The following is a 41917-nucleotide window of genomic DNA, read 5'->3' on the forward strand; positions in this document are numbered from 1 at the left end:
CTGATGTCCCACGCGCACCACGACAGCGGGTCCGGGTCTCCCGGGCCCGCTGTCGGCACACCGGCCGAGCGCCCCGCCCTCGAGCGCGTCGTCGGCGACGTCGACACCTTCGCGCGCACGACGTGGGGTCGTGACCCGCTCCTGCGCACGGGGGTCGACGCGTCCGGCTTCGCCGACCTCCTCTCCGAGGCGTCGGTCGACGAGCTGCTCTCCGAGCGGGGCCTGCGCACGCCGTTCCTGCGCGTCGCCAAGGACGGCAGCACGCTGGCCAACGCCGCCTTCACCGCGCCCGGCGGCACCGGTGCCGGCATCGCCGACCAGGTCAGCGACACCAGGCTCACCGCGCTCTTCGCCGGAGGCTCCACGATCGTCCTGCAGGCCCTCCACCGCGTGTGGCCGCCGATCATCGACTTCTGCCAGCAGCTCGCCGCCGACCTCGGGCACCCCGTCCAGGCCAACGCCTACGTGACGCCCCCGCAGAACCAGGGCTTCGACGACCACTACGACGTGCACGACGTCTTCGTCCTGCAGGTCGCCGGTCGCAAGCGCTGGTCGATCCACGCCCCGGTGCACCCCTCGCCGCTGCGCGACCAGCCCTGGACCGACCGACGCGACGCCGTCCGTGAGGCGGCGCTGGGCGAGCCGGTCATCGACACCGTCCTCGAGCCGGGCGACGTCCTCTACCTGCCGCGCGGCTACCTCCACTCCGCGACCGCGCTCGGCGGCCTCACCATCCACCTGACCCTCGGCATCCACAGCTGGACCCGGTACGCCGTCGCCGAGGAGCTCGTCGCGCTGGCCCTGCGCGGCCTCGCCGAGGACGAGGAGGCCCGCGGGTCGCTGCCCCTCGGTACCGACCTGGCGCCCGGCGACCTCGACGTCGACCTCCTCAGCGCCAAGCTCCGCGACGCGCTCGACGGCCTCGACCCGGCGTCCCTCGCCGAGCGGATGCGCACGCGGCGCCTGGGCACCCAGCGCCCGGCGCCGGTGGGTCCGCTGGCGCAGCACGCGCTGAGTGCGTCGCTGGCGGCGACGACACCCCTCAAGCTCCGCGCGCACCTCGACGCCCGCCTCGACGGCACGACGCTCATGACCCGCGCCGGGTCGGTGCCGATCGCGGGCCTCGACGTCGACGTGGCCAAGCGGCTGCTCGCCGGCGAGACCGTCGTCGCCGAGGACCTCGGCCTGCCCCACGCCCGCGCGCTGATCGAGGCGGGACTGGTCGTCGCGGGATGACGCTCCGCTGCTCGGACGCGGCCGCCGAGCGGGGTGACCCGATGCTCGGCACTGCTCCCCCGCAGCGCGACTGGCTGCTCGTGGAGCACCCGGCGCCGTGGCCGGTGACCGCTCCCTTCGGCGCGGACCTCCCCGACGACCTGCTGCGACGGCTGGGCCATCCCGGGCTGCGCACCGTATTCGTGCGCCGCCACGGCCGGGCGGGTGCGCCCGACCGGCTCGACGGCCCGCGCCGGTGGTTCTGCCTGCGCGACGGGCGCCTGCGAGCCGGACTCTGGACCGAGCCCGACGACCTCCTGGCCAGCCTCGACCCGGCCGGCGGGACGGCGTACGACGAGCCGCTCGCGCTGGTGTGCACCCACGGGGTCCACGACGTGTGCTGCGCGGTGAAGGGGCGACCGGTCGCCGAGGCCCTGTCCACGCGATGGCCGGACGCGACGTGGGAGTGCAGCCACCTCGGCGGCGACCGCTTCGCCCCCAACGTGCTGCTGCTGCCCGACCTCGCCTGCTACGCCGGCATGCCGGCCGACGAGGCAGTCCGCGTGGTCGGGGCGCACCTCGCCGGCGCACCGGACACCACGTGGCTCCGCGGTGTGGCCGGGCACCACCCGGCCGCGCAGGTCGCGATGGCCGCCGTCCTGGACCGGCTGGGCCCCGTCCCGGTGCCGGAGCTGGTGGCGCGTGTGGTCGAGCAGGACGGCGACCTCGACGCCGGGGCGTGGACCGTCGACGTCTCCGGCCGCGCCCGCGTCGTCGTCCGGAGCAGCCGCCGGGCGGAGGCCGCACGCCTCACCTGCCGGGCGACCCGCGAGACCCGCGCCCTCCAGTGGGACGTCGTCTCCGTCGAGCCGGCCGGCTGACCGCGTCCCGGCCCGTGGCGGGAGGTCAGGCCAGCGTCCGCAGGGTGCCGAACCCGCTGCGGTGGAACACCAGCGGGCTCGCGCCGCCCTCCGCCCGGTGGACCGCGTGGAGCGCGAGCAGCACCACGACGTGGTCACCCGCCTCGACCTCGCGGTAGATGGTGCAGTCGAAGCTGGCAAGCCCGTCGTCGAGGGTGACGGCGCCCTCCGGCGTGGTCGACCAGGCGATGGCGTCGAAGCGGTGCTCGACGGGGCCCGCCAGTGCGCGGCAGACCTCCGCGTGGTGGTCGGCCAGGACGGTGACCCCGAGGTGGGACGAGCGCCGCAGGTCGGGCCACGTCTTCGACGAGGTCGCCAGGCTCACCGAGACGAGCGGCGGCGCGAGGCTCACCGAGGTGAACGAGCTCGCCGCCAGCCCGACCGGCTGCCCGTCGATCTCGGCGGCTAGCGCCACCACGCCGCTGGGGAAGGTGCCGAAGGCGTCGCGCAGGAGCCGCGGGTCGAGGTCCTGGTTGGTGGCGAGGCCGGTCGTCGAGGTCATGGCGGTCATGTCGTCCTTTGCATGGTCGCGAGGAGGGTGTCGACCACCGGCCGGGTGGCCGCCAGCCAGTCGGCGTACGCCGCCGGGTCGTCGTGCCGGTCGTCCACGACGTAGAGCGCGCGTCCCGGGACCGTGGCGCCGATCTCGGTGAGCACCGGCCGGAGCGTGGTCTCCGGGGCGAGCGAGTGGTGCGGGCTGCCCCCGAGCATGAACGGCACGGCCAGCCCCGAGAGGCCGGTGCCGCCGGCGAACCGGTCGAGGAACAGCTTGAGGAGCCCCGTGTAGGCGGCCTTGTAGGTCGGGCTCGCCGCGACGACGAGGTCGGCCGCCCCGACCTGCGCGACGAGGTCGGTGACCGTGGGGTCCGACCAGTCGAGGATCGCCGGGCCGAGGGTGGCGAGGTCCACCACGAGGTCGGGCTCGGAGCCGCCCAGCTCCCGCGCCACGTAGGTCGCCGCGGCGAGGGTCCGGCTACCCGGTCTCGGGTTGCCGACGACGACGGCGGTGACGCTCACTGGGACGCGCCCGCGGGGACGAGGACCGGCGGCAGCCCGGCACCGAGCTTGAGCGACTCGAGGAAGAGCACCAGCGTCGCGGCCACCGAGCGGTGGGACACGTCGTTGAGGATGTCGTGCCGGCCACCCTCGACCAGCCAGACCCGCGCACCGTCGGCACCCGCGAAGGGCGCCGTCGCGTCGGCGGCGGGCGTGATCCGGTCGGCCGTGCCATGCACGACGAGGACCGGCTTGTCCGGGGCGGTCAGCTCGACCGAGCTCCACGGGAGGGGACGGTCGAGGGCCTCGCGGTCGAGGCGGTCGTCGCCGTCGAGCACCGCGCGGTGCACCGGGCACGCGGTCCGGGCGTCGACCTGGTCCTCCCACGTGCCGTCGGCCGCCGAGCCGGGGAGCGCCACGCCGGCGATGACGGCGGCGTCCGCGGCCACCTCCCCCACCAGCAGGGCGGCGAGGGTGCCTCCGGTGTCGGCGCCGACGAGCACCTTCGGGGAGGGGAGCGACTCGTCGGCGAGCAGCTTCTCGATCCGCTCCCGCGTCTCGGTGAGGTCGTCGAGGTCGACCGGGAGCAGCCTCACCTTATAGGCGTCGGCGGCGAGGCGGGTGCCGAAGCGGGCGTAGGACGCGGCGGTCTCCCCGCGGCCGGGCAGGACGACGAGCGTGCCGCGCGGCGTGGCGCCGGCGGGCTCGTCCCAGGCAGTGACAGTCACAGGTCGATCTCCTTGGGTGTCGGAAGGCCGGAGGTCTCAGGCCCAGCGCGAGGTGAACCAGTGCACGGCCCCGCTCTCGGAGTCGTAGCTGCGGCGCGGGAGCGTGCCGATGTCGGCGCCGTAGACGTGGATGCCGACGACCGGTTGGTCGCCTCCGCACCGCACCTGGTGGACGTCGTCGTCGGTCGTGCAGCACACGGTCACCTGGCCGGCGCCCCACTCGTCGGTGCCCTGCCCGACGAGCGGCACGCCGGGCTCCGTCGGCTTCTCGTAGCGGGTCTCCACCTCGACGCCCGAGTAGATGCCGACGACCCCCCACGTCTCGTGGCCGTGGACCGGGGTCCCCTGGCCCACGTCCCACACGGCGCTGGCGATGGAGAAGCTGCCGTCGGCCGCGACGTGCAGCGGGTACATCACGTAGCGCACCGGGTCCGGTGCCACCTGCTCGGCGGGGAGCTCGAAGCCCTCGGCGAGGACACGCTCGAGCTCGGTGCGCACGGCGGCGGTGAGCGCACGCTCGTCCAGCCCCTGGCTGATGAGCTCCTCGACGGTGCGGGCGAGGCCCGCGATCGCGGGCACCTCGCTCTGCACCGGGACGATCTCCTGCTGCGCGGTCATGCGGACTCCTTCTTCCGGGCCTGGACGGCCGTCATGGTCTGGTCGGCGTACGCCGTGAGGCGGGCGTGGAGGCCCGGCACCGACACCGAGCGGGCGAGGGCGCTCAGCTCGGCGTCGCCGTCGTGGTGCGGGCGTGGGGGGCGGGGTCCGGCGAGGGCGCCGGCGAGGTCGTCCGGCACCCCGGTGGCGCGGTGCTCGCCCAGCTCGGCGCGTCGTACGCCGCCCAGGGCGACGCCGAACGCGGAGCCGGGGAACCGGAGCGTGACGGACGGGTCGACCAGCCGGTGGTCGCAGGCGAGCACCACGTCGGCGCCGGCGCCGACGGCGGCTCCGTGGACCACGGCCGCGGTGACGTAGGGGGCCGCGATGAGGCGCTCCAGGAGGTCCGCGATCCGCAGGAACCGCAGGGCCAGCGTCGCGTCGGTCTCGTCCCCGAGCCCGCCGAGGTCGAAGCCTGCCGCGAAGTGACGGCCGTTGCCCCGCAGCACGAGGGCCTCCGGACGCGCGGCGTCCGCCTCGTCGAGCGTCGCGTGCAGCGTCTCGACGAGTGCGGCCGAGAGGGCGTTGGCCCGGTCGGGCCGGTCGAGGGTGACCGTCCACACGGGGCCGCGGTCGACGATGACGCTCATCGGGCCCCCGCCCCCGTCCACTCCCGGACGACCTCCGGGTGCGCGCCGAGCGCCGGTGCTCCGCGCTCCAGCCGCGGGCCCACCCCGGAGATCCGGACGGGGTAGACGACCGTCGGCGTCTCCCCCGCCACCGGCACGTCGAGACGCGCCACCAGGCCGGTGGCCTCGACGTGCGGGTCGGCCAGGGCCTCGCCGAAGGTGTTGACCGGACCGCACGGCACGCCGCGGGCGCGGAGCTCGGTGAGCCAGTGCTCGCGCTTCTCCTGGGCGAGCTGACGACCGAGGAGCTCGGCGAGCTCGCGCTGGTGCGCCACCCGGTCGCGCTGGGTGACGAAGCGCGGGTCCTCGACCAGGTGGGGCAGCCCGACGACCTCGGCGACGGCCGCCCACAGCTTGTCGTTGCCGGCGGCGATCGTGAGGTCGCCGTCGGCGGCGGAGAAGCCCTGGTAGGGAGCGTTGCGCGGGTGCGCCGTGCCGAGCCGTCCCGGTTCGCGGCCCGATCCCCAGTACTCGCTGGTCTGGAGCGCCGAGACGCCGATGAGGCAGTCCAGCATCGGCACGTCGAGCCGCACGGAGCGGCCGGTGTCGCGCACTTGGGGAAGGACCGCGGCGACGGTGTACGCGGCGTAGAGGCCTGCGGTGAAGTCACCGACCGGGACGCCCGACTTCACCGGGTTGCCGTCGGGCTCGCCCGTGACGCTCATCAGGCCGGACATCCCCTGGATCACCACGTCGTAGGCCCCGTCGTTGACGTAGGGGCTGGTGAGGCCGTAGCCGGAGATCGAGGCGTAGACCAGGCCCCGGTGACCGGTGGAGACCTCCTCGTAGCCGAGGCCGAGGCGGTCCAGCACGCCCGGGCGGTAGTTCTCCACGACCACGTCGGCGGCGGCGACGAGGGCACGTACGTCGGCCAGCTGGTCGGGGTCCTTGAGATCCGCGGTGATGCTGCGCTTGTTGCGGTTGACCGAGGCGAAGTTGTGGCTGAACTCCGCTCCCTCCTCGTCGCGGGCGATCGGTGGCCAGCCCCGCATCTGGTCCCCGGTCGGCGGCTCGACCTTGACGACGTCGGCACCGAGGTCGGCCAGCAGCATCCCGGCGAAGGGACCGGCGGCGACGTGCGTCAGCTCGACGACGCGCACGCCGGTCAGCGGCAGGGGGCCCGGGGCGGGACCGGTGTGGTCAGGACGCACGGGCGGTCCCGGCGCGGTGGGCGAGCTCCTGCCGCACGAGCGGCAGCAGGTCGCGCCCGTAGTCGATCGCGTCCTGGAGCGGGTCGTAGCCGCGGATCAGCACCGTGTCGACGCCGATCTCGACGTAGTCGAGGATCGCGGCCGCGACCGTCTCCGGCGAGCCGACGAGCGCGGTCGAGTTGCCGCCGCCCCCGACGGCGGTGGTCGTCGGGGTCCAGAGGCACCGGTCGTGCACGTCGCCCTTCTCCGCGACGGCCAGGAGCCGCTGGGACCCGGCGTTCTGCGGGCCCTGGCCCTGCTGGGGGTGGATCCGGCCGACCTTCTCCTTGAAGGCCCTGCCGACGGCGCCGTTGATCGTGTCGAGGATGCCGTGCGCGCGCTCCCACGCGTCCTCGTCGGTGCGACCCAGGATCGGCCGGAAGGACACCGAGGTGCGCGGGGGCGTGGTCCGGCCCGCGGACGCGGCCTCCCGGGCGACGGTGGCGATCTGCTCCCCGGTCTCGGCGAGCGGCTCGCCCCACAGCATGTAGGTGTCGGCGTGCCTGGCCCCGACGCCGTAGGCCGCCGGCGAGCTGCCGCCGAAGAACAGCTCGAGGTGCCGGTCCTCGTAGGGGTGGACCTGCGGGTCGAAGCCCTCGAAGCGGTAGTACGTCCCGGCGAAGTCGCGCGGGCCGCGGGTGTCCCAGGACTGCCGGAGGACCTGGAGGTACTCGTCGGTGCGGGCGTAGCGCTCGTCGTGGGGCAGGTAGTCGCCCTCGCGACGCTGCTCGACGTCGTTGCCGCCGGTCACGATGTTGAGCGCGACCCGCCCCTTCGAGAAGTGGTCGAGCGTGGTGAAGGTGCGCGAGGCGAGGGTCGGGTGCACGACGCCGGGCCGGTGCGCCACGAGCAGGCCGAGGCGCTCGGTGTGGGCTGCGGCCCAGGCCGCGACCTGGGTGCCCTCCGCCCAGCCGGATCCGTAGCCGATCAGCACGCGGTCGAAGCCGCCGTCCTCGTGGGCCCGTGCGAAGCGCGCGGTGTGGTCGGGGTCGACGACGGGTCCGGACGCGGGGCGGATCTCGGAGGCGTCGGAGGTGCCGATCATGCCGAGGATCTCGACGGCGTCGTAGCGGGCAGGGGCGGGCGAGGTGGTCATGGGGTTCCTTCTCTCGGGAGGTCTCAGACGAGGGCGAGCCGCCGGTCGGCGCCGGCGCGGACCAGCTCGATGACGGGGGCGTAGGAGCTGGCGTCGGCCAGCGGGTCGAAGCCGCGGATGAGCAGCGTGGTGACGCCGAGGGCGACGTAGTCGAGCAGCGCGTCGGCGACCTGCTCGTGGGTGCCGACGAGAGCCGTCGAGTTGCCGGTGGCGCCGGTGACCTTCGCCAGGGCGGTCCAGAGCCGCTTGTCGTGGACGTCGCCCTTGTCGGCCGCCTCGAGCAGGCGCTGCGAGCCGACGGCGTTGCGCCCGTCGAGGCCGAAGGTGCGACGGGTGGTGCCCCACCGCTCGCGGGTGGCGTCGAGGATCGCCTCGGCGCGCGCCCACGCCTGCTCCTCGGTGTCCGCCACGATCGGCCGCAGGCTGACGCTGAACCGCGGGTCGCGACCGTGGGGCGCGGCGGCGGCGCGGACCTGCGCGATCCGCTCCCGGATGCCGTCGAGCGGCTCGCCCCAGAAGGCGTACGCGTCCGCGTGCTTGCCGCCGACGCGGATCGCGTCCTCGGAGGCGCCCCCGAAGTAGATCGGGATGCCCCCCGGCGCGGGGCGCACCGCCGACCAGGCCCCCTGCACGCGGTAGAACTCCCCCTCGTGGTCGAACGGCTCGCTCGACTCCCACTCCCGGCGCACGACCGTCAGGAAGTCGTCGGTGCGCCGGTAGCGCGTGGTCTTGTCGGAGAAGTCGCCGTCACGGGCCTGGTCGACGTCGTCGCCGCCGGTGATGACGTGCATCGCGACCCGGCCGGGGTGGAAGGCGTCGAGGGTCGCGTAGGCGCGGGCGGCCAGGGTCGGGGCGAGGAAGCCGGGGCGGTGGGCCAGCAGGACGCCGAGGCGCTCGGTCGACTGCAGCACGTGCGAGGCGACCAGGAAGCCGTCGGGCGTGGCCGAGGAGTGGGCGATCAGCACCCGGTCGAAGCCCGCGTCCTCGTGCGCCCGCGCCAGCCGGGCGGTGTACGCCGGGTTCACGGTCGGTCCGACCGGGACGCCGGCCTCGGTCTGGGCGGAGATGCCGTCCACCCGGTTGTGCTCGGACGGGGCGCTGCTGGTCTCCTGCGTGGCGGTGATGCCGATGAGCTCGATGGTCATCAGGACTCCTGGGTGGTGGTGAGGTGGACGCGCCACTCGCCGGCGACGTGGCAGGCGGCCTCGCGGTCGCCGGGCAGCTCGACGGACGGGGGCTGCTCGGCGCACGCGTCGTGGGCGAAGCGGCAGCGCGGTGCGAAGACGCAGGCGCCGTGGCTCGGCCAGCTCGGCGCCCCGGGGTCGGGGCGCAGCTGGTCGGGGCGGAGCCGGTCGACGTGGGTGACGCTGGGCGCGGAGGCGGTGAGCAGCCCGGTGTAGGGGTGGGCGGGCCGCTCGAGCACGTCCTGGATCGGTCCCTGCTCGACGACGCGGCTGCGGTAGAACACCGCGACCCGGTCCGCGATCCCGGCCAGCGAGCTCAGGTCGTGGGCGATGATCACGACCGCCAGCCCGAGCTCGCGGCGCAGCCGGTCGAGCAGGCTCAGCACCAGGTTGCGGTTGGACACGTCGAGGGCGGAGACCGGCTCGTCGCAGAACAGCAGCCGGGGGCGCGTCGAGATGGCGCGGGCGAGCGAGATCCGCTGCCGCTGGCCGCCGGAGAGCTGGCGCGGACGGCGCCCGAGCATCGCCTCGGGCTCCAGCCCGACCAGGCGCAGCGACTCGACCACCCGGGCGTCGCGCTCGGCGCGCGACAGCGTGCCGGCGATGTCGAGCGGCTCGCGGACGAGCTCGGCCACGGTGAGGTCCGGGTCGAGGGAGCGCAGCGGGTCCTGGAAGACGAGCTGGACCTGTCCCGAGCGCCGGAAGTCGCGCAGCGCGCGCCCCTTCAGCGCACCCATGTCCTGGCCGTTGAACTCGATCCGGCCCGAGCTCGGGCGGACCAGGCCGACCGTGGCGCGGGCCAGGGTGGTCTTGCCCGACCCGGTCTCGCCGACGATGCCGACGATCTCGCCGGGTCGCACCTCCAGCGTGGCGGCGGTCAGCGCCGCTCCGGTGCCGAGGTGGGTGCCCTTGCGCGGGGGCGCGTAGGAGACCGAGAGGTCGCTGACCCGCAGCACCGGTGCGACGTGGGTGTCCTCCGGGTCGGACACCCCGGGGCGTTCGCGCGTGGTGGTCATGCGAGGGCTCCTTCGAGGACGTCGAGGCGGGCGCAGCGGGCGGCACGCCCCTCGCCGAGGTCGGTCAGGGGCACGGGGCCGACGGTGCAGGCCTCGGCGGCGAAGCGGCACCGGGGTGCGAACCGGCAGCCCGGCATGTCCTCGCCGACGGCGGGCGGCTGACCGGGGATGACCTCGAGCGAGCGGCGCTCCCAGGTGCCGATGGTGGCGACGCCCATCAGCGCCCGGGTGTAGGGGTGCCGCGGGCGGGCCAGCACCTCCTCGGTGGTGCCGCTCTCGACGATCTCGCCGGCGTACATCACCAGGATCCGCTCGCAGGTCTCCGCGACGACGGCGAGGTCGTGGGTGACGAGCAGCAGCGAGAGGCCGTGGGTCTGCCGCAGACGTCCGAGGAGGTCCAGGATCTCGGCCTGGATGACCACGTCGAGCGCGGTCGTGGCCTCGTCGGCGATGAGCAGCTCGGGCTCGCACGACACCGCGATCGCGATGAGCACGCGCTGCTGCATGCCGCCGGAGAGCTCGTGCGGATACTTGTGGAACACGCCCTCGGGGTCGTGCAGGCCGACCTCCCCGAAGAGCTCGACGGCCCGCCGGTGGGCGTCGGCCCGGGAGAGGCCGCGCTTGACGCGGAGCTGCTCGGCGAGCTGGTGGCCCACGGTGAGCGAGGGGTTGAGGTAGGACGCGGAGTCCTGGAACACCGCACCGAGGCGGGTGCCGCGCACGTCGTTCCACGTCCGGCGGGAGGCACCCGTGAGCTCGGTGCCACCGAGCACGATGCGACCGTGGTCGACCTCGCCGGTCGTGGGCAGCAGGCCGAGCACCGAGCGGCAGGTCAGGGTCTTGCCGCTGCCGGACTCCCCCACCAGCCCGACGGACTCGCCGCGGCCGATCGAGAAGGACACGTCGTGCACCGCGACGAGGTGGTCGCCGACGGAGACCTGGAGGTCGCTGACCTCGAGGACGGGGCTGTCCGGCCCGGGGACGGGCGCGGGAACTGGCGCGTGGACGGGCTCAGGCACGGGCTGCCACCTTCTGCTCGGGACGGGGGACCGACGGACGCGGCGCACGACGGCGCGGGGCGTCGCCGCTCGCCTCGCGCACGGCGTCGGCGAGGAGGTTGAGGGACCCGACCGTGGCCATCATCAGCAGGCCCGGGAAGACCGGGGCCCACGGCTGCTGGGCCAGGTAGTCGAGGTCGGAGGCGAGCATCCCGCCCCAGGTCGGCGCCGGCGGGGACACGCCGAGGCCGAGGAAGGACAGCGACGCGACGACGAGCAGCGCGGCGCCCGTCGCCTGGGCGGACGTCACCGCCACGTTGGGCAGCACCTTGCTCCAGATGTGGCGCCGCAGCGTCCACCACTCGGTGGCGCCCATGAGCTCGGCCGCCTCGACGTACTGCTGGCGGCGCAGCCCCAGCGCGACCGCGCGGGTGACGCGGAAGAAGATCGGGCTGATCAGCACGCCGATCGCGAACATCGCCTGCTGCAGGCCGTTGCCGAGCGTGCCGGCGACGGCGATGGCGAAGACGGTGAACGGCAGGATCACCAGGGTGTCGCTGATGCGCAGCGACAGCCACTCGAGGCGCGGCCCGAGCCAGGCCGAGGCCAGTCCGGACGGCACCCCGAGCGCACCTCCGATCACCACGGCCTCGAACGCCCCGACCACCGAGAGCCGGGTGCCGTCCATCAGGCGGCTGAGCACGTCGCGGCCGACGTAGTCGGTGCCGAGCCAGTGCGTGGTGGAGGGTCCCTCGAGGACGTGGTCGGTGTACTGCCGAAGCGGGTCGTGCGGCGCGAGCGCACCGCCGAACAGGGTGAGGAACGCGATGCCGGCGAGCACCACGAGCGCGAGGCGGGCCGTGGGGATGCGCCACAGGTTGCGGACGAGCGTCATCGGAGGGCCCCCTGTCGGCGGGTCGTCGGGTCGAGTGACTTCTGCAGGACGTTGACCACGCCGCTCGCGACGACCACCACGACGGCGGTGACGAGGAGCGTGCCGAGCACGACCGGCACGTCGCCCCGCTCGGCCGACTGCAGCGCGAGCTGGGCCACGCCGGGCAGGCCGAAGAGGCGCTCGGTGATCACCGCCCCTCCCACGATCAGCGGGATGGCGAGCCCGATGACGGCGAGCGTCGGGGCGGCGGCGTTGCGCAGGACGTGCCCGAACAGCACCCGCGAGCGGCCGTAGCCACGCATCTCGGCTCCGATCGCGTAGTTCTCGCCGAGCGCGGTGACCATCGAGGTGCGCAGCTGCCGCGCGATCGAGGCGGCCACGTCGAGGCTCAGCGCGAGCGCCGGCAGGATCGCGAAGCGCAGCCACTGGGCGGGGTCCTGGTCGATGGGCACGTAGCCGCCTGCGGGGAGCAGCTGCAGCTTGACCGAGAACACCACGATCAGCGCCATGCCGATGACGAAGGGCGGCAGCGTGGCGAGCACCGAGCAGACCAGGGTGACCGCGCGGTCGACGAGGCCTCCGTTGCTCAGTGCCGCGCCGATCCCGGCGGTGCCACCGATCAGGATGGCGAGCACCAGGGCGAGGGCGGCGATCGACAGGTCGACCGGGAGCGCCTGCCTGATGCTGTCGCCGACCGGGATGGTGGTGAACCACGAGCGGCCGAGGTCGCCCCGCACCGCGTCGCCCACCCAGGTGACGTACTGCACGACGAGGGGCCGGTCGAGGCCGAACTCGTGGTCCATCCGGGCGATGTCGGCGGGGGTGGCGGTCTCGCCGAGCACGGCGGCCGCCGGGTTGCTGTCGCTGAGCGCGCCGAGCGCGAAGGTGATGACCGAGGCGAGCAGCAGCACCGTGACGGTGACCGCGAGCCCGCCGGCGGTCGCGCGCGCCAGGGCGACCACGCGACCGGACCGGCCGGAGGGCCGCCGGGCCGGCGGGAGGGCCGGGCCCGGCTGCACCTCCGGCGGGCGCGTGGCCTCGGGGGCGACCGTGAGGCTCACGCGGTGACGCCTTCGAACCGGCGCAGGCTCGGACGGGTGGGGAGCCCGCTCACGCCCTTGCGGGCGATCACGGCCGGCACCAGGGTCAGGAACGTGTTGGGAAAGGTGGTGACCGCGATCTTCGTCGCCTCCTGAAGCAGGGCGGGGTAGGTCGGGTCGTCGGTCGGCGTCTGCTTGACCTTCTCGAGCTGCGCGTCGAGCTCCGGGCTGGTCTGACGACCCGGGTTCATCAGCCCCTCCGCGCCGAACAGCACCTGGAAGGCCTGCACCGGCGACTCGCGCCCGGCGAAGCCGTCATAGGTGAGCGCCTTGGAGTGCTCGAGGTAGACCAGCTGCGTGTGCTGGGTGGGCGGGATCGACTCGATGGTCGCGTCGATCCCGACCTCCTTGAGCTGCGCCTGGATGAGCTCGACCGCCGCATCGCTCTGGCCGCTGCTGGTGAAGACCGCCTTCACCGGCGAGCTGTGGCCGGCGTCCTTGAGGATCTTGCGCGCCCGGTCCGGGTCGTAGGCGTAGATGCTCGCCAGCTCGGGGTTGTAGCCGACGTAGCCGGGCGGGAACGGCTGGTAGCTCACGTCGCCGACACCGAAGGCAGCGACCTCCTTGAGCTTCTCGCGGTCGATCGCGTACTTCATCGCCTCGACCACGGCCGGGTCGTCGAACGGCGCCATCGTCGCGTTGACGTCAAGGACGCTCACGAACATCGTGCTGATGACCTGCACGTCGAGGCCCGCGTCCTTGGCCTGCTGGAGCTGCGCGCCGCCGAGGCGGACGAGGTTGAACTGGCCGGACCGCGCGGCGGCCACCGCCGTCGAGGGGTCGGGCTGGGGGTAGAGCTCGAAGTTCTCCACCTTGATCTCGTCGGCGGCGGAGAAGTGCGGGTTCTTCTTCAAGGTGGCGTGGTCGTTCTGCACGTACGCCGTGAGGGTGAAGGGGCCCGACCCGGCCGGCTGCGTGGCGAGCGAGTCCACGTCCTTCTCGAAGACGGCCGGGTTGACCACCATGCCGGTCTTGCCGGCGAAGAGCAGCGGGTACTGGTAGTCGACCTCGCTCAGCTCGATGACGACGTCGAGGTCGCCGTCGGCCTTCACGGACTTGATCGTGGCCATCTGCGGCGCGATCAGCGAGCCCTCCTGGGTGCGTCCACGCTCGATCGACTTCGCGACCGCCGTGGCGTCGAGCGGGCTGCCGTCGCTGAACTTCAGGCCCTCGTGCAGCGTGAAGGTCACGACCTTGCCCGAGTCGTCGTAGGCCCACTTCTCGGCCAGCCACGGGGTCGCGTTGCCCTGGTCGTCGAGGGCGGTGATGGCGTCGTAGGTCAGCGCGAGCATCTGCACGTCCGAGCCGGCGGAGGACGTCACCGGGTCCCACGTGGTCGGCAGCTGCCAGGCCCACTTGATGGTGCCGGTGCCGCCGGCCGATCCGGTGCCTCCCGCGGTGGAGGTGCCGCCGCAGGCCTCGAGCCCGAGCACGAGGCCGGCTGCGAGGCTGAGGCCCAGGAAGCCGCGGCGGGACGGGGTGATGAGGGGGGTGCTGCTGGCGCGCGTCATGAGGCGTGTGCCTTTCGGGTCGGGTCGGGTCGTACGACGGTGGGTGGGGGTGCGACCGGTTCAGTGGGCGCGTCGGGCCGCCGTGTGGCGGTTCTCCGGCACGGGCAGCCCGAGGTGCCCGCGCAGGTGGGTGGAGTCGTAGTCGGCGCGGAACACGCCGCGCTCCTGCAGGATCGGGACGACCTCGTCGACGATCCGGCGGAAGTTGGACGGGTGGTCGAGGCCGATGTTGAAGCCGTCGCAGGCGCGTGCCTCCCACCACTCGACGAGCTTGTCGGCGACCGTGGCGGCCGACCCGACGAACTCGCTCTTGCGGAAGGACCGGCTGGCCTCGACGGCCTGGCGCAGGGTCCAGCCGTTGTCGACGGCCCGCTGGGTGACGGCCTTCGCCTGGGTGTAGAACGACCGCTCGCCGTGCACGAGCGCCTCCGCGGGGAACGGCGCGTCGAGGTCGTACGCCGTGAAGTCGTGCCAGCCGAACGGCCGCCCGAACTCGCGCAGCGCGGCACCGAACGTGTGGTCGCGGTCGTTGTTGACCGCCTCGATCTCGCGAGCGTCCTCGTCGGTGTCGCCGACGACCACCTTGATGCCCGGCATGATCACGACGTGGTCGGGGTTGCGGCCGAACCTGTCGCGGGCCCGCGTCTTGATGTCGTCGTAGAACGCCTGGCCGGCGGGGATGTCGGGTGCGAACGTGAAGATGCCCTCGCCGACGCTGGCACCGAGGTCACGCCCCTGGTCGGAGTCGCCGGCCTGGAAGACGACCGGGTGGCCCTGCGGCGAGCGGACCAGGTTGAGCGGTCCCTTCACCGAGAAGTAGGTCCCCTGGTGGTCGAGGACGTGCTGCTTGGACGGGTCGAGGAACTGGCCGCTCGCGCGGTCGCGGACGAAGGCGTCGTCCTCGTAGGAGTCCCACAGCGCGCGGGCGAGCTCGACGAACTCCTGGGCCCGGCCGTAGCGGGTGTCGTAGTCGTAGTGCTCGTCGAGGCCGTAGTTGCCCGCCGTCCCGGCGTCGCCGGTGGTGACGACGTTCCAGCCGGCGCGACCCCCGCTGATCAGGTCGAGCGAGCCGAGGCGGCGCACGAGGTTGAACGGGCTGTTGAAGCTCGTGGTCGCCGTGCCGACCAGACCGATGCGCTCGGTGCGGGTGGCCAGGGCGCTGAGCAGCGTGAGCGGCTCGAGGCGGTTGAGGTAGTGGGGCGGGGAGAACGGCGTGATGAACTGGCTGTCGACGATGAAGACGAGGTCGAACCTGCCGCGCTCGGCGAGCTGGGCCATCTCGACGAACCAGTCGATGTTGACGCTGGCGTCCCCGGGGATCTCGGGGTCGAGCCAGAGGGTGTGGCTGCCCGGGCCGCCCGTGCCGTAGGGCACGGCCCCCAGGTGCATCTGCCTCGTCGTCATCGACTTCCTCTCGCTCCAGGACCTTTCTCTACCAAGTTAATCTACTTTGCTGGAACGATCCAACGCGCCGTTGTGATGGGACTGATCACCCCGGACGATCAATGTCGACTAATCTGATCGACATGGATCGCACCCTCGACATCGGACCGCTGCGCAGCTTCGTGGCGGTGGCCGACCACGGCGGCTTCCTGCGTGCTGCCGAGCAGCTCCACCTGAGCCAGGCCGGGGTGAGCCAGCACGTGCGTCGCCTCGAGTCGGCCACGGGGGTGCGCCTCGTGGAGCGCCACGGGCGCGGATCGCGCTTCACCGCCGACGGCGAGCGGCTGCTCGCCTCGGCGCGCAGGATCCTGGCGGCCCACGACGAGGCCCTGCGCGACCTGGCGGGTGCACACCTCGAGATCACCATCGGGTCGACCGAGCACGCCGCCGCCCGGCTGCTGCCGAGCCTGTCGACGGCGCTCGAGCACGCGGGGGCGGCAGCGACCTTCCGCTACCGCATCGCGCGCGGAGCACGGCTGCGCGAGGGGCTCGCGTCGGGGCAGGTCGACCTCGCCCTCCTGCTCAACGCCGCCGACCACCCCGGCGCGGTCGCGGTCGGAGCGCTCGAGCTCACCTGGTACGCCGCCGAGGGATGGCGCCGCCCCAGCCCGCCCGAGCCGGTCCCTGTCGTCGCCTTCGACAGCCCGTGCGAGCTGCGCAAGCGAGCGCTCCAGACCCTGGCCGACCACGGGGTCCCCGCCACGGTCGGCACCGAGGCCACCCAGCTCGCCGGCGTCCAGGCGGCGGTCAGCGCCGGGCTGGGGGTCGCCCTGATGGCGCTCGACGAGCCGCCGGCGGGCCTGGTCGCGCGTGAGGACCTCCCCACGCCCGAGCCGCTCATGCTCTACGTGTGCCCGCGGGCAGGCCTCGCGGACGACCTCGTGTCACTGGCGACCGAGGCGGTCAGTGCCGTGCTGGCCCACCCGTCGTACGCCTGAGACGGGCGCGCGTCAGACGTTGAAGCGGAACTCCACCACGTCGCCGTCGGCCATGACGTAGTCCTTGCCCTCCATGCGCACCTTGCCGGCCTCGCGGGCCTTGAGCATGGAGCCGGCGGCCATGAGGTCGTCGAAGGAGACGATCTCGGCCTTGATGAAGCCCTTCTGGAAGTCGGTGTGGATGACACCGGCGGCCTCGGGGGCGGTGGCGCCCTTCCTGATCGTCCAGGCCCGCGTCTCCTTGGGGCCGGCGGTCAGGTAGGTCTGCAGGCCGAGCGTGTCGAAGCCGACGCGGGCGAGCTGGTCGAGGCCCGACTCGGTGACGCCCGTCTCGGCGAGCATCTCGTGGGCCAGGTCGTCGTCGTCCATCTCGGCGAGGTCGGCCTCGAACTTGGCGTCGAGGAAGATCGCCTCGGCGGGCGCGACGATCTCGCGCATCCGGGCCTTGAGGTCCTCGTCGGCGAGCTCGTCGGCGTCGCAGTTGAAGACGTAGATGAAGGGCTTGGCGGTCAGCAGCGACAGCTCGCGCAGCAGGGAGCGGTCGATCGAGGTGGCGATGATCGGGGTGCCCGACTCGAGCGCCTCCTTGGCCTCCCGCGCCGCGTCGAGGTTCGCGACGAGCTCCTTGACCTTGCGCGACTCCTTCTCCAGCCGCGCGATGGCCCGCTCGACCGTCTCGAGGTCGGCGAGGATCAGCTCGGTCTGGATCGTCGAGATGTCGTTGGCGGGGTTGACCTCGCCGTCGACGTGGGTGACGTCCTCGTCGCGGAAGACGCGGGTCACCTGGCAGATCGCGGACGACTCGCGGATGTGGGCGAGGAACTTGTTGCCCAGGCCCTCGCCCTGCGAGGCGCCGCGGACGATGCCGGCGATGTCGACGAACTCGACGGTGGCGGGCAGCAGCTTGGCCGACTCGAAGACCTCGGCGAGCTTCGCGAGCCGCTCGTCGGGGACGCCGACGACCCCGACGTTGGGCTCGATCGTGGCGAACGGGTAGTTCGCGGCGAGCACGTCGTTCTTGGTCAGGGCGTTGAAGAGGGTCGACTTGCCTGCGTTGGGGAGTCCGACGATGCCGATGGTGAGAGCCACGGGCGGGGAGTCTACGGCGGCGCGCACCCGCCCAGCGATTCGCGAGCCGGGCACCGGGGACGACGGAGGGCCCGGCCGCGGCGGCCGGGCCCTCGTCAGGCGGTGCGGGTCAGGATCCGTAGACCGAGGCCACGCCGGAGCGGTCGGTGTCGGTCATCGACAGGTCGCTCGAGGAGCCGTTGCACTGCGGGTAGTGCATGATCGAGGACGAGTCGTACGGCGTCAGCGGGCGCCAGTTGTCGTCCTCGAAGCAGGTGCCGGCCTCGGGGCGGGTGTGCTCGTGACGGAAGCCGAGCACGTGCCCGAGCTCGTGGGCGAGGATGTTGGACGGCGTCCAGGATCCCGAGGACCAGATCGAGTCGTCGACCAGCACGTTCTGCTGCGAGGCCGGGCTGCTCGGGAAGAACGCGCGCGCGATGTACTGCGTGGTCTCGGTGGGCTCCACCGAGAACAGGACCGCGCTGTTGGACACGGTGCAGCTCGCGTCGGCGGACGGGACGTAGGTGAACCTCACCCCGCTCGACGCCGCCTCCCACTGGCCGGCGCCCGACTGCATGGCCGAGACCATGGCGGCCTTGTCGGCGCCGAAGTCGTCGCTCACGCAGTAGGTGAGGTTGCTCGCGGTGCTGGCCGACCAGCGGTCGTCGGCCCCGTTGACGGTGTTGATGACCAGGGACTGCGAGTCGGTGTCGCGGGTGTTGACCATCCGCTCGTAGTAGTCGCGCAGCTCGCCCGAGGTCGCGATGGTCTCGTCGCCGTTGACGACGTACTGCCCCCCGACGTCCTGGAACGTGGCGGCCTTGAACTCCTGGAAGGTCGGCACGTCCTCCTGTGCCCGGGCGGCGTCGGCCCCCGGGGCCACTGAGAACGCCAGGGCGGTGGCCCCGAGCGTCGCGGTCGCGATCCGACTGATCGTGTTCGGCATGGTGTGTCTCCTCCGGTTGGATACGGATGGTCCTTGCCCCACCGACTCAACCGGTCTAGACCGCCGGGCGGAAGGTCGGGGCCGGGTCAGGTGTGTGCACTGCACGAACCTGCACGCCTCCGGGAGCCTGCAAGACTCGCCCCATGGACCACACCGGGGGCACCCCTCTCCTGCGCGCGCCCGCACACCAGGTCTCCCCCCGGGCGGTCCCCTACTGGCGGGTCTCGGCCGGCGTCGGCGACGCGGTGGTGGTCGTCGCCGCGGCCGCGGCCTGGCTGCTCGTGCCCGACGTCCCGTGGTGGGTCGGGCTGCTCGTCGCGCTGCTCGCGCTGGTGGCCGTCGCCCACGTCGTCCTCATGCCCCGCATCCGGTTCCGCGTGCACCGCTGGGAGGTCGGCGACACCGCCGTCCACACCCGCGAGGGGTGGCTCGGGCAGCAGAGCCGGATCGCGCCGCTGAGCCGCGTGCAGACCGTCGACTCCCGCCAGGGCGCGCTGATGCGGCTGTTCCACCTCGCCTCGATCACCGTCACCACCGCCTCGGCGGCCGGGCCGATCACCATCAGCTGCCTCGACGACGAGGTCGCGCGCCAGGTCGTCTCGCGGCTCACCGCGATCACCGCCGCCACCGAGGGCGACGCCACGTGATCCCCGCTCCCGGCGACGGCTGGGTGCGGCTCAGCCCGCGCAAGCTGCTGCTCGACCCGGTCAAGACCCTCGGCCAGGCGATCGTCCCGGTCGCCGTCGCCCTCATCGGCGTCAGCCGCAGCGACACGGCGTACTGGCCCTTCGTCCTCCCCCTGGTCGTGCTCGGCCCCATCGTCTTCGGCGCCGTGCCGTGGCTCACCACCCACTACCGCCTCACCGACACCCAGATCCAGGTGCGCGGCGGCCTGCTCAACAAGCACACCTCGACCGCTCCCCTCGACCGCGTGCGCAGCGTCGATCTCGAGGCCTCCCTGCTCCACCGCGTGCTGGGGCTGCAGAAGGTCGAGGTCGGCACGGGCGTCGACGACGACCGGATCACGCTGGACGCGCTGGCCGCCTCCGACGCCCACGCCCTGCGTACGACGCTCCTGCGCCGCCGCGAGGTCTCCCCGGCCGCGACCTCGCCGGCTCCCGGCTCCGACGAGCAGACCGCCGCGGTGGACGCCGGCGGCGCGGGCCAGGTCGCACCACCGGCTCCGCCGGCGCCACCGGCGGTGCTGGCGCGCATCGACTGGTCGTGGCTGCGCTTCGCGCCCTTCAGCCTGGGTCGTCTGGTCATCGTGGCCGGGGCGCTCGGTGCGTTCTCCCAGGTCGCGGACGACCTCCCGATCTGGGACGAGGACACCGCCACCTCCGTGTGGCACTGGCTGGTCCAGTTCGCCGTCGTCACGATCGCGCTCGTCCTCGCGGTCGGAGCGCTCGTGGGATGGGTCGTGGTCTCCGTCGCCGGCTACGTCGTGCAGTGGTGGCGCTTCCTGCTCGTCCGCGAGCACGGGTCGCTCCACCTCACCTCGGGCCTGGTCACCACCCGGTCGATCACCGTCGAGGAGGCCAAGGTCCGCGGCGTCGAGCACGTCGAACCGGTGCTGATGCGGCTGGTCGGCGGTGCCCAGCTCGCCACGCTGGCCACCGGCGTCGAGGACGGCGTGACCCAGGTGCTGCCCCCGTGCCCGCGCGAGGTCGCCACCGGCGTCGGCGGCGCCGTGCTCGGCACCACCGCACCGCTCACCGTCCCGCTGGTCGCCCACGGGTCCCGGGCCCGCCGACGGGCGTGGCTGCGCCGCGCCTACGGCACCGTCGTCCTCGTCGTCATGGCGGCCGTGGGGGCGTGGTTCGCCCACGTCGCCTGGGGCTGGGTCGCCCTCCTCGGAGTCGTCGCGCTGGCGGTCGCGCTGGCGGCCGGCGAGGCGTCCTACCGCCACCTCGGTCACGCCCTCACCGAGCGCCACCTGGTCGTCGGGCCCGCCGAGGTGGCGCGCGCCCGCACGGTGCTCGAGACCGACGGCATCATCGGCTGGGTGCTCGAGCAGTCGTGGTGGCAGCGCCGGATCGGGCTCGCCGACCTGGTCGCCACCACCGCGGCCGGCCACGAGCGGGTGCTGCTGCGCGACGTACGTCCCGACGTGGCGGTCGACCTCGCCGACCGCGCCACCCCCGGCCTGCTGACCGACTTCCTCGAGCCGTCGGCCCCGGTCGTCTAGAACCAGTCCGCGCGCATCTCCAGCGTCGTGGTGTCGGCGCTGGCGAGCAGGTCGAGCATCGGGGCGACCTTGGGCAGCTCCCAGCGGAAGAAGTACCGCGCGGCCGCGCGCTTCCCGTCGTGGAAGTCGCTCCGCTGCTCCCCCACCGCGACCAGCTGCTCGAGCCACATCCAGGCCACGACCACGTGACCCGCGGCCTCGAGGTAGACCGTCGCGTTGGCCATGGTGCGGTCGGCGTCACCGAGGCCGGCGAGCACCATCGTGACCTCACCGAGCCGGTCGACCGTTGCCTTCAGCGCGGCGGCGTGCTCGGCCGGCTCGCCACCGAGCGCGGTCGCGCGCTCCACCGTCTCGCCGATGCGGGCGGCGAGCGCCATCAGCGCCGCGCCCCCGCCGCCGAGCACCTTGCGGCCGAGCAGGTCGAGGGCCTGGATGCCGTGGGTGCCCTCGTGGATCGGGTTGAGCCGCTGGTCGCGCCAGTGGGCCTCGAGGTCGTGGTCACGGGTGTAGCCGGCGCCGCCGAGCACCTGGATGGCGAGGCTGTTGCTCTCCTGGCCCCACTGCGAGGGCCACGACTTCGCGATCGGCGTGAGCACGTCCAGCAGCCGGCTCGCCTCGACGCGCTCGTCGTCGTCGACGGCGCTGGCCTGCAGGTCGAGCAGGCGCGAGCAGTAGAGGTTGAGCGCGAGCGCACCCTCGACGTAGGACTTCTGCGCCAGCAGCATCCGCCGCACGTCGGCGTGCTCGATGATCGGCACCTGCGGGGCGGACGGGTCGCCGCCGGTGAGCCGACGGCCCTGCGGGCGCTCCCGGGCGTACGCCAGCGACTTGAGGTACGCCGTGTAGGCCGTGGTGGTCGCGGACATCCCGACGCCGAGCCGGGCGGCGTTCATCATGTGGAACATGTAGGACAGGCCCTTGTTCGGCTCGCCGACCAGGTAGCCGACCGCGCCCGCCGCACCGCCCGGCGTGTACGCGCCGCTGCCGAAGACCGGTGCGGTGTTGACCGTGCCGCGCGAGCCGAGCTTGTGGTTGATCCCCGCGAGGGTGACGTCGTTGCGCTCGCCGATCGAGCCGTCCTCGCCCACGAGGTGCTTGGGCACGATGAACAGCGAGATGCCGCGGGTGCCGGCCGGCGCGTCGGGCAGCTTGGCCAGCACCAGGTGCACGATGTTCTCGCCCATCTCGTGGTCGCCGCCGGAGATCCACATCTTGTTGCCGAAGATCCGGTAGGTGCCGTCGTCGGCCGGGACCGCGCGGGTCAGCACGTCGCCGAGGCTGGAGCCGGCGTGCGGCTCGGAGAGCGTCATGGTGCCGAAGAAGCGGCCCTCGAGCATCGGGGCGGCGTAGCGCTCGACCTGCTCGGGCGTGCCGTGCGCCATCAGCAGGCCCGCGTTGGCGACGGTGAGGAAGGAGTACGCCGCGGTGCCGATGTTGGCGGCGGTGAACCACGCCATGCAGGCCGCCGCCACCGTCTGCGGCAGCTGGTGACCGCCGTGCTCGGCGTCGAGGGTCAGGCCCAGCAGGTCGGCCCTGGCGAACTGCTGCAGCGCCTCGCCGATCTCCGGGATCAGGGTGACCTTCTCGCCGTCGAAGGACGGCTCCTCGGTGTCGCTCTTGCGGTAGTGCGGCGCGAAGTGCTCGGTCGCGAGCTGCTCGCAGAGCTCGAGCAGCGCCTCGTAGGTCTCGCGGTCGTGGTCGGCGAAGCGGGGCCGCGCCCCCAGCGACTCGACGTCGAGCCACTCGAAGAGCATGAACTGCAGGTCGCGCGCGGAGAGGATCGTGGAGTTCTGGGAGGGCACGACCCGACGTTACCCCCGGGTACGCCGCGGGGGACGGGAGGCACGGACGACGAACGCCCCCTCCGCTCGGGACAGAGGGGGCGTCCGCACGTGGGGCGACGCTACTCCCCGGGTCATCCGCCGTCAGCCCCTCGTCCCCAGCCCGGGACGCGCTGCCTAGGCTGGGCGTGTGCGCATCGCGACCTGGAACGTCAACTCCCTCCGGACCCGCATCGACCGCGTCGAGGCGTTCCTCCAGCGCCACGACGTCGACGTGCTGGCGCTGCAGGAGACCAAGGCGCGCGAGGACCAGCTCCCGCTGATGGGGCTGCAGGGCCTGGGCTACGAGGTCGCGGTCGCCGGCGTCAACCAGTGGAACGGTGTCGCCCTGCTCTCGCGCGTCGGACTCGACGACGTGCAGGTGGGCTTCGAGGGCATGCCGCCCTACGGCGACCCCGCCGCGGCCGAGGCGCGCGCGATCGGCGCCACCTGCGGCGGGGTGCGCATCTGGTCGCTCTACGTCCCCAACGGCCGCAAGCCCGACGACCCCCACTACGTCTACAAGCTCGACTGGCTGGCGCGGCTGCGCGAGGCCGCCGCGGGCTGGCTCGACACCCCCACCGCGCTGGTGGGCGACTGGAACATCTGCCCCACCGACGACGACGTCTTCGACGTCCAGCAGTTCGCGAAGTCCACCCACGTCACGCCGCCGGAGCGCGCGGCGTTCCAGGCCTTCCTCGACGACGGCTGGGCCGAGACCACGCGCGCCCACGCCCCGGGCTACACCTACTGGGACTACTACCGCCAGCGCTTCGAGCGCGACCGCGGGCTCAAGATCGACTTCGTCCTGGGCTCCCCCGCCCTCGCCTCGCGGGTCACCGGTGCGTTCATCGACCGCGACGAGCGCGACCCCGCCCAGGGCACCGGCGCGCCGTCCGACCACGCGCCGGTCGTGGTCGACCTCAGCTGATCGCCGGCCTGCGGGCGGCGCCGGATGGCGTACGACAGCACCGCGGCGACCGCGCAGAGGCCCGCAGCGGCGTAGAAGGCGGGGTCGTAGCCGCCCGTGACGTCGCGGACCACCCCGGCACCCGTCGCCGCGATCGCGGCACCGACCTGGTGGCTGGCGAACACCCAGCCGAACACGATCGGGCCGGTGGCGGCGCCGAACCACTCCCGGCAGATCGCCACGGTCGGCGGCACCGTGGCGACCCAGTCGAGGCCGTAGACGATGATGAAGACCCACATGCTCGGCTCCACGTGTGGCGCCATCAGGGCCGGCAGCGTCATCAGGCCCACGCCGCGTAGGACGTAGTAGCCGACGAGCAGCAGCCGCGGGTCCCACAGGTCGGTGAGCCAGCCCGACGCGATGGTGCCGACCACGTCGAAGATCCCCACCACGGCCAGCAGCGAGGCCGCGGTCGTGGCGGGCATGCCGTGGTCGTGGGCGGCGGGCACGAAGTGCGTGGCGATGAGGCCGTTGGTGGTCATCCCGCAGATCGCGAACCCGCCGGCGAGCAGCCAGAACGTCCGGTGACGGGCCGCCTCGGCCAGCACGCCGAGCGCCCGGCCGGCGCTCGAGCCGACCTGCTGGTGGGGTGGCGGACCGGGGTCGGCGTCGGTCGCCCCGAGGGCGCGGACACCGAGGTCCGCAGGGTGGTTGCGCAGGAACAGCAGCACCAGCGGCACGACGGCGAGCGCAGCCGCCGAGGCGAGCACCGCGGCGGTGCGCCACCCGTGGTGGGTGGCGAACCAGGCCACCACCGGCAGGAAGACGAGCTGCCCGGTCGCGTTGCCCGCGGTGAGGATGCCGCTGACCAGCCCGCGCCGGGCGACGAACCAGCGGCTGGTGATCGTGGCGACGAACGCCATCGACATCGACCCGGTGCCGATGCCCACGAGCAGGCCCCAGCACACGACGAGCTGCCACGCCTCGGTCATGAACACCGTGAGCCCGCTGCCCACCGCGACCATGACGAGCGCGAACGTCACGACCGGGCGGACGCCGAAGCGATCCATCAGGGCGGCGGCGAACGGCGAGATCAGGCCGAAGAGCATCAGGTTGAGCGACACCGCGGAGCCGATGAGGCCGTGCGACCACCCGAACTCCTCGTGCAGCGGCTCGACGAGCACGCCCGGCACCGAGCGGAAGGCGGCCGCGCCGACCAGGGTCACGAACGCGGTCGCGGCGACCACCCACGCCCAGTGGAGGCGTGGCGGTCGGTCGAGGTCGGCGCCGGGGACGTCCGGCGGGGTCGTGGTGGTCACGGGGACATCATCGAGCGACGAGGTCGTGGCAGGCGAGCGGCAGGGACGACGGCGAGCATCGACTTCCCGCCACGTGCGGGCGGTGTCGGTGGGCCGGTCCATGCTGGGCCCATGGACACCTTCCCCCTGCTGCTCACCCTGGCGCTGGTCCTCGCCGTCGGTCTCGCGCTCGGCGCGCTGATCGGGGTCCTGTGGTCGCGCAGCCGTCCCACCGACGACCCCGCGATCGCCGCGCTCCAGCAGCGCGCCGCCGACCACGCGGTCGTGCGCGACGGCCTCGACCGCCTCCAGGACCAGCTCAGCGACCTCGCCCACGACCGGGTGGCGTGGCAGTCCCAGCTCCACCAGCAGGTCACCGAGATGCGGATGTCCACGGACACCCTCCGACGCGAGACCGCCACCCTGGCCACCGCCCTGCGCAAGCCGCAGGTGCGCGGCCAGTGGGGCGAGCTCCACCTGCGGCGCACGGTCGAGCTCGCCGGCCTGGTCGACCACTGCGACTTCGCCGAGCAGGTCCGCGTCGACGACGGTCGGTTGCGGCCCGACCTCGTCGTGACCCTCGCCGGGGGCCGCACGATCGCGGTCGACGCCAAGGCCCCGCTCGCGGCGTTCCTCGACCTGACCTCGAGCGACGACCCCGACCAGCACGACCGGGCCCTGGCCCGCCTCGGCGAGCACGTCCGCACGCACGTCGCCGACCTCGGCTCGCGGCGCTACTGGGAGGCCCTGCCCAGCACACCGGAGTTCGTGGTGCTGTTCCTGCCGGGCGAGGCGATCCTGCAGGCCGCGCTGCAGGCGGTGCCCGACCTCGTCGAGCAGGCGTCCGCGCGCAACGTCGTGCTCGCCACGCCCTCGACCCTCATCGCGCTGCTCCGCACCGTCGCGCAGGGCTGGCAGCACGAGGTGCTCAACGCGCAGGCCGAGCAGGTCCAGCGGCTCGGCCAGGAGCTGCACGCCCGGCTCGGCTCGATGGCCGGCCACCTCGACCGGGTCGGGCGCTCGCTCAACGCCAGCGTCGTGGCCTACAACCAGGCGATGGGCTCGCTCGAGGGCCGCGTCCTCGTCTCCGCCCGCCGGTTCTCCGAGCTGGGGGTCACCTCGGAGGGCCTCGCCGAGCCCCGGCAGGTCGAGACCGTGCCCCGGTCGCTGGCCGGGCTCGACGCGCTCGACGGCGTCGGCCGTCCCGGCGACCCCACCCTCGACGACCTGCTCGACCAGCAGGACGTCGGGGCACACCAGCCACCCGCTCCGGCGCGCCGCGCCGAGGGCGCCTGACGGCGGTCCTAGGTTGAGGCCCGTGACGAGCGAGCCGTTCTGGCAGGTCGGGCGCGAGCCCGGCCGTCAGGTCGTGGTCCTGGGCGTCGCGGTCACGCTCACCGCGGTGTGCCTCGACGTGCTGCTCGCCGGTGAGCTGACGCTGTTCTTCGACCTCTGCTTCACGGCCCTGTGCCTGGGCCTGGCGGCCCTGGTGCGCCGGCGCGACTTCTTCCTCGTCGCCCTGCTGCCCCCGCTGCTGATGACCGGCGTGTTCACCTTCCTCGCCCTCGTCGCCCGCGACACCGTCGGCGCGCGCGACGACAGCACGCTCCAGGCCGTCGTCTCCGGCGTCGCCACCCACGGCGTCGCGCTGGGCGCGGGCTACGGCCTCTGCCTGGCCTGGCTCGCCTGGCGCCTGCACCGCGGCGGCGACCTCGTGGCCGAGCTGAGCCGCGAGCTCGGCCAGCCCTCCTGACCGAGGCGCGCCCCTCCGTGCACTGACGAGGGTGTCAGACCTCGAAGCGCGAGACGTCGCCCGCCCCGTGGCGTACGACCACGGGCTCGGCCTCCGACCAGTCGATCACCGAGGTCGGCTCGGCGGTCACCTCGCCCGACTCGATGACGATGTCGACGACGTGGTCGAGGTCCTCCTTGATCTCCCAGCCCATGGTGCGGGCCTCGGTCTCGCCGGGGAGGATCAGCGTGCTGGTGAGGATCGGCTCGCCGAGCTCCTCGAGCAGCGCGCACACCAGCACGTGGTCGGGGATCCGGACCCCGACCGTGCGCTTCTTCGGGTGCATCAGCCGCTTCGGGACCTCGCCGGTCGCCGGGAGGATGAAGGTGTACGGCCCCGGGGTGGCGGCCTTGATGGCGCGGAACGCGGAGTTGTCGACGTGCACGAACTGCCCGAGCTGGGAGAAGTCGCGGCACATCAGGGTGAAGTGGTGCCGGTCGTCGAGCTCACGGATCCGCAGGATGCGGTCGCGACCCTCGCGGTTGCCGAGCTGGGCGCCGAGCGCGTAGCCCGAGTCGGTGGGGTAGGCGATGAGCTGGTCGTCGCGGAGCGCCTCCACGACCTGCGTGACCAGCCGCGGCTGCGGGTTGTCGGGGTGGATGTCGAGGTAGCGCGCCACGTCGCTCAGGCCTTCTGGGCGGCGCGCAGGTCGCGGCGCAGCTCCGGCGGGAGCGCGAAGATCAGCGACTCCTCGGCGGAATGGACCGCGCGGGCGTCGGGGAAGCCGCGCTCGGACAGGAACGCCAGCACGCCCTCGACGAGGTCCTCCGGCACCGAGGCGCCGGAGGTGACCGACACCGTGCTCACGCCCTCGAGCCACGCCTCGTCGATCTCGGTGTGGTCGTCGACGAGGTAGGACGCCTGGGCACCGGACTCGAGGGCCACCTCGACCAGTCGCACCGAGTTCGAGGAGTTGCGCGAGCCCACCACGATCACCAGGTCGGCGTCGGAGGAGATCTCCTTGATGGCGAGCTGGCGGTTCTGGGTGGCGTAGCAGATGTCGTCGCTCGGCGGGTCGAGCAGCAGCGGGAAGCGCTCGCGGATCGCCGCGACGGTCTCCAGCGTCTCGTCGACGCTCAGCGTGGTCTGCGAGAGCCACGCGACCCGGGCGGGGTCGCGCACCTCGATGCCGGCCACGTCGGCCGGGCTCTCGACGAGCTGGATGTGCTCGGGGGCCTCACCGGCGGTGCCCTCGACCTCCTCGTGCCCGGCGTGGCCGATCAGCAGGATGTCGTAGTCGTCGCTCGCGAAGCGCCGGGCCTCGTGGTGCACCTTGGTCACCAGCGGGCAGGTGGCGTCGATGGTCTTCAGGCCGCGCTCCGCCGCCTGCGCGTGCACCGCCGGCGACACGCCGTGGGCCGAGAAGACGACGGTCTGGCCCTCGGGCACCTCGTCGAGCTCCTCGACGAAGATGGCGCCGCGCGACTCGAGGTTGGCCACGACGTGCTTGTTGTGCACGATCTGCTTGCGGACGTAGACCGGCGAGCCGTAGAGGTCGAGCGCCTTCTCCACCGTGATCACGGCCCGGTCGACACCGGCGCAGTAGCCCCGGGGGGCCGCCAGCAGGACGTTCTTGGCCGTCTCGGGGTCGAGGACCGGGGGGAGGCCGAGGTCGGTGCTCATGGGTCGAGTCTACGGGGGTGTCGGCGCCCTCCCCTATCCTCGCCGCGTGCCCACCCTCCGCGACGCCACGGCCGAGTCGCCGGCCCCGGTGCGGGCCGTCGCCAACGCCGTCGCGCAGTGGATCGACCGGCTCGGCGGCGTCTGGGTGGAGGGGCAGGTCGCCCAGGTCACCCGGCGCCCTGGCATGCAGACGGTGTTCATGACGCTGCGCGACACCGTCGCCGACATCTCGGTGACGCTGACCTGCTCTCGCACCCTCTTCGACTCGATGAACCCGCCGCTCGTCGAGGGCGCGAGCGTGGTGGTGCACGCGCGCCCCACCTTCTACGCCAACCGCGGCTCGTTCTCCCTCGCCGCGCGCGAGATCCGCATGATCGGCCTCGGCGAGCTGCTCGCCCGTCTCGAGCGACGCCGACAGCTGCTCGCAGCCGAGGGCCTCTTCGCGCCCGAGCTCAAGCGCGACCTGCCGTTCCTGCCCACCCGCGTCGGCCTGGTCACCGCGCCCAACAGCGCCGCCGAGCGCGACGTTCTCGACAACGCCCGTCGCCGCTGGCCCGCGGTGCAGTTCGAGGTGGCCTACGCCGCCATGCAGGGGCAGCGCTCCGTCCCCGAGGTCGTCGAGGCGCTGGAGCGGCTCGAGCGCCACCCCGACGTCGACGTCATCGTCGTGGCCCGCGGCGGCGGCTCGATCGAGGACCTGCTGCCGTTCTCCGACGAGGCGCTCGTGCGCGCGGTCCACGGCCTGCGCACCCCGGTGGTCTCCGCGATCGGTCATGAGCCCGACCAGCCGCTGCTCGACCTCGTCGCCGACGTGCGCGCCTCGACGCCCACCGACGCCGCCAAGCTCGTCGTGCCCGACATGGCCGAGGAGGTCAACGGCGTGACGTGGGCGCGCGACCGGCTGCGCCAGGTGATGACCCAGCGCATCGCCCGCGAGCAGGAGTGGCTGGTCCAGCTCCGCTCGCGCCCGGCGATGGCCGACCCGCGCAACCTGCTCACGGCCCGTTCGGGCGAGCTCGACGAGCTGCTCGCCCGCGCCCGGCGCACGCTGGCGCACCGCCTCGACCGCGCCGCCGACGACATCGGCCACCAGCGCGCCCGCGCGCAGGCGCTCTCCCCCCTTGCCACCCTGCAACGCGGGTACGCCGTCCTCCAGGACGCCGACGGCCGCGTCGTGACCTCGGTGGACCAGGCGTCCGTCGGGGCCGCGGTCTCGGTGCGGGTCGCCGACGGTCGCATCCACGCCACCACCAGCAGCATCGAGCCGCACGACGTCGAGGAGCCATGAGATGAGCGAGACGCAGACCCCGAGCTACGAGGACGCGCGCGAGGAGCTCGTCGAGGTGGTCCGCACCCTCGAGGCCGGGGGCACCACCCTCGAGGAGTCGCTCGCGCTCTGGGAGCGTGGCGAGGCGCTGGCCAGGATCTGCCAGGACTGGCTCGACGGTGCGCGGCGCCGCCTCGACGAGGCGATGGGCGCCGAGGCCGACGGCTGACCGGCTCACCCACCGCCCGGGGCCGGGTCAGCCCGTGAGCAGCCCGACGTAGGTCTCGAGGTCCGCGACCGGCGCCGACCCGAAGACCAGCAGCGCCTGGTCGTCGACCTCGGTCGAGTAGCCGTGGTCGCCGCCGTCGTCCGACCAGGTCTGCCAGGTGTCGGTGACGTCCGAGGCGATGGTCGCGTCCTCGCCCTGCTCGGCGTCCTCGTCGACGTAGGTCTCGACGAGGTCGTCCACCGAGGCGGAGTCCTCCTGGCGGATGCCGATGAACTTCCCGTCGGCGGTCAGCACGCCCATCCCCCACGACGGGTCGTCGCCGGCCGCGAGGTCGACGCTCGTCGCCGTCCACCCGGCGGGCAGCTCGCGCGGGTGCACGACCGCGAAGTCGGCCTGCTCGGCGAGCTGCACGCTCGCCTGCCAGTCGACGGGCGTGGTGGTCTCGTCGTTCTCCTCGCGGAAGATCCCCCGCCACGTCACGAAGGCGAGCACGAAGAGCACGGTCACGAGCAACGCGCCGCCCATGCCGCTGAACGAGCGCGTGTACCGGCTGGGCTGCTCACTCACGCGCCTCATTCTCCCCACCCCCCGGTAGTCCGTATCAATCGGGCTGCGGTCGGGGCCGTCCCACGACCCATTTGATACGGACTACCAGGAAGGGGGGACGTAGGCCGACACCCGCAGGTGCGGGTCGAGACACTCACATGTCGCCGCAGGTGCGGCATACTCCGACCGTGATCACCTACCGAGTCGCGGAGGCCGCTGAGATCCTGGCGGTCAGCGACGACACCGTACGACGCTGGGTCGAGGCCGGGCGGCTGCCGTCCCAGCGGAGCGAGGGCCGCACCACGGTCGCGGGCACCGACCTCGCCGAGCTCGCCGAGCAGCTCGTCACCTCCGGCGAGCTCGCCGAGCGCGACCGGACCCACGCCAACGCCGTCAGCGCCCGCAACCGGATGAGCGGCATCGTCACGCGGGTCAAGCGCGACGCCGTGATGGCCCAGGTGGAGATGATCTGCGGCCCCTACCGGGTCGTGTCCCTGATGAGCAGCGACGCCGCGGACGAGCTCAGCCTCGAGCCGGGCGTGCGCGCCATCGCCAGCGTCAAGTCCACCAACGTCGTCGTGGAGGTCCCCCGGTGAAGCACACCCTCGCCGCCCTGTCCCTCGCCCTGCTCCTCCCGCTCGCCGCCTGCGGCAACGACGACGCGGCCGACAGCGCCGCGGACGGCGGTGGCGCCGGCAGCGGGAAGCTGACCGTCCTCGCGGCGGCGTCGCTGACCGACGTCTTCGACCAGCTCGCGACGCCGTTCGAGGCCGAGCACGACGCCGACGTCACCTTCTCCTTCGGCTCGAGCACCGACCTGGCCGAGCAGGTGGCCGACGGCGCCCCCGGCGACGTCCTCGCCACCGCCGACGAGGCCTCGATGGGCCTCGCCGAGGACGCGGGCGTGACCGGCGACGTGCAGACGTTCGCGACCAACGTCCTCACCATCGTCGTGCCGAAGGGCAACCCGGCCGGCATCGAGAGCCTCGACGACCTCGACGGCACCACGTGGGTGCGCTGCGCCGACGAGGTCCCGTGCGGCAAGGTCGCCCTCGCCGTGCTCGACGACAACGGCATCACCGCCGAGCCCGCGAGCCTCGAGGAGGACGTCCGCGCCACGCTCGACAAGGTCGTCTCCGGCGAGGCCGACGCCGGCCTGGTCTACGCCACCGACGCGGTCGCCGCCTCCGACGACGTCGACGCGATCGAGATCCCCGGCGCCGACGCCGAGCTCACCTCCTACTACGCCGCCACCCTCGACCAGTCGGGCGACGGCGACCTCGCCGCCGACTGGGTCGCGTGGATCACCTCCGAGCAGGGCCGGGCGATCCTGCGCGACGCCGGCTTCGGCCAGCCGTGACCGACCGCCTCGGCCGGCCGCCGGCACTCCTCGTCGTCCCGGCGGCCCTCGCCACCCTGCTCCTGCTGGTGCCGCTGGTCGCCATGGTCGCGGCCACGAGCTGGTCGGACCTGCCGGGCGACCTGACCTCGACCGCCGCGCTCGACGCCCTGCGGCTCTCCCTCGTCACCTCGACCGCGGCGATCCTCGTCTGCCTGCTCCTCGGCCTCCCGCTCGCGTGGCTGCTGGCGCGGGTCGACTTCCGCGGCCGCGGGGCGCTGCGCGCGCTGGTGACGGTCCCGCTGGTGCTCCCCCCGGTGGTGGCGGGCGTCGCGCTGCGTGCCGCCTTCGGCCGCACGGGCGTGGTGGGCGAGCCGCTGCTGGAGTGGACCGGCTTCTCCTTCCCCTTCACCACGTGGGGCGTCGTGCTCGCCCACGTCTTCGTGTCGATGCCGTTCGTCGTGATCGCGATCGAGGGCGCGCTGCGCTCCGCGGACCCGAGGTACGACGCCGCTGCCGCCACGCTCGGCGCCACCCGGTGGACCACCTTCCGCCGGGTCACCGTCCCGCTGGCCCTGCCCGGCGTCGTCGCCGGCACGGTGCTCGGCTGGGCGCGCTCCCTGGGCGAGTTCGGCGCGACGATCACCTTCAACGGCAACTACCCCGGCACCACGCAGACCATGCCGACGCTGATCTACGTCACCCGCCAGTCCGACCAGGACGCTGCGCTGTCGCTGAGCCTGGTGATGCTCGTCGTCTCGATCGGCGTCCTGGTCGCGCTGCGCGATCACTGGCTGGGGACGCCGTGAGCGGGGAGCCGGCACGGCGGCTGGTCGCCGACCTGCGGGTGCCCGGACGGGTCGAGGCGGCGTTCACCGCGGCCCCCGGCGAGGTGCTGGCCGTGATCGGTCCCAACGGCGCCGGCAAGAGCACCCTGCTGCACGCCCTCGCCGGGCTGGTCGACGTCGAGGGAACCGCCCTCCTCGCCGGGACCGACCTGCTCGGCCTTCCCGTGCGCGAGAGGCGCGTCGGCCTGGTCTTCCAGGGCCAGCTGCTCTTCCCCCACCTCAGCGCGCTCGACAACGTCGCCTTCGGCCTGCGCTCGCGCGGCACCCCGCGCGCAGCCGCGGAGTCGGTGGCCCGCGCGTGGCTCGACCGCTTCGGGGTCGGCGACCTCGCCGCGCGGAGACCGCGCGAGCTCTCCGGGGGCCAGGCCCAGCGCGTCGCGATCGCCCGCGCCCTGGCCACCGACCCCGACGTGCTGCTGCTCGACGAACCCTTCACGGGCCTCGACGTGTCGGTGCAGATGGCGCTGCGCATCGAGCTCGGCCGGCACCTGCGCGACTTCGCCGGCATCGCCCTGCTCGTCACGCACGACGCCATCGACGCGCTGACCCTGGCCGACCGCGTGCTGGTCCTCGACGGGGGCCGGGTGGCGCAGAGCGGGGCACCCGCAGAGGTCGCCGCCGAGCCGCGCACGCCCCACGTGGCGCGCCTCGTCGGCCTCAACCTCGTCGACGACGGCGACCAGCTCATCGCGTTCACCCCCGACGCGGTGGTGGTCTCGCTCGCCGAGCCGGAGGGGTCGTCCCGGCTGCGCTGGCGCGGCCAGGTCGCGACCGTCGCGCCGCACGGCGACGCCGTGCGCCTGCTCGTGCACGCCACCCCCGACCTCCTGGCCGACGTCACGCCCGCGGCGGCCACCGAGCTCGGGCTGGCGCCCGGCCGCGAGGTCTGGCTGTCGGCGAAGGCGACGGCCGTGAGCCGGTACGCCGCCCGCTGACGCTGCCGATACCATGCGCGCCATGAGCCCCAGCGCCGCCAAGCCCGACCGCAACCTCGCCCTCGAGCTGGTGCGGGTCACCGAGGCGGCCGCCATGGCCGCGGGCCGCTGGGTCGGTCGCGGCGACAAGAACGACGCCGACGGGGTCGCCGTCGAGGCGATGCGGTCGATGATCTCCACCATCGGGATGCGCGGGACCGTCGTGATCGGCGAGGGCGAGAAGGACAACGCGCCGATGCTCTTCAACGGCGAGGAGGTCGGCGACGGCACCGGCCCCGAGTGCGACGTGGCGGTCGACCCGATCGACGGCACCACCCTCACCGCCAAGGGCATGAACAACGCCATCGCCGTGCTGGCGGTCTCCCCGCGCGGCACGATGTACGACCCGAGCGCCGTCTTCTACATGGACAAGCTGGTCACCGGCCCGGAGGCCGCCGACCACGTCGACATCCGCCTGCCCGTCAGGGAGAACATCGCCCGCGTGGCGAAGGCCAAGGGCATCTCGGTCCACGACGTCAGCGTCGTGCTCCTCGACCGGCCCCGCCACGCCAAGCTGGTGGAGGACATCCGCGAGACCGGCGCGCGCATCAAGTACATCACCGACGGCGACGTCGCCGGCGCGATCATGGCGGCCCGCCCCGACACCGGCATCGACCTGATGCTGGGCGTCGGCGGCACGCCGGAGGGCATCATCGCGGCCTGCGCGATGAAGTGCCTGGGCGGCAAGATCCAGGGCAGGCTGTGGCCGCAGGACGACGACGAGCGGCAGCGCGCGCTCGACGCCGGGCACGACCTCGACGCCGACTTCGTCCTCGAGACCGACGACCTGGTGACCGGCGACGACGCCTTCTTCGTGGCCACCGGCATCACCGACGGCGAGCTGATGCGCGGCGTGCGCTACCGCGGTGAGGGCGTCACCACCCACTCGCTGGTGATGCGCTCGCGCAGCGGCACCGTCCGCTCGATCACCGCCGAGCACCGGCTCTCGAAGCTACGCAGTCTCTCCCCGATCGACTTCGACAACTGAGCCGCGCGCGGCCGGGCTCAGCGCGGCCGCGACCAGGGCGATCACGGCGGGGTCGAACGCCATCCCGACGTGGGAGCAGCGCACCTCGACGGCCCGCGCGAGCGGGTCGACGCACGCCCGCCAGTCGACGATGCCGTCGCGCCGCGAGTAGATCGCGGTGAAGTCGATGCCGTCCGGGAGCGCGGCGCGCGCCTGGTCGAAGCTCTCCTGCGCACACCTGCCCGCCACGCAGTCGGCGGCCATCAGTCCCCGCATCCCGGCGCGGTTGAGCCGTACCAGCAGGTCGACGCTCCGCGCCAGGGAGACGTGGTGGGCGCCGGGAGCGAGCACCGGGCTGCCCATCGTGACGATGCCCGCGACCAGGTCGGGGCGCCGGGCCGCGACGCCGCGCGCCAGCATGCCGCCGAGGCTGTGCCCGACGACGCGCACCCGGGTGCCGCGCCGCTGCGCGATCTCCTCGAGCCGCTCCTCCAGCTGCGCCGCCGCCGCGAGCGTGCAGCCCACGTTGGCGCGGATGTCGGCGCGGTAGGTCCGGAAGCCCTGGTGGCGCAGGGCCCGGCTCATCGGCTGCAGGGAGGAGTCGCCGGCGAGGAACCCGGGCACCAGCAGCACCGGGTCCGCGACCCGCGCGGGACGCGAGCCCAGCGGCACCCGCCGACGGGCGCCGCGCGAGGAGAGGGCGTGCACGGCGTACCGGCCGCCCTCCAGCAGCACCGACCCCTCGCGCAGGACCGCACCCACCGCCGGCTGGGCGAAACCCTCCGGGGTGAGGAACGGCGCCACTGTGCGCGGGGTCACAGTCGCTGAACGTAGCGCAGGTCCCGCCCCGGGCGCGGGACGTGCGCCACTTTTCGTACTCCTGGGGAGAACGGTCGTGTTCACTGGGGTCATGTCCCCCGCGCGCCGCACGACCACCGGAGCATCGGTCGCCTCCGACGAGCTGCTGGCCCCCGTCGGCCACGACGTCGAGCTCTGCTACCAGACGTTCGGGGATCCCGACGACGAGCCGCTCCTGCTCGTGATGGGCCTGAGCGGGCCGATGACGTGGTGGGACCAGGCGCTCTGCGAGCAGCTCGCCGAGGCCGGCTTCCACGTCGTGCGCTACGACAACCGCGACACCGGACGCTCCACCCGGGTCCGCGCCCGCGTGGGCCGCACCCAGCTGCTGCGGGCCTTCGCCGGGCAGAAGGTGCGCACGCCCTACTCGATGGCCGACCTCGCCGGCGACGCCGTGGCGCTGCTCGACCACCTCGGGATCGACTCCGCCCACGTCGTGGGGGTCTCGATGGGCGGGATGATCGCCCAGACCGTGGCGGTGGAGCACCCGACGCGGGTCCGCTCGCTCACGAGCATCAGCTCCACGACCGGCCGGCGCAGCGTCGGCTGGCAGCACCCGTCGCTCCTCCCCCGCCTCATCGCGCCTCGCAAGGCCGGCCGCGAGGCCTACGTCGAGAGCAGCGTGGCGATGTGGTCGCTGATCGGATCGGCAGGCTTCCCGTCCGACCCCGAGGCGCTGCGCACCCGCGCGGGTGACACCTTCGACCGCGGGGTGAGCGCGAGCGGCGTCGTGCGGCAGATGCTCGCGATCCTCACCCAGCCCGATCGCACGCACCGGCTGCGCAGCCTGCGCGTGCCGGCCCTTGTGGTCCACGGCCTCGCCGACAAGATGGTCCACGTCAGCGGCGGTCGCTCCACCGCGGCCGCGATCCCCGGCGCCGAGCTGCTGCTCGTCGACGGTATGGGCCACGACCTCCCGCCCGAGCTGTTCCCGACCTTCGTCGAGGCGATCGCCCGCACGGCCGCCAAGGGCTGAGGCCGGACGCGGCACCCGCCACCCTGGCGGGAGACGACACCCCGACCCGCCCGCACGATGTCGTACGCCGCCACCCTCGACCCGGCGATCCTCCGGACGGCCGACCGGGCGCGGTGGGCCGGGTCAGTCGAGCAGCCGGGCTCCGGCCTCCGCGGTGGCGGTGAAGACCGCCGGCTCGCCGAAGCCGGCGTCGGCGAAGGCGGCCCGTACGGCCTCACCCGCGGCGTCCACCGCGTCGGCAGGCACCAGCGCGATGACGCACCCGCCGAACCCGCCCCCGGTCATCCGGGCGCCGACCGCGCCCGCGGCGAGCAGGGACTCCACCGCCGCGTCGACCTCCGGGACCGTGATCCGGAAGTCGTCGCGCATCGAGGCGTGGGAGGCGGTGAAGAGCGGTCCCAGCTCGGCCAGCCGGCCGGCGCGCAGCACCTCCACCGCGGCCAGGACACGGGCGTCCTCGGTCACCACGTGACGCGTGTAGCGCTGCAGCTCCTCGTCGTCGAGGCGCGCCAGCGCGGTGTCGAGGTCGTCAGCAGTGACGTCGCGCAGGGCGTCGACCCCGAGCAGGCGGGCCGCCTCCTCGCAACCCCTGCGCCGGGCGGCGTACTCGCCGTCGACGAGGCGGTGGGGCGCGCGGGTGTCGACCACGAGGAGGGTGAGCCCGGCGACGGAGGGGTCGAACGGCACGGGCTGCGAGGTCAGGTCGCGCATGTCGCAGAACAGCGCGTGACCGGCCTCGCCGCGCAGGCTCACCAGCTGGTCCATGCCCCCGGTCGGGGCGCCGACGGCGTCGTTCTCGACGCGGCGGCTCAGCTCGAGCAGGCCCGCGGCGTCGAGGCCCAGGCCGAGGTGGGCGTCGAGGGCGGAGACCACCGAGCACACGAGCGCCGCCGAGGACGAAAGCCCAGCGCCGGTGGGCACGTCGGAGTCGACCGAGATCCGCAGCGCGGGCACGTCGACCCCGTCGTCGTGGAGCAGCCACAGCGCGCCCAGCACGTAGGTCGCCCACTCGGGCACGTCGGCGCGCCCCGCGAGCCCCGCCGGCTCCACCACCACGTCGTCGGACGTCTGGGCCGAGGCCACCGTCCACCCCGACGAGGCGTCCTCGACGCTCGCCGTGCAGCCGTGGACGAGCGCCATCGGCAGCACGAAACCGTCGTTGTAGTCGGTGTGCTCACCGATCAGGTTGATGCGTCCGGGCGCGAAGGAACGCGTCACGATCAGGGCCTCGCTGTCACACGTAGGGGCGGTGGACAAACCCTATCCGGTGCCGATAGACCAGTGGTTCACCCAGCAGCCACGACGGGGAGGGCGCATGCCAGCACGACCTTCGACCCCACGACGAGGCCGACCACGCGGCAGACGGGTCGCCGGTTCGCTCGCTGCGATGACGCTCGCCGGGAGCCTGTTGAGCGCCTGCGGTGGCGACGGCGGCACGCCGACCCTCAACTGGTACGTCAACCCCGACGGGGTCGACACCTTCCGCACCTACGCCGAGAAGTGCAGCACCGGCGACTACGACATCGCGGTGCAGCAGCTCCCCTCGAGCGCCACCGACCAGCGCACCCAGCTCGCCCGCCGCCTCGCCGCGGAGGACTCCTCGACCGACCTGATGAACCTCGACCCCGTCTTCGTCGCCGAGTTCGCCAACGCGGGTTGGCTGGAGAAGGTCCCCGACGACCTCGCCTCGAAGATCACCGACGGGGGCGACTACCTCGAGGGTGCCGCCGACACGGTGACGTGGGACGACGGCGTCTACGCGGTCCCGCTCTGGGCCAACACCCAGGTCCTCTGGTACCGCAAGTCGCTCGCCGAGGCGGCCGGGCTCGACATGAGCAAGCCGGTGACCTGGGACCAGGTGATCGACGCGGCCGACCAGGAGGGCGGCACGGTCGGCGTCCAGGCCAACAAGTACGAGGCGTACGTCGTGTGGATCAACGCCCTCATGCAGGGTGCGGGCGGCGACATCGTCAGCGACACCGAGGCCGGCCGCGAGGCGAAGGTCGACCTCGACAGCGACGCCGGGCGCGATGCGGCGGCGGTGATCAAGAAGCTCGCCGACAGCGCCGCGCGGCAGCCCGACCTCACCGTCTCCAACGAGGGCACCAGCCTGGGCCAGATGTTCCCCGACGAGGGCCCCGGCGAGTTCATGGTCAACTGGACCTTCGTCTACGCCAACTACAAGGGCCTCGTCGGCAAGCCCGGCGGCCCGGCGGACGAGCAGGAGCTCGAGGACCTCGGGTGGGCCCGCTACCCCCAGACGGTCGAGGGCGAGGAGTCCAAGCCACCGATCGGCGGCATCGACATCGGGGTGGGCGCGTACTCCGAGCACCCCGACTGGGCCATGGAGGCCGCGCAGTGCATCACCTCGACCGAGGCCCAGGTCGACCTGGCCGTCAACGACGGGCTGATGCCGTCGACGAGCTCGGCCTACGAGAAGGTCGCCGCCACCGGTGACTTCCCCGAGGACCTCCTGGATCTCTACCGCACCAGCGTCGACGAGGGCGGGCCACGGCCCAAGAGCCCGTTCTACAGCCAGATCTCGGCCGCTGTGCAGGCGGTCTGGCACTCGCCCACGTCGGTCGACCCCGACTCGACACCGCAGAGGTCGGCCGACTACCTCGCCGACGTCCTGGCCGGAAAGAGGTTGCTGTGACAGGCGCGACGATCGCCCCGAACGTGAAGCGGACCCGCAAGGCCGAGACCAGCGACCGCGCGCGGGCCGAGAACAGCCTCGGCCTCAAGCTGGTGGCTCCCGCCATCTTCCTGATGCTGCTGGTGACCGCGTTCCCGATGCTGCGCGCGCTCTACCTCAGCCTCTTCAACTACAGCCTGACCGCGCCGGACGAGCGCGAGTTCATCGGGCTCTCCAACTACGCGACCGCGCTGACCGACAGCCTGTTCTGGCGCGACACCGCCAACACGGTGCTGATCATGGTCGTCACCGTCGCGGTCGAGCTCGTCATCGGGTTCGTCTTCGCGATGGTGATGCACCGGGTGATCTTCGCCCGCGGGGTGATCCGCACCTCGATCCTCATCCCCTACGGCATCATCACGGTGGTCTCGGGCTTCGCGTGGCAGTTCGCGTTCAGCAACAACAACGGCTTCGTCAACGGGTGGCTGCCGTTCATCGGTGACGACTTCAACTGGTTCGGCCAGTACGGCAGCAGCATCGTGGCGATCATGGTCTCCGAGATCTGGAAGACCACGCCCTTCATGTCGCTGCTGCTCCTCGCCGGCCTCGCCCAGGTCTCCGAGGACATGCTCGAGGCCGCCAAGGTCGACGGCGCCACCTGGTGGCAGCGGCTCTGGAAGGTGATCCTGCCCAACATGCGCTCGGCGATCATGGTCGCGGTCCTCTTCCGCGCCCTCGACGCCTACCGCATCTTCGACAACATCTTCGTGATGACCGCCGGCGCCAACAGCACCGAGTCCGTCAGCTTCCTGACCTACCGGCAGGTGATCGAGCAGTTCCAGCTCGGCATCGGCTCCGCCCTGTCGGTGCTGCTGTTCCTCTCGGTGCTGCTGATCGCGTTCCTGATCGTGAAGATCTTCCGCGTCGACCTGGCCGCCGCGCGGCAGGAGGGATGAGATGAGCACCCGCAACAAGATCGGCGTCGTGGTCGGCGCAGTCCTCATCCTCCTGTGGTGCCTGCTCCCGGTGGCGTGGATCATCTCGCTGTCCTTCAAGAGCCAGGACGCCATCACCAACGGCAGCCCGGGGTTCCTGCCCTCCGACGGCGGCGGCGCGGGCTGGCAGAACTACTCCGACGTGCTCGCCGACGAGCAGTTCCGACGGGCGATCTTCAACTCGATCGGCATCTCCTTGATCGCGACCGCGCTGTCGGTCATCATCGCCACGCTCGCGGCGTACGCCATCGCCCGGCTGGAGTTCGCGGGCAAGAAGTTCGTGCTGACCCTCGCGCTGGTGATCGCGATGTTCCCGGTGGTCTCCCTGGTCGGCCCGCTGTTCGACATGTGGCGCACCTTCGGCATCTACGACACCTGGCCGGGCCTGATCATCCCCTACATGTCGTTCACGCTCCCGCTGGCGATCTGGACCCTGTCGGCGTTCTTCCGCGAGATCCCGTGGGAGATGGAGCAGGCGGCCCAGGTCGACGGCGCGACGTCGTGGCAGGCGTTCCGGAAGGTCATCGTGCCGCTGGCGGCACCTGGGGTGTTCACCGCGGCGATCCTGACGTTCTTCTTCGCCTGGAACGACTTCGTCTTCGGCATCTCGCTGACCTCGACGGAGAACGCGCGTCCGATCCCGGCTGCGCTGTCGTTCTTCGTCGGCGCCGACCCGTTCAACCGGCCCGCCTCGCTGCTGGCCGCCGGAGCCGTCGTCTCGACGATTCCGATCATCGTCATCGTCCTGCTGTTCCAGCGCAAGATCGTCGCCGGCCTCACCTCCGGCGCAGTGAAGGGGTGATCAGCTGATGGCTGGCATCGAGATGAAGAACATCGTCAAGAAGTACGGCGACGGGTTCCCCGCCGTCAACGACGTGAGCATCGACGTGGAGGACGGCGAGTTCCTGATCCTGGTCGGACCCTCGGGCTGCGGGAAGTCCACGCTGCTGCGGATGATCGTCGGGCTCGAGGACATCAGCGGCGGCGACATGATGATCGGCGGCAAGCGGGTCAACGACCTCGCCCCGCGCGAGCGCAACTTGTCGATGGTGTTCCAGAACTACGCGCTCTACCCCCACCTGACCGTCTACGAGAACATCGCCTTCCCCCTGCGCCTGGCCAACAAGCCCGAGTCCGAGATCGACCAGAAGGTGCGCGAGGCGTCGAAGACGCTGGAGCTCGACGAGCACCTGGAGCGCAAGCCCGGCAACCTCTCGGGCGGACAGCGCCAGCGCGTGGCGATGGGTCGCGCGATCGTGCGCGACGCCGAGGCGTTCCTCTTCGACGAGCCGCTGTCGAACCTCGACGCCAAGCTGCGCGGCCAGATGCGCACGGAGATCTCGCGGCTGCAGAAGCGGCTCGGCATCACCACGGTCTACGTCACCCACGACCAGACCGAGGCGATGACCCTCGGCGACCGGGTTGCGGTGCTCAAGCGCGGCGTGCTCCAGCAGCACGCGACCCCGCGCGAGCTCTACGAGAACCCCGCCAACCTGTTCGTCGCCGGCTTCATCGGCTCGCCGCCGATGAACTTCCTGCCCGCGAAGGTCGACGGCACCCGGGTCGAGCTGCCCTTCGGCACGGTGACGATCCCGGAGGACAAGGCGCGGCGGGCGCAGGGCAAGGGGCTGCTGATCGCGGGCATCCGGCCCGAGCACTTCGAGGACGCCAGCGTCGTGGACAGCGACAAGGTGACCGACGACTCGACCTTCACCTCCCAGGTCGACGTCGTCGAGTGGCTCGGCAACGAGGCCTACGCCTACATCCCGTTCGAGGCGCCACCCGAGGTCGAGAAGCAGCTCCAGGAGCTCGAGCGCGATCTCGACGGCGAGTCGCTGCGCACCCAGATGGTCGTCTCGCTCGACGGCGCGAGCCGCATCAGCGAGGGCGACCAGGCCACGATCTGGGTCGACGCCCGCAAGATCCACCTCTTCGACCCCGCGACGGGCGAGAACCTCACCATGGACGCGGACCGCGCGGGCATCGTGCCGGGCGGCGACGCGATGGCGAAGGCCGAGCAGGTGGGCGAGAAGCAGGACGGGGTCGCGCAGACGGAAGGCACCACCGCCTGACCCCCCACCTGCGCACCAGGTGTCCGGCCCCGCAGGTCGGCGCGTGACGA

The 41917-nt window shown here is 72.9% G+C and carries 42 protein-coding genes and 1 pseudogene; 20 read left to right on the top strand and 23 right to left on the bottom strand.

The genetic code is table 11. The annotated features are described in order from the left end of the window. Nucleotides 1-1236, top strand: a 1236-nt coding sequence (locus ACFFJG_RS05040) for a cupin domain-containing protein (RefSeq protein WP_378517505.1), incomplete at its 5' end; no start/stop codon positions are given. Continuing rightward, nucleotides 1233-2096, top strand: coding sequence for a ferredoxin family protein (locus ACFFJG_RS05045; protein WP_378517506.1), 864 nt, complete (start codon nucleotides 1233-1235; stop codon nucleotides 2094-2096). The genes ACFFJG_RS05040 and ACFFJG_RS05045, both read left to right, overlap by 4 nt. A 25-nt stretch (nucleotides 2097-2121) precedes the next feature. Here the strand turns inward: ACFFJG_RS05045 and ACFFJG_RS05050 are convergent, their stop codons facing one another. Genes ACFFJG_RS05050 through ACFFJG_RS05115 form a run of 14 tightly spaced genes read right to left on the bottom strand, consistent with a single transcriptional unit; the run spans nucleotide 2122 to nucleotide 15539 of the window. Then, on the bottom strand, nucleotides 2122-2637 hold the full coding sequence (locus ACFFJG_RS05050; protein WP_378517507.1) for a flavin reductase family protein: 516 nt from the start codon (nucleotides 2635-2637) through the stop codon (nucleotides 2122-2124). A gap of 5 nt (nucleotides 2638-2642) precedes the next feature. Then, complete coding sequence (locus ACFFJG_RS05055) at nucleotides 2643-3152, bottom strand: NADPH-dependent FMN reductase (protein WP_378517508.1); 510 nt, start codon at nucleotides 3150-3152, stop codon at nucleotides 2643-2645. Next, a complete protein-coding gene (locus ACFFJG_RS05060; protein WP_378517509.1) occupies nucleotides 3149-3859 on the bottom strand; it encodes an alpha/beta hydrolase in 711 nt (236 codons plus the stop codon). Before ACFFJG_RS05060 ends, ACFFJG_RS05055 begins: the two co-directional genes overlap by 4 nt. A gap of 36 nt (nucleotides 3860-3895) precedes the next feature. Further along, nucleotides 3896-4477, bottom strand: coding sequence for a cysteine dioxygenase family protein (locus tag ACFFJG_RS05065; RefSeq protein ID WP_378517510.1), 582 nt, complete (start codon nucleotides 4475-4477; stop codon nucleotides 3896-3898). After that, nucleotides 4474-5106 carry an enoyl-CoA hydratase/isomerase family protein gene (locus tag ACFFJG_RS05070; protein WP_378517511.1) on the bottom strand — a complete coding sequence of 211 codons (633 nt, stop codon included), beginning with the start codon at nucleotides 5104-5106 and terminating at the stop codon, nucleotides 4474-4476. The genes ACFFJG_RS05065 and ACFFJG_RS05070 overlap by 4 nt, the downstream gene beginning before the upstream one ends. Then, complete coding sequence (locus ACFFJG_RS05075) at nucleotides 5103-6296, bottom strand: CaiB/BaiF CoA transferase family protein (RefSeq protein ID WP_378517512.1); 1194 nt, start codon at nucleotides 6294-6296, stop codon at nucleotides 5103-5105. The genes ACFFJG_RS05070 and ACFFJG_RS05075 overlap by 4 nt, the downstream gene beginning before the upstream one ends. Next, nucleotides 6286-7431: an LLM class flavin-dependent oxidoreductase gene (locus tag ACFFJG_RS05080; RefSeq protein ID WP_378517513.1), complete on the bottom strand. Its 1146-nt coding sequence runs from the start codon at nucleotides 7429-7431 to the stop codon at nucleotides 6286-6288. The genes ACFFJG_RS05075 and ACFFJG_RS05080 overlap by 11 nt, the downstream gene beginning before the upstream one ends. Nucleotides 7432-7454: 23 nt before the next feature. Beyond that, nucleotides 7455-8576, bottom strand: coding sequence for an LLM class flavin-dependent oxidoreductase (locus ACFFJG_RS05085; protein ID WP_378517514.1), 1122 nt, complete (start codon nucleotides 8574-8576; stop codon nucleotides 7455-7457). Continuing rightward, nucleotides 8576-9631, bottom strand: a complete 1056-nt coding sequence (locus tag ACFFJG_RS05090; RefSeq protein ID WP_378517515.1) for an ABC transporter ATP-binding protein — start codon at nucleotides 9629-9631, stop codon at nucleotides 8576-8578. The genes ACFFJG_RS05085 and ACFFJG_RS05090 overlap by 1 nt, the downstream gene beginning before the upstream one ends. After that, the gene (locus ACFFJG_RS05095) at nucleotides 9628-10650 is read right to left on the bottom strand and encodes an ABC transporter ATP-binding protein (protein WP_378517516.1); all 1023 of its coding nucleotides are present in this window, start codon (nucleotides 10648-10650) and stop codon (nucleotides 9628-9630) included. The genes ACFFJG_RS05090 and ACFFJG_RS05095 overlap by 4 nt, the downstream gene beginning before the upstream one ends. Then, nucleotides 10643-11524 (bottom strand): ABC transporter permease, encoded by an 882-nt coding sequence (locus ACFFJG_RS05100; protein ID WP_378517517.1) that lies wholly within the window; start codon nucleotides 11522-11524, stop codon nucleotides 10643-10645. Before ACFFJG_RS05100 ends, ACFFJG_RS05095 begins: the two co-directional genes overlap by 8 nt. Then, nucleotides 11521-12585: an ABC transporter permease gene (locus ACFFJG_RS05105; RefSeq protein ID WP_378517518.1), complete on the bottom strand. Its 1065-nt coding sequence runs from the start codon at nucleotides 12583-12585 to the stop codon at nucleotides 11521-11523. Before ACFFJG_RS05105 ends, ACFFJG_RS05100 begins: the two co-directional genes overlap by 4 nt. Further along, nucleotides 12582-14135, bottom strand: a complete 1554-nt coding sequence (locus ACFFJG_RS05110; RefSeq protein WP_378517519.1) for an ABC transporter substrate-binding protein — start codon at nucleotides 14133-14135, stop codon at nucleotides 12582-12584. Before ACFFJG_RS05110 ends, ACFFJG_RS05105 begins: the two co-directional genes overlap by 4 nt. A gap of 60 nt (nucleotides 14136-14195) precedes the next feature. Next, nucleotides 14196-15539 carry an NtaA/DmoA family FMN-dependent monooxygenase gene (locus ACFFJG_RS05115; protein WP_378517520.1) on the bottom strand — a complete coding sequence of 448 codons (1344 nt, stop codon included), beginning with the start codon at nucleotides 15537-15539 and terminating at the stop codon, nucleotides 14196-14198. A 122-nt stretch (nucleotides 15540-15661) separates the two neighbouring features. Here ACFFJG_RS05115 and ACFFJG_RS05120 point away from each other — a divergent pair, with 122 nt between their 5' ends. Further along, on the top strand, nucleotides 15662-16516 hold the full coding sequence (locus ACFFJG_RS05120) for a LysR family transcriptional regulator (protein ID WP_378517521.1): 855 nt from the start codon (nucleotides 15662-15664) through the stop codon (nucleotides 16514-16516). 12 nt (nucleotides 16517-16528) lie between these two features. Here ACFFJG_RS05120 and ychF read toward each other — a convergent pair whose 3' ends face one another. Both ychF and ACFFJG_RS05130 read right to left on the bottom strand, forming a co-directional pair. Further along, entirely contained in the window at nucleotides 16529-17605 is a 1077-nt protein-coding gene (ychF, locus tag ACFFJG_RS05125) for a redox-regulated ATPase YchF (RefSeq protein ID WP_378517522.1), read from the bottom strand. 109 nt (nucleotides 17606-17714) lie between these two features. Continuing rightward, nucleotides 17715-18530, bottom strand: coding sequence for a M57 family metalloprotease (locus ACFFJG_RS05130; RefSeq protein WP_378517523.1), 816 nt, complete (start codon nucleotides 18528-18530; stop codon nucleotides 17715-17717). 143 nt (nucleotides 18531-18673) lie between these two features. Between ACFFJG_RS05130 and ACFFJG_RS05135 the strand changes: the two genes are divergently transcribed. Both ACFFJG_RS05135 and ACFFJG_RS05140 read left to right on the top strand, forming a co-directional pair. Continuing rightward, entirely contained in the window at nucleotides 18674-19177 is a 504-nt protein-coding gene (locus ACFFJG_RS05135; RefSeq protein ID WP_378517524.1) for a PH domain-containing protein, read from the top strand. Continuing rightward, nucleotides 19174-20718 (top strand): PH domain-containing protein, encoded by a 1545-nt coding sequence (locus ACFFJG_RS05140; protein ID WP_378517525.1) that lies wholly within the window; start codon nucleotides 19174-19176, stop codon nucleotides 20716-20718. The genes ACFFJG_RS05135 and ACFFJG_RS05140 overlap by 4 nt, the downstream gene beginning before the upstream one ends. Here the strand turns inward: ACFFJG_RS05140 and ACFFJG_RS05145 are convergent. After that, nucleotides 20715-22520: an acyl-CoA dehydrogenase gene (locus ACFFJG_RS05145; RefSeq protein ID WP_378517526.1), complete on the bottom strand. Its 1806-nt coding sequence runs from the start codon at nucleotides 22518-22520 to the stop codon at nucleotides 20715-20717. The genes ACFFJG_RS05140 and ACFFJG_RS05145 overlap by 4 nt on opposite strands. Before the next feature lie 169 nt (nucleotides 22521-22689). Here ACFFJG_RS05145 and ACFFJG_RS05150 point away from each other — a divergent pair. Next, a pseudogene (locus ACFFJG_RS05150) lies at nucleotides 22690-23403 on the top strand (exodeoxyribonuclease III); the annotation flags it as partial. On the opposite strand, the gene ACFFJG_RS05155 reads toward ACFFJG_RS05150, so the two are convergent. Continuing rightward, the gene (locus ACFFJG_RS05155; protein ID WP_446686216.1) at nucleotides 23298-24767 is read right to left on the bottom strand and encodes an MFS transporter; all 1470 of its coding nucleotides are present in this window, start codon (nucleotides 24765-24767) and stop codon (nucleotides 23298-23300) included. The pseudogene ACFFJG_RS05150 and the gene ACFFJG_RS05155 sit on opposite strands and share 106 nt — an antisense overlap. A 111-nt stretch (nucleotides 24768-24878) precedes the next feature. On the opposite strand from ACFFJG_RS05155, the gene ACFFJG_RS05160 reads away from it, so the two are divergent. Together ACFFJG_RS05160 and ACFFJG_RS05165 are read left to right on the top strand one after the other, a co-directional pair. After that, nucleotides 24879-26042 (top strand): DNA recombination protein RmuC, encoded by a 1164-nt coding sequence (locus ACFFJG_RS05160; protein ID WP_378517528.1) that lies wholly within the window; start codon nucleotides 24879-24881, stop codon nucleotides 26040-26042. A gap of 22 nt (nucleotides 26043-26064) precedes the next feature. Further along, nucleotides 26065-26499: a DUF6542 domain-containing protein gene (locus ACFFJG_RS05165; protein ID WP_378517529.1), complete on the top strand. Its 435-nt coding sequence runs from the start codon at nucleotides 26065-26067 to the stop codon at nucleotides 26497-26499. Nucleotides 26500-26533: 34 nt separating this feature from the next. Here the strand turns inward: ACFFJG_RS05165 and ACFFJG_RS05170 are convergent, their stop codons facing one another. Next, nucleotides 26534-27157 carry an L-threonylcarbamoyladenylate synthase gene (locus ACFFJG_RS05170; protein ID WP_378517530.1) on the bottom strand — a complete coding sequence of 208 codons (624 nt, stop codon included), beginning with the start codon at nucleotides 27155-27157 and terminating at the stop codon, nucleotides 26534-26536. Nucleotides 27158-27162: 5 nt separating this feature from the next. After that, nucleotides 27163-28161 carry a 4-hydroxy-3-methylbut-2-enyl diphosphate reductase gene (locus tag ACFFJG_RS05175; protein ID WP_378517531.1) on the bottom strand — a complete coding sequence of 333 codons (999 nt, stop codon included), beginning with the start codon at nucleotides 28159-28161 and terminating at the stop codon, nucleotides 27163-27165. Between the two features lie 46 nt (nucleotides 28162-28207). On the opposite strand from ACFFJG_RS05175, the gene xseA reads away from it, so the two are divergent. Continuing rightward, nucleotides 28208-29449, top strand: a complete 1242-nt coding sequence (gene xseA, locus ACFFJG_RS05180; RefSeq protein WP_378517532.1) for an exodeoxyribonuclease VII large subunit — start codon at nucleotides 28208-28210, stop codon at nucleotides 29447-29449. Nucleotide 29450: 1 nt separating this feature from the next. Then, entirely contained in the window at nucleotides 29451-29657 is a 207-nt protein-coding gene (locus ACFFJG_RS05185; protein WP_378517533.1) for an exodeoxyribonuclease VII small subunit, read from the top strand. Nucleotides 29658-29684: 27 nt separating this feature from the next. Here ACFFJG_RS05185 and ACFFJG_RS05190 read toward each other — a convergent pair whose 3' ends face one another. After that, nucleotides 29685-30224 (bottom strand): DUF4245 domain-containing protein, encoded by a 540-nt coding sequence (locus ACFFJG_RS05190; RefSeq protein WP_378517534.1) that lies wholly within the window; start codon nucleotides 30222-30224, stop codon nucleotides 29685-29687. Nucleotides 30225-30391: 167 nt separating this feature from the next. Here ACFFJG_RS05190 and ACFFJG_RS05195 point away from each other — a divergent pair, with 167 nt between their 5' ends. The 5 genes from ACFFJG_RS05195 to glpX are packed head-to-tail and all read left to right on the top strand — an operon-like array spanning nucleotide 30392 to nucleotide 34352. After that, on the top strand, nucleotides 30392-30799 hold the full coding sequence (locus ACFFJG_RS05195) for a TOBE domain-containing protein (protein ID WP_446686217.1): 408 nt from the start codon (nucleotides 30392-30394) through the stop codon (nucleotides 30797-30799). After that, nucleotides 30796-31563 carry a molybdate ABC transporter substrate-binding protein gene (gene modA, locus ACFFJG_RS05200; protein WP_378517535.1) on the top strand — a complete coding sequence of 256 codons (768 nt, stop codon included), beginning with the start codon at nucleotides 30796-30798 and terminating at the stop codon, nucleotides 31561-31563. The genes ACFFJG_RS05195 and modA overlap by 4 nt, the downstream gene beginning before the upstream one ends. Further along, on the top strand, nucleotides 31560-32351 hold the full coding sequence (modB, locus tag ACFFJG_RS05205) for a molybdate ABC transporter permease subunit (protein ID WP_378517536.1): 792 nt from the start codon (nucleotides 31560-31562) through the stop codon (nucleotides 32349-32351). Before modA ends, modB begins: the two co-directional genes overlap by 4 nt. After that, a complete protein-coding gene (locus ACFFJG_RS05210) occupies nucleotides 32348-33325 on the top strand; it encodes a sulfate/molybdate ABC transporter ATP-binding protein (protein ID WP_378517537.1) in 978 nt (325 codons plus the stop codon). Before modB ends, ACFFJG_RS05210 begins: the two co-directional genes overlap by 4 nt. 22 nt (nucleotides 33326-33347) lie before the next feature. Further along, nucleotides 33348-34352 (top strand): class II fructose-bisphosphatase, encoded by a 1005-nt coding sequence (glpX, locus tag ACFFJG_RS05215; protein WP_378517538.1) that lies wholly within the window; start codon nucleotides 33348-33350, stop codon nucleotides 34350-34352. Here glpX and ACFFJG_RS05220 read toward each other — a convergent pair. Further along, nucleotides 34317-35150 (bottom strand): esterase/lipase family protein, encoded by an 834-nt coding sequence (locus ACFFJG_RS05220; protein ID WP_378517539.1) that lies wholly within the window; start codon nucleotides 35148-35150, stop codon nucleotides 34317-34319. The two genes, glpX and ACFFJG_RS05220, sit on opposite strands and share 36 nt — an antisense overlap. A 91-nt stretch (nucleotides 35151-35241) precedes the next feature. Here ACFFJG_RS05220 and ACFFJG_RS05225 point away from each other — a divergent pair, with 91 nt between their 5' ends. After that, complete coding sequence (locus tag ACFFJG_RS05225) at nucleotides 35242-36165, top strand: alpha/beta fold hydrolase (RefSeq protein WP_378517540.1); 924 nt, start codon at nucleotides 35242-35244, stop codon at nucleotides 36163-36165. A gap of 123 nt (nucleotides 36166-36288) precedes the next feature. Here the strand turns inward: ACFFJG_RS05225 and galK are convergent, their stop codons facing one another. Further along, a complete protein-coding gene (gene galK, locus ACFFJG_RS05230; protein ID WP_378517541.1) occupies nucleotides 36289-37383 on the bottom strand; it encodes a galactokinase in 1095 nt (364 codons plus the stop codon). A 169-nt stretch (nucleotides 37384-37552) separates the two neighbouring features. Here galK and ACFFJG_RS05235 point away from each other — a divergent pair, with 169 nt between their 5' ends. Genes ACFFJG_RS05235 through ACFFJG_RS05250 form a run of 4 tightly spaced genes read left to right on the top strand, consistent with a single transcriptional unit; the run spans nucleotide 37553 to nucleotide 41867 of the window. After that, entirely contained in the window at nucleotides 37553-38821 is a 1269-nt protein-coding gene (locus tag ACFFJG_RS05235; protein WP_378517542.1) for an extracellular solute-binding protein, read from the top strand. 23 nt (nucleotides 38822-38844) lie between these two features. After that, nucleotides 38845-39756 carry a carbohydrate ABC transporter permease gene (locus ACFFJG_RS05240; RefSeq protein ID WP_378517543.1) on the top strand — a complete coding sequence of 304 codons (912 nt, stop codon included), beginning with the start codon at nucleotides 38845-38847 and terminating at the stop codon, nucleotides 39754-39756. A gap of 1 nt (nucleotide 39757) precedes the next feature. After that, nucleotides 39758-40597 carry a carbohydrate ABC transporter permease gene (locus ACFFJG_RS05245; protein ID WP_378517544.1) on the top strand — a complete coding sequence of 280 codons (840 nt, stop codon included), beginning with the start codon at nucleotides 39758-39760 and terminating at the stop codon, nucleotides 40595-40597. Nucleotides 40598-40604: 7 nt separating this feature from the next. After that, complete coding sequence (locus tag ACFFJG_RS05250) at nucleotides 40605-41867, top strand: ABC transporter ATP-binding protein (RefSeq protein ID WP_378517545.1); 1263 nt, start codon at nucleotides 40605-40607, stop codon at nucleotides 41865-41867. Nucleotides 41868-41917 lie beyond the last annotated feature (50 nt).

Origin of the sequence: Nocardioides zeicaulis (assembly GCF_042432345.1) — a bacterium.
GTDB classification, from domain to species: domain Bacteria; phylum Actinomycetota; class Actinomycetes; order Propionibacteriales; family Nocardioidaceae; genus Nocardioides; species Nocardioides zeicaulis.

Excerpts from the sequence above, each read along its gene's own strand:
- ACFFJG_RS05100 (WP_378517517.1), bottom strand. The coding sequence starts at position 11,524 with ATGACGCTCGTCCGCAACCTGTGGCGCATCCCCACGGCCCGCCTCGCG.
- ACFFJG_RS05120 (WP_378517521.1), top strand. The coding sequence starts at position 15,662 with ATGGATCGCACCCTCGACATCGGACCGCTGCGCAGCTTCGTGGCGGTG.
- ACFFJG_RS05050 (WP_378517507.1), bottom strand. The coding sequence starts at position 2,637 with ATGACCTCGACGACCGGCCTCGCCACCAACCAGGACCTCGACCCGCGG.
- glpX (WP_378517538.1), top strand. The coding sequence starts at position 33,348 with ATGAGCCCCAGCGCCGCCAAGCCCGACCGCAACCTCGCCCTCGAGCTG.
- ACFFJG_RS05185 (WP_378517533.1), top strand. The coding sequence starts at position 29,451 with ATGAGCGAGACGCAGACCCCGAGCTACGAGGACGCGCGCGAGGAGCTC.
- ACFFJG_RS05245 (WP_378517544.1), top strand. The coding sequence starts at position 39,758 with ATGAGCACCCGCAACAAGATCGGCGTCGTGGTCGGCGCAGTCCTCATC.
- ACFFJG_RS05135 (WP_378517524.1), top strand. The coding sequence starts at position 18,674 with ATGGACCACACCGGGGGCACCCCTCTCCTGCGCGCGCCCGCACACCAG.
- ACFFJG_RS05250 (WP_378517545.1), top strand. The coding sequence starts at position 40,605 with ATGGCTGGCATCGAGATGAAGAACATCGTCAAGAAGTACGGCGACGGG.
- ACFFJG_RS05065 (WP_378517510.1), bottom strand. The coding sequence starts at position 4,477 with ATGACCGCGCAGCAGGAGATCGTCCCGGTGCAGAGCGAGGTGCCCGCG.
- ACFFJG_RS05045 (WP_378517506.1), top strand. The coding sequence starts at position 1,233 with ATGACGCTCCGCTGCTCGGACGCGGCCGCCGAGCGGGGTGACCCGATG.
- ACFFJG_RS05085 (WP_378517514.1), bottom strand. The coding sequence starts at position 8,576 with ATGACCATCGAGCTCATCGGCATCACCGCCACGCAGGAGACCAGCAGC.
- ACFFJG_RS05225 (WP_378517540.1), top strand. The coding sequence starts at position 35,242 with ATGTCCCCCGCGCGCCGCACGACCACCGGAGCATCGGTCGCCTCCGAC.
- ACFFJG_RS05130 (WP_378517523.1), bottom strand. The coding sequence starts at position 18,530 with ATGCCGAACACGATCAGTCGGATCGCGACCGCGACGCTCGGGGCCACC.
- ACFFJG_RS05110 (WP_378517519.1), bottom strand. The coding sequence starts at position 14,135 with ATGACGCGCGCCAGCAGCACCCCCCTCATCACCCCGTCCCGCCGCGGC.
- ACFFJG_RS05115 (WP_378517520.1), bottom strand. The coding sequence starts at position 15,539 with ATGACGACGAGGCAGATGCACCTGGGGGCCGTGCCCTACGGCACGGGC.
- ACFFJG_RS05080 (WP_378517513.1), bottom strand. The coding sequence starts at position 7,431 with ATGACCACCTCGCCCGCCCCTGCCCGCTACGACGCCGTCGAGATCCTC.
- ACFFJG_RS05070 (WP_378517511.1), bottom strand. The coding sequence starts at position 5,106 with ATGAGCGTCATCGTCGACCGCGGCCCCGTGTGGACGGTCACCCTCGAC.
- ACFFJG_RS05090 (WP_378517515.1), bottom strand. The coding sequence starts at position 9,631 with ATGACCACCACGCGCGAACGCCCCGGGGTGTCCGACCCGGAGGACACC.
- ACFFJG_RS05175 (WP_378517531.1), bottom strand. The coding sequence starts at position 28,161 with ATGAGCACCGACCTCGGCCTCCCCCCGGTCCTCGACCCCGAGACGGCC.
- ACFFJG_RS05160 (WP_378517528.1), top strand. The coding sequence starts at position 24,879 with ATGGACACCTTCCCCCTGCTGCTCACCCTGGCGCTGGTCCTCGCCGTC.
- ACFFJG_RS05235 (WP_378517542.1), top strand. The coding sequence starts at position 37,553 with ATGACGCTCGCCGGGAGCCTGTTGAGCGCCTGCGGTGGCGACGGCGGC.